Genomic DNA, 54,341 nt, shown 5'->3' with positions numbered 1-54,341 from the left:
CCAGCGGCTCCAGCACCGCCCATTGCTCATCCGTGAGAACCACTGCCGCCCCTTCACAAAGGCGGCCCAACGCCATCAACGCCGCAGCGTTCAGGCGCTAACGGGGCCTAGTTTTCAGAAAGGTTTCAGGCGTTCGGGCGTTCACGCCGTTCTACCATCTGCTCTAGATATTTGGTCCCGGGATGGGGTGGTGCGGGTTGATTTTGAAGATGTCCGGGTCTTTGGCCCAGGCGTGGCGGATGGCCTGGAACGGGGTTCGCCATCGTAGTGCTTTGAGGTGCTTGGCGAAGTTGTAGGCCGTGACAAAGGCCATGATATGGGCCTTAAGGGCGTCGAGGTCGGGGTAGTGGAAGGCCTTGGTGGTGGCGTCCTTGATGGTTCGGTTCATCCGCTCGGCCTGACCGTTGGTCCAGGGATGGTAGGGCTTGGTCAGCCGATGCTCGATGCCGTGCTCGTCGCAGACCCGGTCGAAGATGTGACCGCCGAAGATGGCCACCATGGTGGCATGGCGACCGCGGTTCTTCGGCAGATCGGCGAAGGCCATGCCGTTGTCGGTCAGCACGGTGTGGATCTGGTACGGGAAGGCCTGGATCACCTCCCGCAGGAACGCGGCGCCGTTCAGCTTTGTATTGGCATCGAGGAAGGCGGCGTGGGTGAGCTTCGAGACCCTGTCGATGGCGAGGAACATGAAGAGCTTGCCCTCGGCCAGGCGCAACTCGCAGACGTCGATGTGGACGTAGCCGATGGCGGTTTCGGCAAAGCGTTTGCGCTTTGACGCTGTCTGCTCGGGCTGCGGCAGCCGGGAGATCCCATGGCGGACCAGGCAGCGGTGCAGCGCCGAGCGGCTGAGCGCCGGGATGGTCTCCCGCAAGCAGCCGAGGACATCATCGAGGGGTAGCAGGGTGCGGCGTCGGAACTCGACGACGATCGCCTCCTCGTTCAAGGCAGTGCCTTGAACCCGTGAGGACGCTGCTTCGGGGCTGCCGCGGCCCCACGGGTGCATCAGCGGTGCCGGTCCGGCCACGCCATTTCCGCACGGTCTTGGGGTTTAGGTGGTACTGGGCGGCCAGGACGCGGGTCGACGCTTGCGACGTTTGGTTGAACGTATACGTTCAACCGGCTTGAACTCGCGGCGTCGTTCGGGCCGAGCCGTGAAGACCTGCTGCCATAGAGCGTTCTCCTGCTCGCGCGAGAACGCACCACTACACCCCGGGACTGCACACCTAGGGAGCCGTGTGAAGTGGTTTGAGCGCTTGATGCGGGGCGGTGTTTTAATCTGCTTTGGAGGCTGGGACGCCATGGCCTTGTCGGTGGATCTTCGGGAGCGGTTGCTGTCGGCACATGAGCGGCGTGAGGGCAGCCAGCGAGTGTTGGCGGAGCGGTTCGCGGTCTCGCTCGGGACGGTGAGCGTCTGGCTGAGGCTGGCGCGCTCCGGCCAGCGGGCGCCGCGCAGGGGCGGCAGCGGCCAAGCCATGCTCGGCGGCACCGATCCCGCGGTCCTGCGCGACCTCGTGGCCGAGCAGAACGACGCGACCCTCGCGCAGTATGCGGAGAGGCTGGCCGAGCGGACGGGCGGCCGGCGCTTCGACCCGAGCACGCTCAGCCGGGCGCTGCTGCGGCTCGACCTGCCGCGCAAAAAGGACGCTGCACGCCGCCGAGCAGGACCGACCCGACGTCCTCGCCGCGCGTGACGCGTGGCACGAGGAGATGCTCGCCGGGGCCGATCTTCGGCAGTTGGTCTTCCTCGATGAGAGCGGCATCGACACCCGCATGACCCGCAGCCACGCTCGGGCGCCGAGAGGCAAGCGGGCCATCGGACGGGTGCCCGGCGGGCACTGGCGACGGCTGACCATCCTCGGCGCGATCGCCCCCGACGGCATGGTCGCCGTCATGACGGTCGCGGCGGCAACCAGCACCGCCGTCCTCGTCGCTTTCGTCGAGCAGGTGCTGGCACCCGCCCTGAAGGCCCGCCCCGGCGCCGTTCTGGTCATGGACAACCTCGCCCCGCACAAGGCGGCCGCCGCGCGGCGGGCGCTCGACCAAGCCGGTCTCAAGCGCCGTTACCTGCCGCCCCACTCGCCCGACCTCAACCCGATCGAGCAGGCCTGGGCGACGATGAAGGAGCGCCTGCGCCAAGCCGGTGCCCGCAGCATCGAGACCCTAGACACCGCCGTTCCCGACGCGCTCGACACCATCACCCCAGACGACGCCAGCGCGTGGTTCCGGCACTGTGGATATCGTTCAGATGATGACGCACGGCGCTCTAGCCGAAGCGCTCGATTGTGAAGGGCGCGAGGTCGAGATTGGGTGCCGGACCGAGCATGGCCCGCGCCAGCAGCGCCCCGGTCGGTGCCGAGCCGGTCAGGCCGAGATGCCCGTGCCCAAAGGCGCACCAAAGGCCAGGCCAGGACTTCACTGGCCCCAGCACGGGCAGGCTGTCCGGCAAGCAAGGGCGATGGCCCATCCAGTGGCCCGCAGCGCCCTTGATGCGGGCCTGCGGGAAGACCTTCGCTAAATCGTCCAGCAGCAGTGCCGCCCGGCGCGGCGTCGGTGGTGCTTCCAGCCCGCCGAATTCCACTGTGCCGGCAACCCGAAGCCCAACATCCATTGGCGAGATGAAGACCTTCCGGTCGGCCGGTACCACCGGGCGCTGCAGCGTGATCCCGGCATCGGGCAGCATGACGTGGTAGCCGCGCTGGGTTTCCAGCGGCACTCGAAGCCCGAGTGGCGCCAGCACCCGGGCCGACCAAGCGCCGGCGGCCAGCACTACCTGGTCCGCCGCGATGGGGTCTGACGTGGTCGCCACGCCTGTCACGCGGCCAGCCTCGGTCAGCAGTGCGCGCACCGCCCCCCGCCGGATCGTGCCGCCCAGCCGCTCCACGCCGCGCGCCACCACCTGCGCCTGCCGGTGCGGGTTCACGCTGCTGCCCTGCTCCGGAATCAACAGGCCGAGCGCGTAGTCACCCTGCATGTCGGGCTCGAGCTCGCGGACCGCTTCCTTCCCTTCGAGGAACTCGATTCGCATGCCGTGCCGCTGCCGCAGTGCCCAGCCGCCGGCATCCTTAGCGTATTGCGCGCGGTCCCGGTACAGATAGAGCTGCCCGGTCTCGCGGATCAGGTCGAGCGCGCCTTCCTCGGCCAGGATGCGCCGGTGCTCCTCCATGGCGTTGCCGAGCAGGCCAGACAGCGCCTCGGCAATGGCGGCGATGCGGGCCGGGCGAGCGCTGGCGACGAAGCGCATCAGCCAGGGCGCGGCACGCAGCGCATAGGCCGGCGGGATGTGCAACGCGCCGGCCGGATCCAACAGCATGCCCGGCACCTGTTTCAGCACGCCCGGCATAGCCAGCGGCGCGACCGAGCCGGCACTGATCGCCCCGGCATTGCCGGAGGAGGCGCCGCTGCCCGGCGCTTCCCCGTCCAGCACCGTGACGGCGGCGCCGGACCGCGCCAGGTGCCAAGCGACGCAGAGCCCGACGATGCCGGCGCCGACGACAATGACCCGCTGGGTCATTCCGGCTGCACGCCCGTGCGCGAGGCGATCCGCTGCCACTTCGTCTGTTCCGCCGCGATGAAGGCGCGCGCCGCGGCGGCATCGCCGCCGAGCGGCTCCAGCCCGCGCTCGCGAAAGGCATCGGTCAGCACCTCCCGCACCGCCGCCTGCACGGTCTCGCCGATCCGGGCCAGCACCGGCTCCGGCGTCCGCGCCGGCGCGACCAGGGTCGACCAAGTGCTGCCGGCGAGGAAGGGAAAGCCGGCCTCCGCCGTCGTCGGCACCCCGGCCAGGGTGGCGGAGCGCGTGGTGCGGCAGAGCGCCAGTGCCCGGATGCGGCCCGAGAGCAGGTGCGGCAGGGCGGAGGGGATGACGTCCAGCAGCATCTGCACTTGGCCGGACATCAAGTCGGTCATCGCCGGTCCTCCACCGCGATAAGGAATGTGAGTGATGGCGATGCCGGTCTCGACCCGCAGCAGCTCGCTCAGCAGGTGGTTCGCCGTGCCGGTGCCGTGCGACGCGTAGTTCAACATCCCCGGCCGTTGCCGCGCCAGCGCGACCAGCTCGGCCAGGCTCCCCACCGGCTGGGCGGCATTGACCAGCACAAGGAAGGGCTGCTCGGTCAGCAGCGCGACCGGCGCGAAATCCTCCGGCTGGTAGGGAATGGCGCGCATCACCGCGCGGGCGATCGCCATCTCGGCCGAGGCGCCGACCAGCAGCGTGTAGCCATCCGGTGCAGCCTTGGCGACCAGGTCGGCGCCAAGCGTCCCGGCGGCACCGCCGCGGTTCTCCACTGTGACCGGCTGGCCCCAAGCCTTGAACAGCCGCTCCGCCAGCAGCCGGGCGACGAGGTCCGTGCTGCCGCCGGCCGGGTAGCCGACGACAAGCCGCACGGGGCGCGTGGGATAATCCGTCGCGGCCAGCGCCGGCGCCGCCAGCACCGTCCCCAAGATCGCCCGCCGTCCGATCCGCATTGCCGCCCCTCCGCACCGTTGCGCCGATGCTGCGGCGCAGCCGGGCGCCGCGCAAGCTTGACCGCGGCCGGGCGCTGCCCGACTCTCCATCCCCTGGAGGAAACGAAGATGCGCATCACGCCGAACAATGCCGGCCTCGGCGCGCGGGTCGAAGGAATCGACCTGGCGGCGCCGCTGACCCAGCCGGACTTCCGCACCCTGTTGCGGGCGCTGGGGCAGTACGGCGTGCTCTGCTTCCCCGGGCAGGAACTGGAAGCGGCGCAACTGTCGGAATTCGGCAGCCGCTTCGGCGATCTTGAGGTGAACGTTGCCAACCTGTTCCATGCGCCGGGACATCCGGAGGTGATGATCCTCTCGAACATGAGGGATGCCGAGGGCAAGCCGGTCGGCCTGCACGATGCCGGCCAGGGCTGGCACACCGACATGTCCTATTCGCACGACATCGCCCTGGCCAATGCATTGCACGCGAAGACGATCCCGATGCGGGACGGCCGGCCGCTGGGCGACACGCAGTTCCGCAACATGCACGCGGCCTACGACGATCTGCCGACCGAGGTGGTGCAGCGGCTGGAAGGCCGCATTGCCATCCACGACTTCGAGAAGTTCTGGGAGGTGATGCGGACGCGTCCGGGCAGCATCCGCAAGCCGCTGACGCCGGAGCAGCGGGCGAAGAAGCCGCCGGTGCCGCAGCCGATCTTCCGCACCCACCCGATCACCGGCCGCCGCGTGCTGTATTGCAACCCCGGCTATGCCATGCGGATCGAGGGGCTGGAGCCGGCAGAGAGCGACGCGATGCTGGAATACCTCTTCCGTCACCAGGCGCAGGAAAAATACCTCTATAGCCATTCCTGGGCGCCGGGCGATCTGCTGATGTGGGATAATATCGGTACGGTGCACAACGCCGCCGCCGATTACGGGCCGGAGGAGCCGCGCTACATCCTGCGGGTGCAGGTCATGGCGACGCGCGACTACGCATCGCTGGCTGCTTGAGATGAAGCTGGTTACCTTCCTCGCCGAGGGCACCCAGCGCATCGGCGCCGTGCTCGGCGATAGCGTGGTGGAATTTCAGCCTGCATTAGACGCGGCTTGTACCGCGGCAAGTGAGCCGCCGCTTGCATTACCCGCTGCGATGCGGGGGCTGCTGGCTGCCGGCGAGGCGGCCATGGTGCAGGCGACCCGCGCGCTGGCCTTTGCGGCGCGGCCGGAGAATGCAGCGCTCCGCCGGCCCGTGTCCACCGTGCGGCTGCGCGCGCCGTTGCTGCCCGGCAAGATCCTCGGGGTCGGGCGTAACTATGCCGACCATGCGAAGGAGGTCGGCGGGCCGAAGCTGGTGGCGCCGCGTATCTTCCTCAAGCCCACATCCTCGGTCAGCGGCCCGGGCGACGTGGTGCGCATCCCCGCCGCGGCGCTGAAGCCGGACTGGGAGGTGGAGCTGGCCGTCGTCATCGGGCGCCCGGCCTGGCAGGTCAGCGAGGGCCAAGCGCTCGACCATGTCGCGGGCTACACCGTGCTGAATGACCTGACCGACCGCGCCCTGCAATTCGACCACCCGATCGGCATGACCAGCTTCGGCAAGGGCCTCGACGGCTTCTGCCCGATGGGGCCCTGGATCGTCACGGCGGAGGAGGTGGGCGAGCCCTGGGCGCTCGGCCTGACCTGCCACCTCAACGGGGAGGAAGTGCAGCACGGGAATACCCGCGACCTGATCTTCCCCGTGGCCACGCTGATCGCTTGGCTGTCCCGGTTCGTGGCGCTACAGCCGGGCGACGTCATCGCCACCGGCACGCCGGCCGGGGTCGGGCATTTCCGCAGCCCGCCGGTCTACCTGAAGCCAGGTGACCGGCTGAGGCTGGAGGTGGAGAAGGTCGGCGTGCTCGAACATTCCATGGGAGGCACGGCATGATCGCTCGCACCCTAGCCCTGCTTCTGGCGCTGGCCGGCACCGCGGCCGCACAGCCGCGCGCGCCCGGCACGGACTATCCGAACCGGCCGGTGCGGATCGTCGTGGCGCTCGCCCCCGGCGGAAATGCCGACCTGAACGCACGGCTGGTCGCGTCGCAGCTTTCGGCCCAGCTCGGCCAGCAGTTCGTGGTGGAGAACCGGCCGAGCGGCGGCGGCACCGTCGCTTTCGAGACGGTCGCGGCGACGCCGCCCGACGGCTACACGCTGCTGGTCGGCGCGCTCGGCTCGCACACGCTGAATGTCGGCCTCTACGGGGAGCGGCTGCGGGTGCATCCGCTGACAGGCGTCGACCATGTGACCATCTCCAGCCATTCTGCGATTGCAGTCGCGGTGCAGCCGAGCCTCGGCGTGAAGACGTTGACCGAGTTCCGCAACCTGCTGGCGGCCAATCCGGGCAAGTATGACTACGGCTCCTCCGGCAATGGCACGACCGGGCACATCGCAGGGGCCATGCTGGTGCAGTTGTTAGGTGTGCAGGCGCAGCACGTGCCCTATCGCGGCTCCGCCGCTGCCTTCACCGACTTGGCCGCCGGCCGCACGGCCTTCCAGGCTGACACGATCTCCTTCCTCTCGGACCATCTCAAGGCCGGCACGGTGCGCGGCATCGTTATCGCAACGCCCGACCGTTCCCCCATGGCGCCCGAGCTGCCGACCAGTGCCGAGGCCGGACTGCCGGAGTACCAGGCAACCACTTGGACGCCCTGGAGCACGACACTTGGCACGCCGCTCGTGATCCGGCAGTTCCTCTACGAGCAAATCTCCGAGGCGCTGCGCGTGCCGGCGGTGCGGGACCGGCTGCTCCAGCTCGGCAACACCATCCCCGAAGGTATGACTCCCGAGAAGACCCGCGCCTTCATCGCCAGCGAGATCGACCGCTGGGTGCCGATCGTGAAGGCGACCGGCGCCCGCGTCGACTGAATGACTTCAAGGGAAGGAAGACGATGGCCAAGAACGTCACATCCGGCCGGCCCGTGCAGGCAGACGCCATCCGGGCGCAGATCCACGTCATCCTGACGGCCTGGGGCATGCCGGACGACCACGCCAGGACCACCGCGCACATCATGGTCGAGACCGACCTGATGGGCGTCGACAGCCATGGCCTGTCGATGCTGATGACCTACGAGCAGGGTGTGAAGGCCGGGCGGTTGCAGATGCAGGCGCAACCGCGCGTCGCGCGTGACACCGGGCCGACCGCGTTGCTCGATGCTGGTAATGGGCTCGGCCATCCGGTTTCCGCCCTGGCGATGAACATGGCGGTGGACAAGGCGCTGCAGCACGGCATCGGCGTGGTCGGCGTGGTGAACAGCCATCATTTCGGCGCCGCCGGCGCCTATGCGCGCATCGCCGCGGCACGCGGCGTCATCGGCATGGTCACCAGCTCGGCCCAGGGCATCACCATGGTGCCGACCCGCGCCGCCATGCCAGTGCTGGGCACCAACCCGCTGGCCTTCGCCGCGCCGGCCAAGCGCAACCCGCCCTTCGTGCTGGACATGGCGACCACCACCGTCGCCGCCGGCAAGGTGAAAGTGCATCACCTGAACGACGCGCCGCTGCCGCCCGGCTGGGTGGTGGACGGCACCGGCCAGGCCATCACCGACCCGCACGAAGGCAATGCCTATGTCTTCGACCGCAAGGAGGGCGGCATCACCCCGCTCGGCGGCACGGAGAACCAGGGCAGCGCCAAGGGCTACGGCTTGGCGATGCTGGTGCATATCCTCGGCGGCACGCTGGTCGGCGCCGCCTTCTCGCCGATCCACAAGCGGACCTGGACGCCGGACCAGCCGCAGAATATCGGCCACTTCTTTCTCGCCCTCGACCCGAAGGCCTTCCGCGAGGAAAGTGCCTTCGAGGGCGACCTGGACGACATCCTCGACGTGTTGCACGCAACGCCGCCGGCCGAACCGGCCGAGCCGGTGCTGGTGCCGGGCGAGCCGGAGGACATCATGCGTGCCAAGCGGCTGGCCGAGGGCGTGCCGGTGCCGGATACGTTGGACGAGCTGATTCGCGGCATCTGCGAAAGGTCGGGCGCGCCCTATTTGCTACGGCCGAACAGCTAGAGCAGGTTGCGGGGGGGCGTAAAGGACCGGGCACGTGAACCTGCTCTGAAAACGACCGGCCATAGCGGCGCGCGTTTGCGCCTGGACGCGAGCGGCTGTCGGCAGCTAAGGCCGCACCGCAGGCGATTCCACCACCAGCCCGCGGGCGCGCGCCGCCAGATAGGCCTCGAGCGCGACGTATTCCGGCGCGCCGGGTGGGTAGGGCTCCGAGCGCACGCCGGCGATGCAGTTGCGCAGGCGCCGTTGCAGCGATCCAAGGCCCTGCCATTCGAGGCGATAGAGCGGGTAGCCGTTGGCATGCCCCTCGGGAATGGTGCTGCCCGCCAGTTTCCGTCCGGCATTGTCGTCGTGGCACTGCGCGCAGGACAGGTTGAGCTGGCCGCGCCGCTCGCGGAACAGCGCCTCTCCCTGCCGACGGGCACCTTCCAGCTGTGCGTCGGGCTGCAACGGCATCCCGCGCGACTGATGCGCGACGAAAGCGGCCAGCGCCAGCATCGGTGCAGCCTCGGGAGGCAACGCCGGCTTACCCTGGCGCGCTTCCCGGCACTGCGCGATGCGGTCGGTCAAATCGATCGGTGTTTGGCTCGCCGCGTCGAGCGCTGGATAGCGCGCCGCGACGCCGCGCATGGCGGCGACCGCATGGCAGGACCCGCAGCCCTCCTGGGCCCAGAGCGCCTCGCCGTCCGCCACGTACAGCATACCGGGATTGGCCAGGTCGTCGCGCTGCATCGCCTGCAGCTCCGGCGTCATCGTCTCGAAGCCCGAGCGCGGCGCGGCCCCCAGCGTCAGCGCCGCCAGTGCTGCGGCCGCCAGTTGCCTCATGCCACCGTCAGCGTGCGGGTCTCGGTCTGTGAAAAGCCATTGTCGCCCTCCCAAGTGAAAGCGAGGATCCCGCTTTCGTCCACGCGCAGGGTGAAGGTCAGATAAGGGTTGGCGGCAATTGCCGGATGCAGTTCCGCCTCGAAGACCGGCCGGTTGTTGTAGAGGCAGGTGAAGCGCCGGATGATGTCGCGCGACAGCATCCTGCCGTTCTCGCCTGAGCGGAAGCCGGTCTCCATCGGGTGCTGGATCAACGTGCGGATCTCCACTACCTCGCCGCGGGTCACGGTGGCAGGAACGCGAAGCAGCGTGCGCGCCATGGTTCAGCCCTCCACGCAGGCGGCAAGGGTGACGATCACCTGTGCCTCGCCGAAACGGTAGCTGCCGTCGCTCATGGCCGCGACGGCCACCAGGCGCTGGGTGTTGGACAGGCGGATGCGCGTGCCGATCCGCGCCTCGCCGGACCAGGGGCCAAGCTTCGCGGTCAGGACGTGCGGCAGCGGATTGCGCTCGTTGAACAAGCCGATGGCGCGGACATGCTCAGCCTCGGTCATTGGGCTCTCCACCTCGACAGAGACCGGTACGGTATTGCCGTTCTCGACCAGTGGCGGGATGTCAAGCACGACCCCGCCCACCTGGGGCGCCGTGCCCTTGGTGAAGTCGAGAATCGCCTCCTCCAGCGCCTCCGGCGTTGCCGCTGTGGGCCGCACCAGCATCACGGCCAGCAGGCCGCCGATCAGCGCCCGACGATCAGTCACGCAACCCGGCCAGGAAGGCGACGACATCCTCGATCTCCTCCGCGGTCAGCACCGTCCGGCCCTGCCACGCCCGGCCAACGCGCACCAGCCCGTCCAAGCTGAAATAGGAAGGCATGATGGTATCGGGGTTGAGCTGCCGCCCATCCACCATCCGCAGGCGCAACTGCCCCTCGCTCAGCCGCGCCCCGGCCCCCGCCAGGTTGGGTGCCAGGTCGCCCTGGAACCGTTCCTTCGGGAAGGGGCCGCTGTGGCAGAGCAGGCAAAGCCCGCGCTGCCGGTCCAGCACAATGGCGCGGCCGCGCGCCGCATCCCCCGGCGAGCCGGTGAGCGAGGCCGGGATGGCATCGCCTACCACCACCGGCGCTGCGGCCACCCCGCCCCCGAGCAGCAGGAGGAGCGCCGCGAGGATTCGCCTCACGCCCTCCGCAGGTCGGCGTGCTTCAGCGGCAACTGCCGCACCCGCTTGCCGGTCGCGGCGAAGATCGCATTCAGCACTGCAGGTGCCGCGACCGCGATGGTCGGCTCGCCGACACCACCCCAGAAGCCGCCCGAGGGCATGACGATGCTCTCGACCGCCGGCATCTCCGCCAACCGCATGATCGGGTAGGTATCGAAGTTGGCCTGCTCCATGGCACCGTCCTTCACGGTGCACTCGCCATAGAGCATCGCCGTCAGGCCATAGGCGAAGGAGCCCTCGATCTGCGCCGCGATCTGCTGCGGATTGACGGCATGGCCGCAATCCGTTGCCGCGGTGATCTTGTGGATCGTCACCTCTCCGGCCGGGGAAACCGTAACCTCGGCGCAGGCCGCGACATAGCTGCCATAGCCCATGATCTGCGCCAAGCCGCGATGCCGTCCGGCCGGCGCCGGCTTGCCCCAGCCGCCCTTCTCCGCCACGGCGTTCAGCACTGCCAAGTGCTTCGGGCTGCCCTTGAGGAGGGCGCGGCGGAAGTCCAGCGGATCCTTGCCGGCGGCTTGCGCCACCTCGTCGATGAAACATTCCATGTAGACGGCGTTCTGGTTGACGTTCACGCCGCGCCAGAAACCCGGTGGCACATGCGGGTTGCGCATGGCGTGGTCGATCAGCAGGTTCGGCACGGCGTAGCCGAAGGCGCCTTCCGCACCGCCCGGGTTCAATCCCTGGAAAACCCGGCTATCGGCACCGCCCTGCAGCATCTGCGGCGCGATGCCGGCGATGATGGACTGGCCGGAGATGCGCATGTGCAGGCTATCGAGATTGCCCTGCGGATCGAGCCCGGCGGTCAGCTTGCAGGCGGTGATCGGGTGGTATCGGCCATGCAGCATGTCCTCCTCCCGCGACCAAAGCAGCTTCACGGGCGTCCCCGGCATTTCCTTGGCGATCGCCACTGCCTGGCGCACGAAGTCCTGCCACCCCCGCCGGCCGAAGCCGCCGCCGAGCAGCGTCTTGTGCACCTCGCATTGCGCCGGGCGCAGCCCGGCAGCCTCGGCGGCGGCGGCCAGCGAAGCCTCGCCATTCTGGGTCGGGCACCAGACCTCGCAGCGATCGGCGTTCCAGACCGCGGTCGCGTTCATCGGCTCCATCGTCGCGTGGTTCTGGAAGGGGAAGGTGTAGGTCGCCTCCACCGTCTTCGCCGCCTTGGGCAGCGCCGCCCGGGCGTCGCCTGCCTTGTTGCCGACGAAGGCTTCCGCGGCGCCCAACCCTTCCTTCAGCGTCGCATCGATGGTCGCCTGGGAGACAGCCTGGTTCGACCCCGCATCCCATTCAATCTTCAAAGCATCGAGCGCGGTGTTCGCCTGCCACCAGGTCTCGGCGACCACGGCGACAGCGCTCTCGCCGACCCGGACCACCTTCCTCACGCCCGGCCTTGCCATCGCCGCGGCCTCGTCGAAGCCCTTCAGCTTGCCGCCGAAGACCGGGCAGTCGCGGATCGAGGCATTGAGCATGCCCGGCAACTTCAGGTCGGCGCCGTAGACCTGCTTGCCGGTGGTCTTGTCCACCGTGTCCAACCGCGGCAGCGGCTTGCCGGCGATGGTCCAGTCCTTCGGGTCTTTCAGCGCAATGGTCGCGGGCGGCGTCAGCTTCGCCGCCGCGACGGCCAGACTGCCATAGGTGGCGGTACGGCCTGAGGCGGTATGGGTCACCACGCTCTTTGCCGCGCGGCACTCGGCCGCAGCCACGCCCCAGGCATCGGCGGCCGCCTGCACCAGCATCATCCGCGCCGCGGCGCCGCCCTTGCGGACATATTCGTTGGATTCACGAATCCCGCGGCTGCCGCCGGTCGAGAAGTCACCCCAGACACGGTTACGCGCTAGGTTCTGGCCAGGGGTCGGGTATTCGGTGGTGACCTTGGCCCAGTCGCAATCCAGTTCTTCGGCCACCAGCTGGGCGAGGCCGGTCAGCGTGCCCTGCCCCATCTCGGACCGGGCGATGCGGATGACGACGCTGTCGTCTGGCTTCACGACGACCCAGGCATTGATCTCCGGCACGCCGCCGAAGGTCGCGCCGGGCAAGGAGGCGGTTTGCGCCAGCGGGGCACGGATGCCAAGCGTGAAGGCGCCGGCGGCGGCCGAGACGGAGAAGAAGCCGCGGCGGGAAAGCGGTGCGATCGCGTTCATGGTGGCGTTCCCCCTCAGCCTGCCGCGCTGATGCCGGCGGCCTGCTGGATGGCGGCCTGGACCCGGTTGTAGGTGCCGCAGCGACAGATATTGGTGATCCCGGCGCGGATGTCCGCGACCGAGGGCTTCGGTGTCTCGGCCAGGAGCGCGGCCGCGGCCATGATCATGCCCGATTGGCAGTATCCACATTGCGGCACGTCGAGCGCGACCCAGGCCTTCTGCACGGGGTGGCTGCCATCGGGCGAGAGGCCCTCGATCGTGGTGATCCTCTGCGCCTCGGTCACCGCCGAGACAGGCATGGAGCAGGACCGCGTGGCGACGCCGTCCACATGCACGGTGCAGGCGCCGCATTGCGCGATACCGCAACCATATTTGGTGCCGGTCAGGCCGATCTGCTCACGGATGACCCAGAGCAGCGGTGTCTCGGGATCGACCTGCACCTCGTGTACGCGCCCGTTGATGGTCAGCTTGGCCATGGATTGCCCCCCCACGCGCCCCGGCCGGGGCGGGCTATTTGCGGCGAGGATATGATGAGGACCAGGCCGGGCGGTAGGGGGCAGTCGCTTGACCAATATTTAGCCCCGTCGGACATCGACTGGCCGGCTGAAGACGATCCGCGGCGACGCGACGGCACCGCTCAAGGCGGTCGGCTTCAGGCAGCGCGCGACACAGGGCAGGAAATGCTCGACCGGCGGCGTCTCCAGGCCTTTCACCTTGGCCTGCTCGTCGAAACGGCGCAGCCGGATGGCATCCTGCGCCCCTGGCAGCGCCGCGAAGTCGGCAACTTCCTCGGCCGACATCGGACCGCCCTGCAGCGACAGGCTGAGCACCGAATCCTTCGAAAGCTTCGCGAAATAGTCCGGCTCTGTGCCGCAGAGGTAGCGCTTTGCAGCGACATGCAGCCGTACCGGCTCGGTCACCTCCGGCCCGAAGCAGCCGGCCAGGAATTCATGGCCTCGCACCTCGTGCAGGTCGTCGATCCCCGCTTCGGCCGGACTTTCACCAAGCTCGTGGACCATGTGGCCGATGTCGTGCAGTAGGCTGGCGGTGATCAGTGCATCGGTGCAGCCCTGCCGCTCGGCCAACCAGCCGGATTGGAGCGCATGCTGCTTCTGGTTGATGTCGGACAGGCCGTACTGGCCCTCGGCCCGCAGGGTCAGCAGTTCGGTGATGCGCTGCAGCCGGGGGTCAGTCATGGTGCTGCCATTCGCATTAAGTAGACGTGCACGGACGTTACCGAAGGCGATGCCGGGACGCAATCCGCACGGCCCGTTGCAGGAACGTGCTGCTGATCATCGCTGAACCGTGGCGCGACGCCTGCCTCCGCCTGCCCGACCTTCGATGCCCTGACGAGGCGCGGCATTGCATTGAGAAGGCATTCGGCCAGGCGCGCCCTGCGGCACGGTCCGCACCGGCGGCCCTTCGGCCTCAAGATGGATGCGGCGGCGAAGTGCACCATCATCTCGCCGCGCTGACGCCGGTGCTGCACGCCGTGCGCGTGGACTGGCAGGGACGGCGCAACCTGCCGCCCCCCCCCCCGGTGCACGCCGGGGTGCCGGCTGAAGAAGGCGCGCATGCCGTCCTGGCGCATGCGGCACGCCGACAGGACGGCGACGCATCGCTGCGCTACGCCCGCCGGCCTGGTGGACCGGCGGGAGGAGGCTTCCTCCGCTCAGCCCCTAATCTCCGCGCGGTAGATCTTGCTGACGATCCGCCAACCCTCGGTGGTCCGGTTCAGCACGAGGTAATCGGTGAAGTAGCGCGGCGGCAATTGGCAGGCGACCTTCACGAAGGCCGTCTCCGGCCCGCTGATATCCATCATCAGGATTCGGTCGTCGCGGTCGAGGCCCTTGCTGGCAGCGCTCTCGCGCTTGCGAACCGCCTCGAACCACGCCTCGCGCGGCACGTCGACCACACCGCCATCCTTCTCGCAGTACAAATGGCTGACCGGATGGAAGGCGGCGGCGAGCTTTTCGGCATCGCCTTCATAAAGGCCGTCGAAATAGGTCTGGATCACCGCCTCGATCTCGGCGACGGCGCTGGCCGCCATGGGGCGGCCGCTGGCATCGGGCATGGCTGTCTCCTGTTTCTACCGTCCGCATCCTGCCACGGAAGCCCGGGCCTTGCATCCGTGCCGTGCCGCCCGATACTCGCGCCCGAACCGGGAGAGAACGATCCATGCCCCTCGGCCGCCGCAGGCTGCTGGCCGTCCCTGCCCTGCTCGCCTTTTCCACCCGGGCGCCCGCCCTGGCGCAGGCCTGGCCGAGCCGGCCGATCCGGCTGATCGTCCCCTACGCCCCCGGCGGCGGGACCGACCTGCTGGGCCGCGCCATCGCCGAGGCGCTGCGCCCCGCCTTGCCGCAACCCGTGGTGGTGGAGAACCGGGCGGGCGGCGCCGGCGTCATCGGCTCGGAGCTCGTGACACGGGCGGAACCGGACGGGCACACGCTGATGGCGGTCGTCTCGACCCATGTCGCCAACCGCTACTTCCTGCCATCCCTGCCCTATGATCCAATCAAGGACTTCACCCCGGTTGCGCTGCTGTCGCGGAACACCATGGTGCTGGTGACCGGCGCGGCGCAGCCCTATGCCGACCTGCGCGCGATGCTGGACTACGCCCGGCGCAACCCCGGCAAGGTCGGCACCGGCAGCACGGAATCCCTCTCCTCCTTCATCGGGCAGGAGCTGGCCCGCCGCGCCGATGTCGAGATGGCGGACGTGCAGTACCGCTCCGGCGGCCAGCTGATGAACGACATCGTCGCCGGCCACCTGCCGGTCGGCTGGACCAGCACCGCCAGCGCCATGCCGCATATGCAGACCGGGCGGGTGCGGGTGCTGGCTGTCTCGACCTCGACGCGAACGCCCTTCTTCCCGGATGTTCCGACAGCCCAGGAACAGGGCGTGGCGGATTTCGACCTCTCCGGCTGGGTCGGGCTCTATGGCCCGGCCGGCCTGCCGGAGGCGGTGGTGGCCAGGCTGCAGGAGGCGCTGGGCCGCGCCTTCGCCGATCCGACCCTGCAGCAGCGCTTCACCGCCATGGGGATCGAGCCCGATCTCCGCCCCGCCGCGGGCCTGATGCAGGCGGCGCAGCGGGAAGACCGGCTCTGGGCCGCGGCCGCCGCCGCGGGACACATCAAGAAAGAGCAGTAGGACAACAGACATGGCCGATCCGCGCCTCAAGGCCGCCTTCGCCGCGCGCCGCTTCGTCGTCGCCCCCGGCATCTTCGACATGATCTCCGCCAAGGTGGCGGACGGCATGGGCTTCGATTGCCTCTACGTGACGGGCTTCGGCACCGTCGCCTCGCATCTGGGCGTCGCCGATGCCGGCATCGCCACCTACACCGACATGGTCGGCCGCGTCGGCGCCATGGCGCGCGGCTGCCGCACGCCGGTGATCGCCGATGCCGATACCGGCTATGGCGGGCTGCTCAACGTCCGCCACACCGTGATGGGCTACGAGGCCGCCGGCGTCTCCGGCATCCAGCTGGAGGACCAGGAGATGCCGAAGAAATGCGGCCATACGCCGGGCCGCCGCGTCATCCCGGCCGAGGAGATGGTGCTGAAGATCCGCGTCGCGGCCGAGGCCCGGCGCGACCCGAACATGCTGATCGTCGCCCGCACCGATGCCCGGACCACGCTCGGCCTCGAGGAGGCAATCCGCCGCGGCAAGATGTTCGAGGAAGCCGGCGCCGACATCATCTTCATCGAGAGCCCGGAGAGCGAGGCCGAGATGCAGGCGATCGGCAAGGCAATCAGCAAGCCGCTGCTGGCCAACATGGTGGAAGGCGGCCGCACGCCGATCCTGCCCGCCGCCCGCCTGGCCGAGATCGGCTACGGCATGGCGATCTACCCCGCGATCGGCTTCCTCGCCGCCGCTGCGGCGCTGGAGAAGGCCTATGCGCATCTGAAAGCCACCGGCGACAGCACGGCGATCGGCGAGAGCTACGGCTTCAAGCGGATGACCGAGCTGATGGGCTTCCCCGAGGTGTGGGACTTCGACGCCAAATGGGCGCAGGAGAATGCGCAGTGAGCCGCTTCGACAGCGTGAAGGCCTTGGTCTTCGACGTCTTCGGCACCGTGGTCGATTGGCGCGAGGGCATCGCCCGCGACGCCGCGCCGGTGCTGGCGCAGCTCGGCCGGCAGGACATCGACCCGCGCGCCTTCGCCGATGCCTGGCGCCGCCGCTACCAGCCGGCGATGGAGGAATGCCGCAGCGGCCGCCGCCCCTGGACGCGGCTGGACGTGCTGCACCGGGAGAACCTGGACGGCGTGCTGCAGGACCACGGCATCGACCCAGCCCAGCTGGGGGAGGCGGCGCTCGACGACCTCAACCGCGCCTGGCACCGGCTTGACCCCTGGCCGGAGGCGGTGGCGGGGCTGACCAGGCTCAAGCGCCGCTTCATCATCGCGCCGCTGTCGAACGGCAACATCGCGCTGATGACCAACATGGCGAAGCGCGCCGGCATTCCCTGGGACGCCGTCCTCGGCGCCGAGGTGGTGCAGGCCTACAAGCCGCAGCCCGAAGCGTATACGCGCACTGCCGAGGTGCTGGGCATCCGCCGCGACGAGCTCTGCCTGGTGGCGGCGCATAACGGCGACCTGAAGGCGGCACGCGCGGCGGGGCTGGCCACCGCCTTCGTGCCGCGGCCGACCGAGCACGGGCCGGGCCAGGCGACCGACGTCGCGCCGAGCGAGGCTTGGGACGCGGTGGGCCGGGATTTCCAGGACCTCGCCGCGAAGCTTGGCTGCTGATGCAGGCTCCGGCGGGGTACGTGCCGATGCCGGGCCACGATCCCGGCATCTACAACAGCCTGATTGGCCCTTTCTGGGCCAGGCCGGAGGACGAGGCCCTGGCCATCGGCTTCCGGGTCGAGCCAAGGCACAGCAACCCGGCGGGGCAATGCCATGGCGGCATGCTGGCAGGCTTCGCCGACATCGTCCTGGTCGGCGGCTGCAACTACCTGGCCCGGCTCAGCCGCTTCCTGGTGACGGTCTCGCTGACCACGGATTTCCTGGCACCCGCCCCGCTCGGCGCCTGGGTCGAAGCCCGGCCGGAGGTGCTGACGGTGACCCGCAGCACCCTGTTCGGCCAATGCCTGGTCACCGCGGAGGGTGTGCCGGTACTGCGGGCCAGCGGGACCTTCCGCTTCGGCGGCGGCCCGGATCCGCGCTTCGACCGGCTGCGGCGGCTGCTGGAGGGGCACAGTTAGCGGCGTGGCACTTGCCGCGCCGCGGCATTCGCCCGACATTTCGCCCATGAGCATCAACCAGCCCCGCCATATCCGGCTGACCTCGCATCCCGACCAGCAGGCGCATCGCTGGCAGATCAACTGGGCCGCTGCCACCCCGGCCGAGCGCGGGCCGGTGATCGGCTCGGTCACCCGTCCGGGCGACCGCAACGTGGTCGGCACCCATGGCGGGTCCTATTCGCTCTATCGTGCGCTGGCGGTGTCCGCCGGCACCCTTTCGCCGCTGCAACGGCCGGACTTGGCCAATACTCATCCGGTGACCCCGATCGGCCCGCATCCGCAGTGGTCGGAACCAGGGAAGATCGTCTCGCTCGACCCCTGGGGCCATGTGGTGGGGGAGGTCTTCGGCGAGGCAATCGGTGAGGGCATTGACATCCGCCCGACCATCGCCATCACCAAGGCCCGGCTGAACATGGCCGAGCTGAACGCGCTGATCTCGACCGGAGACCTCAAACCGGATGGCCAAGTGCTGCATTCCGGCGGCGACGTCTCCGTCACCAAGGCGGCGATCGACCCGGTCTGGTGGCTGCCCGGCATCGCCGAGCGCTTCGGCGTCGCCGAGCACAGCCTGCGCCGCACCCTGTTCGAGCAGACCGGTGGCATGTACCCGGAACTGGTCACCCGCCCCGACCTTTCGGTCTTCCTCCCCCCCATCGGCGGCATCACGGTCTACATCTTCGGTGACCCGGCGCATCTGGCCGATCGCCGGGTGCCGCTGACATGCCGCGTGCATGACGAATGCAACGGCTCCGACGTCTTCGGCTCCGACATCTGCACCTGCCGCCCCTACCTCATCCACGGGATCGAGGAGAGCGTCCGCGCGGCGCAGGAGGGCGGCGTCGGCCTTGTCGTCTACAACCGCAAGGAAGGCCGCGCGCTGGGCGAGGTGACCAAGTTCCTCGTTTACAACGCCCGCAAACGGCAGGAGGGTGGCGACCAGGCCGCCACCTATTTCGAGCGCACGGAATGCGTCGCCGGCGTGCAGGATGCGCGGTTCCAGCAGCTGATGCCGGACGTGCTGCACTGGCTGGGAATCACAAAGATCCACCGCCTCGTCTCCATGTCCAACATGAAGCACGACGCGATGGTCGAGCAGGGAATCGAGATCGGCGAGCGCGTTCCGATCCCCGGCAATCGAATCCCGCCCGATGCGAGCGTTGAGATGGAGGCGAAGAAGGCCGCCGGCTACTACGCACCGGACGTGCCGACCGCCGAGGACCTGAAGCGCACCGTGGGCCGCGCCCTGGGGGAGATGTGAGCGCGGCAGAGACGCTGCTGACGCCAGAGGCGGTACGGGAGCGGTCGCAGGAGTTGTACGCGCTCGGGCTCGACGACCGCCTGCAAGCCTGGCTGGTGCGACCCGATGCAATGGTCGCCACCGCCGATCTGGTGGCCGAGGTGGTGAGGGCGAACTACCCGGACCTCAAAGTGCCTTTTCACGCGCGCTGGCGGCATCTCCTGCCCGACGGCGCGGACAGCCTGGCGGGTATCACCGACGACAAAGCGGCGCTGCTGCGCGCACGGCTCGACCTCGCCATCGTCTCCGTCCTGTTGGATGCCGGGGCGGGGATGGCTTGGCGCTACCGCGATGCCGCGACCGGCAGGACCTTCGCACGCTCCGAAGGCTTGGCGATGGCCAGCCTCGCGCTGTTCACGGCCGGCGCCTTCGCCGATGACGACGTGTCGCCCCGCGCCGATGCCGCGCGTCTCTCGGCCATCACCGCCGAGGAACTTGGCCGGGGCCTACAGGTGCGGGAGGACAACCCGCTCACCGGGCTTGAGGGCCGCGCCGCGCTGCTGCGCCGGCTGGGCGCAACGCTGGCCGCTGCGCCGGCGGTTTTCGGCCAAGCCGACACACCGCGGCCGAGTGGGCTGGCAGATATCCTGGCCGGGCAGCTGGAGGATGGCGCACTGCCCGCCCGCAGCATCCTGGTCGCCCTGCTGCGCCATCTCGGCCCGATCTGGCCGGGTCGGGAGGCGCTGGAGGGCGTCGAGCTCGGTGATTGCTGGCGGCATCCCGGCATCCGCCGCGCCGATGCGACCGCTGGGCTGATCCCTTTCCACAAGCTTTCGCAATGGCTGGCCTATTCGCTGATCGAACCACTGGAAGCGGCGGGTGTGCCGGTTTCCGGCATCGATGCCCTGACCGGCTTGCCGGAATACCGTAATGGCGGGCTCTTCCTCGACATGGGCGTGATTTGCCCGCGCGACCCGGGCGTCTTTGAAGCCGTGCATGCGCCGGGCGACATCCTCATCGTCGAATGGCGGGCACTGACCGTCGCACTTCTCGATGCCACTGCGCCGATGGTACGGGCACGCCTCGGGCTCTCGGTAGAGGACTTCCCACTGGTCCGTGTGCTGGAAGGCGGCACCTGGTGGGCCGGGCGGCGGCTGGCGCAGGAGCGCCGCGCCGATGGCGGGCCGCCGTTACGCGTCGTCAGCGACGGCACCGTGTTCTGAAGGCATGTCCCGCAGCACCGCCAGTGCCGCGAAGCGCGGGGCGGCGAAATCAAGAAAGGCCCTGACCCGCGGCGGCAGCAGCCGGGCCGAGGGGAATACCAGGGAGACCGGCAGCGCCGGCATCTCCCAGCCCCGCAGCAGCCGGACCAGTGCGCCGTTCCCGAGCTCGGCTGCCATCTGGTAGGACAGGGCGCTGACAATGCCATGGCCGGCGACCGCGGCCGCCACCGCGGCCCTTGCCTCGTTCACCGCGAACCGCGGCACGATGCGCTGCACCACCTCGCGCCCCTCCGGGGCAAGGAACCGCCATTCGCGCGGCGTGACGCGGCTGTGGAACTCGACGATGTCGTGCTGATTCAGGTCTTCCGGCACCGCAGGCATGCCGCGCGCTGCCAAGTAGCCAGGGCTGGCCGCGACCAGCCGGCGGACACTGCCGACACGCCGCGCAACCAAGCCGCTTTCGAGCAGCGGGCCGATCCGCAGCGCGACGTCGATCGCCTCCTCCAGCAGGTCGACGTTGCGATCAGCCAATTGCAGTTCGGCCGTTACAGCCGGCTGCGCGGCGAGGAAGGCGGTCACGACCGGGGCCACATGCAGGCGGCCAAAGACCAGCGGCGCCGCCACGCGCAGCGTACCGCGCGGTGCGCTCCCCTCGCCCGCCGCCTCCACCATTGCCTCGGCATAATCCGCGAGCAGCCGGCGGGCATGCTCGGCCAGCCGCCGCCCGGCCTCGGTCGGCGCCAAGCGCCGCGTGCTGCGCTCCAGCAGCCGGACGCCGAGCCGTTCCTCCAGCGCCGCAAGCATGCGGGTCATCGCCGGCGGGGAATGTCCGAATCGCCTGCCGGCAGAGGCCAAGCTGCCGGCCTCCAGAGCCGCGACGAAGAGACGCAACTCCTCCAATCGGTCCATTCTTCCGTGACCTGGAATTAGATATTGCGATTTGAGCAAATTCTTACATTTGGAAGCAAGCCCTATTGTCATCCCCGATACAACGGGAGCATGCTTCCATGGGCAGGCACTTCGCGGAGATCGCCTTCACTCCGACGGTACGGGCCGAGCAGCAACAGCTCGGCTCTCACCTGCATTACGCTCAGGTTGCCGAGCGCGGCGCAGATGACAGCGCCCTGACCGCGCGCGAGGCGGGCTTCATCCAGGCACGGGACAGCGTCTACATGGCCACGGTCTCGGAGACCGGCTGGCCCTATATGCAGCACCGCGGCGGGCCGCCGGGCTTCATGCGGGTGCTGGATCCGCGGATGGTCGGCTTCGCCGACCTTATCGGCAACCGGCAGCACATCTCGGTCGGCAATCTGGCGCGAGACGACCGCGTGTCGCTCTTCTTCATGGACTATGGCAATCGCCGCCGGCTGAAGCTGCTGGGCCATGCCCGGGTGGTGCGGGACAATCCGGCGCTGCTGGCACGACTGACGCCGCCGGGCACCGAACGCCTCGCCGAGAGCGCCGTGCTGATCGAGGTTGCCGGCTATGACTGGAATTGCCCGCAACATATCACGCCACGCTTCACGGCGGAGGAATGGACGGCGATGCAGGCCTGACCACCCCCCGGCAGGTCAATCCGGCCGGATGCCCGCCTGCTTCACCACCCCGGTCCAGGCTGCCGTCTCCCTCGCCATGCGGGTGGCGACGGAGCCGGCATCGGCGAAGGCGGCGAAGGTCCCGGCCTCCTCTGCCCGCCGCTGCACGCCGGGATCGGCAAGCACGGTCCGCAATTCCTGCTGCAGCCTTGCCAAGATCGGCGCCGGGGTCCCGACCGGGGCGAGCAGCGGGAACCAGCTGTCGATCGGGATCGGCGCGAAGCCCTGCTCCATCATTGTCGGCACCTCGGGCAGCGCGCGGTGGCGTTCCTCCCCGGTAGTGGCGACAGGCCGCAGCCTGCCGTCCTTGAAGAAGGCCAGCACCGGCGGCGGGCTGTTCATGTAGAACTGGATACGCCCGGCGAGCAGGTCGGTGATCGTCTCCCCGGTGCCGCGGTAGGGCACGTGCACGATGTCGATGCCGGTGCGCAGCTTCAGCAGCTCACAGCCGAGATGATGCAGGGAGCCGTTGCCGGAGGAGCCGTAGTTCAGCTTGCCCGGATGCGCCTTCGCGTGCGCAACGAACTCGGTCAGCGTCGCCGCCGGCACTGAGGGATGCACCATCATCACCTGCGGCGAGTTGGTAATCTGGGCAATCGGCAGCAGGTCCTTCGCCGGGTCGTAGTCGGCGACGCCTTCCACCGCAGGCTTGCCGGTCAGCGTGCCGGAATAGCCGACAAGCAGGGTATGGCCGTCCGGCCGCGCGCGGATCGCGGCCAGCATGCCGATCGCGCCATTGCCGCCCGGTCGGTTCTCGACGATCACCGACTGGCCGAGCCGCTGGCCGAGCGGCTCCGTGATCAGGCGCGCGGCGAAATCGGTGCCTCCCCCGGCAGGCGATGCGACAATCAGCGTGACGGGACGCGAGGGCCAGGCCTGCGCCCGCGCCGCCGGGGCCAGCAACAGGGCGGGTGCCGCGAGCACGGCACGTCGCCGCATCAGACCGGGCCCGCCGCGGTGAAGCCGCCGTCGACCACGATCTCGGTCGCAGTGATGTACTTCGCCTCGTCGCTCACCAGGAACAACACGGCATGGGCGATGTCCCAGCCGGTGCCCATGTGCCCCATGGGTACGCTGGCATTGCGCCTAGCGATCAGCGCTTCAGCGTCATTGGCGCCGAGCTGGCGCACCAGGCGGTGTTCCACCAGGGGCGTGTGCATCAGCCCCGGAACTACTGTATTGCAGCGGATCCCCTTCTTCGCATAGCCCATCGCCACCGACTTGCTGAAGGCGATGATGCCGGCCTTGCTCGCGGAATAGGCGCTGTGCACGCGGCCCGTCCCCATGCGTAGCCCGGCGACAGAGGACAGGTTCACCACCGCGCCGCTACCCTGCGCCTCCATGTGCGGGAGCACGTATTTGCAGCCGAGGAAGGCGGATTTCAGGTTGAGGTCGATCTGGGCGTCCCAGGCCTCCTCTGCCATGTCGGCCGGCCCACCGGGGGCGGAGCCGCCGACATTGTTCACCAGGATGTCGATGCGGCCGAAGCGCGCGATGCAGGCGGCGACCGCGGCCTCCACCTGCTCCGCCGCCAGCATGTCGCAGCGATGCGCGACGGCGGTGCCCCCCTCGGCGGCGATCAGGTCGCGGGTCTCGGTGGCGGCGGATTCGGTGATGTCGATGCCGAAGACCTGCGCCCCGGCACGCGCCATCAGCACCGCCGTCGCCTTGCCATTGCCCCAGCCCGGTCCGACCGAGCCCGCGCCTGTGACGAGCGCGACCTTTCCATCAAGCCTGAACACGATGTTCCTCCGGTGCTGCTTGCCCGGCTGCTGCCGGGATGGTGGCTTGAGTGGTCAGCAGAATTGAGAAGGCAAAAGCATTCGCTTCCCGAACCCGACCATTCTTTCCGAGTCGGATATCCCTGCGCGGCGCCTGCCAAACCCAGAACCATAGATGAAGGGTCCGGGGAGGATACCATCTCCCCAGCCTTCACTCAGGCTGCGGTGTGGCGGAACATGATCTTCCGCGCTTCCTCGTCCATCTCCGCCTTGAAGGCATGCCGCGTCTTGATCGCCTCGGCGCGGGCCGCGGCCGGGCGCGCGTTGATCGCCGCCAGGTGGCGCTTGACGTTGCCCAGCTTGTCGAACTCCTCGGCGCCCAGCACGAAGGCGCCGAGCCGTTCCCAGCCCCAGGCCGCCATGTCGACGAAGGAGTAGCTGTCGCCGACGATCCACTCGCGGCCTTCCAGCCGGTCGTTCAGGATGCCCCAGTGGCGCTTCGCCTCGAATTCGTACCGCTTCACGCCGTAGTCGTTGCCGACGGGTGCGAAATTCTTGAAATGGACATACTGGCCGGAATAGGGACCTATGCCGGAGGCGATGAACATCAGCCAGGAGAGCGTTTCTCCGGCATGGTCCGGCTTCGGCAGGAACTGGCCGGTCTTCTCCGCCAGGTACAGCATGATGGCATTGGAATCAAAGACCGGCTTGCCGTCGTCGACGATCGAGGGCGCCTTCGAATTGGGGTTGATCGCCACGTAGTCCGGCTTGAACTGGTCGCCCTTGCGCGTATCGACCGGCACTGCCTCGTAGGGCAGGCCACTCTCCTCAAGGAAGAGTGCCACCTTCATTGGGTTCGGCGCGGCGTTGTAGTAGAATTGCAGCATGCATGGCCTCCAGGCGCGGGTGACGGATGGGAGCGCACATGGCGCTTCCCTGCAAGCGGCCCGTCATGCACCAGTCATTCACCCGGCGCTACCGCCGGACGCGCCGCGCTGTCCTGCACATGCAGGTCGCGGTCGATCTCCTCGATCGAGCGGCCCTTGGTCTCGATGCCAAGGAACAGGTAGACCGCGCCCGCCAGCACGAACCAGGACGCCAGGTAGAGGAAGGCAGGCAGCACATTCTCGACACTTGCCTCCGGCTTGATGACGTTGCTGCTGCCCACCACCAGCGCCAAGCCGAGCGGGCCGATCACCTTGCCGATCCCGCCGAAGCCATAGGCCGAGCCCATGCCGGAGGTGCGGAGTTGCGCTGGCCAAACCTCGGCGGCATAGGGACCGACCACGGCGAAGCCGCCATCGGCGAAGAAGAAGCCGACGATCAGCAGGAGCCAAAGCGCCGAAAAGCCGAACCAGATCTGGTCGTGGTAGACCCCGGCCAGCGCAATCATCGCCGCGGCGCCGAAGCCGAGCAGACCGCCAGCGCGGCGCCGCCCGATCCCCTCCGAAAGCAGGGCAAAGGAGACGCGGCCGACCAGCCCGCCGAGCGTCAGCCCGATCATCATCTTGGACGCCTGCGCCGGCGGCACGTGCAGGATCAGCATGAACAGCGTCGGCGCCCACAAGGTCACGCCATAGACACCGGTCTGCGCGCCGAGATTGCCGAACCAGGAGACAACAAGACTTCGGGGATAGCGAAACAGGTCGGTCCAGCGAGTATTCGGCTCGGCATAGTCCTCGGGCCGCGGCAGCGGCAGGCTCTCGGGCGGCACCTCCAGCGCCCAGGCGAGCGACTCGCGCGCCTCCTCCGGCCGACCCTGCCGGGCGAGCCAGCGCGGCGATTCCGGCACCCAAATGCGCACCAGGAAGACCAGCAGCCCCGGCAGCACGCCGGCGGCAAACAGACCGCGCCAACCGATCTCGGGAGCCAGGTAGGCGCCGAAGATAGAGCCGAGCAGCACGCCGACCGGGATGAACACCGTTACCAGCCCGCCAATCAGCCCGCGCTTCTTCGAAGGCATGAACTCCTGAACTAGCGGCAGGTCGACGCAATAGAGCCCGCCTACGCCGAAGCCGACGACGAAGCGGAAGATCGTCAGGAAGATCCACCCATTGTCGGGCGTTAAGGCGAGGATGCCAGTGGCGATAGAGAAATTGAGGATTGTCAGGTTGAAGACTGGTCGCCGACCAATGCGGTCCGCCATCCAGCCCCAGAAGTATGCCCCTCCGATTGCTCCGAAGCCGGAGGAAAGCAGGATGATCGCCGATTGTCCGAAGGTCAGCCCCCAGGGCCCGACGACGAAGGCCAGAACGAACCCGATCAGGAAATAGTCGAAGAATTCCAGCATGTCGCCCAGCACGGCGGCTGCGACGATCCGTTTCTGATTGCCGGTCAGACTGGTCCTTCGGTCGAGCTCCTCGAACATCCGCTTCCTCCCGCGACGGGGCTTTCGCCCTTGGTGCCCCGGTCCTGGACCGTCTGTGAGGCCCTTGGCGCCAGCGTCGGACGACCGACCAACCCACGTCAACCCTGAACCGCCGAGGGCGTTGGCTGGCAAGGATCAGGAGAGGCGGCATGGGTGAAGGCACGACACGACGTGGGATCATGCGGGCGGGCGGAGTTGCCGCTGCGGGGGCGATGACGGGCGCCGCGGGCGTGCCGGGCTTCCCGCCACCCTCCCCAATCGACGCAGGCGGTGTGCGGGACGGCCGCATCGCCTTCCCATCCTGGCGCGGCGAAGCCGACCCCCCGGGCGACCCGCCGCCTGCCCCGCTGCCGCCCGAGGAGCGCGTCGGCTTCGCTGTTGTCGGTCTGGGACGCATCAGCCTGGAACAGGTGCTGCCCGCGTTTGCCGAGAGCCGCATGGCCCGGCCGGTGGCCCTGGTCAGCGGATCGCAGGAGAAGGCACGGGTGGTGGCGCGGCAATATGGCATCCGCGACGCGGCCGTGCACGGCTACGACCGGTTTGAGCGACTGCAGGACGATCCCGCGGTGCAGGCCGTCTACATCGCCCTACCCAATGCCATGCATCGTGGCTTCACCGAGCGCGCCGCGGCGATCGGCAAGCATGTGCTGACGGAAAAGCCGATGGCGACCAGCAGCGAGGACTGTGCGGCCATGGTCGCAGCCTGCGCGAAGGCCGACGTACGGCTGATGGTCGCCTATCGCTGCCAGTACGAACAGGTGAACCGCGCCGCAATCCGCGCCGCGCAGGGCGGTACGCTGGGCAAACTGCGCTTCTTCCAGGCGGCCAACCTGCAGGCCAACGGCCCCGGCCCGCAATGGCGTTACAGCCGGACGCTGGCCGGCGGCGGCGCCCTACCGGATATTGGCCTGTACTGCCTGAACGCCGCGCGCTATCTCAGCAATGAGGAACCGGTGGAGGTTTTTGCGCAGGCCTTTAGCCCGGCTGGCGACGAGCGCTTCCGCGAGGTGGAGGAGAGCATGTCTTTCACCCTGCGCTTCCCCTCCGGCCTGCTCGCCCAGGCGGTGTCGAGCTATGGCGCCTACCAGGAGAAGTCGCTGCGGTTGCATGGCGAAGGCGGCAGCCTCATGATCGAGGATGCCTTCGCCTATCAAGGTCAGCGCCTTCGCCTATTCCGCCGTGAGGGTGAGCGAGGCATCGAGCAGGTGCCGCAGATCCATCCTCGCAATCAGTTCGCACTCGAGATCGACCACATGGCCCGTTGCGTGCGCGACGCGCGACAGCCGCATACGCCGGGCGAAGAAGGCCTGCAGGACCAGCAGATCATGGAGGCGATCGTCCGCGCGGCGCAAAGCGGCCGCCCGGAAGCGATCCCGTCCTTGTCGACCGGTACCGGAACCCGCGGACCCTCGCCCGATCCGAGTTGATGCAGGGGTGCTGACGCATAGCCCGGTGAACCGCGGCCCGCCTCATGCGCTGAGGCGCGACCGCGGTCCACCGAAACGCGAACCGACTGCCACGGAGTTGCTAATGAACCCGACAATCCGGATGATCCTGCCGACCTTGCTACTGCTCGGCCTCGCCGCTTGCCAGCAGGAAGGCCCGGCGGAGCGCGCTGGCCGCAGCCTCGACAAAGCCGGGCAGAGTGTCAGGGACACGGTCGATCCGCCGCGTGGGCCTGTGGAACGGCTGGGCCGGTCGGTTGATCGCGCGGTGAACTGAAAAGGATGAAACGAGCGGCGCTAGACGCGCCGTTCGCGTTCATGCTGCTGACGATGCGACCCGCGACCTTCTCCACCGCTGATCATGTCACGTAGCACGGCCGCAGCCAGCGATGGCGTGAAGGGCTTGGCAAGAAAGCGGGAGCCATCCACCGCCTGACCCTCCTCGGCGCCGCCGTAACGACCTGAGGCATAAACCACCGGCAGCTGCGGCCGGATGACCCGCGCCGCACGTGCCAGGGCGAAACCATCTGACCCACCGGGCAGATTGATATCGGTCAGCATCGCAGAGATGTCGTCGCGATCGCACACCAGGGTTAACGCCTCCTTCGCGTCAGCCGCTTCGAGCACCTCGAAGCCTCCGTCGCTGAGCGCGTCGACCAGAGTGAGTCGCACCAGGAAGTCATCCTCCACGACAAGCAACAAGGGTGATTCGGCCTGCATTCCTCGGGTTCCCCGCCTTGCATTAGGCAAGTGCAGATGGCTGGCTCCGTTGCTCCGCTTCCATGTGACGAGCGCGTGACTTATCTCTCCGCCCCGCGTTCGATGCAAGTGTCGTGTGCAGAAAGAAAGGCTTCATTTTCCGCAATTCGCCTGTGCAGGCCTTCTGATTCAACGATCAGACCATCCCGGGACAGCGTTCCGCCCGATTATGTTGCCGCGCGTACACCAGCACGCGACGCCGACGCTGCGCTCGATGTGACATACCGGCAGCGTGTTGCTGTTGTGCCGAATGCGCGCCGCCATCCTGCCAGTGCATTGCGCATCGCCCAGCCGCGAGCGAGGCGCGCGAGATAGGGATCGGACTGACCGCCCTGACAGGCCGGTACCCCCGGTGCATCTGCGGTAATCCGGGCGGCAATCGGGTATTCGCGTGCGCTGCATCGTGCTTGCGGCGCCCTGCCCCGCCCGTGCCGGGGTAGCCCCGCTTCCGCCTTCGCCTCCAAGCAACGCGCAGTCCGCCCGGTTTGCTCGGCGCTTCACTGATCCCCGGTCATCAGGTTCCGTGCCAGCGTTGCCCGCTCCTGTTTCGCCGTCTGGGCGGTTCGGTCTGGCAGGGCCGCGACAGCGAGGACGCCGCCACGCGCTTGTTGGTGCGACCAGATTCAAGGGAGCGGTCGCGGAGGTCACCGCGGTGCCGCCGACAAGGGAAGAGCCGGGCGGAACATCCGACGAAGCGGGTCTGCCCCACGGTTTCTGACACCTGACACTCGGCGCTGCCGCAAAACCGACCAGATGAGGCGTCAAGCTGGTCCGGAATCGGGAGTAAGTCTTCCATGCGCCGCCTGTCCCGCCGAGCCCTGGTCGCAACCCTGCCCGTTTTGGCCGGGGTGATGCCGGCGCATGGGCAGGGCCCGGGAGCCGTGCCTTATCCGGCCGCCCCGATCACGCTGGTGGTGCCCTTCTCGGCCGGCGGCGCCGCGGATATAGCGGCGCGGCTGCTGGTCCTGCATGTCCAGCGGCATCTACCAAACCCGCGGGCAACCTTGCTGGTGAAAAACCGAACCGGCGCCTCGGGCGCGGTGGGTACCCAGTTCGTGGCCAAGGCTAAGCCGGACGGTCAGACCCTGCTGCTCGCCCGCGTCGCCTCCTCCGCCATCCTGCCGGCCACGGATCCGCGGACACCCTATACCTGGGACGAATTCAGCATGCTCGGCCTTCTGGAGGAGACGCCTTTCGTTCTGTGCGTTCGGGCTGATTCCCCATGGGAGACACTGCGCGACCTGATCACCGCCCTGCGGGAGCAGCCCGGGCGCATCCCCTTCGCCACGACGGGGCCGGCCACCTTGCTCGACCTTGGCGTTCGCCACCTTTTCTCGACCGCAGGCCTGCCGATCGATGCCGGCTTCGCGGTGCCCTTCCGCGGCGGGGGCGATGCCGTCGCTGGCCTGCTGGACGGGCGGGTGCAGTTCCTCGGCACCAATCTCAGCGACGCGTTGCCGGCGTTGCGGGACGGTAGAATGCGAGGCTTGGTGATCGGCACCAATGAGCGGCTGCGGATACTGCCGGCCATTGCCACGGCGCGGGAGGCGGAGGTGCCCGGCCTGACCGGCGTGACCGGCTGGAGTGCCCTGTTCGGCCCCCCGGCACTCGAGGATGAAGCACAGCGGAGTTGGGTCACCGCGCTCGCCGCCCTGCGGGATGACCAGTCCTGGCAGGACGGCGTGCGCGGTGCGGGGGGAATTCCTCGCCTGCTGACACCCGAGGAGACGCGAGCCTATCTCCGCGGCCAAGTTGCCTTCTACCGCGATCTGGGACGCCGGCTGGGCCTGATCTGAGGGCATTGGTTGGTTCGCGACTGTACCCTGGCCAGCCCGGCGCCAGTGTCTCCAAGGTCACATTGTTGCATTGACGCCCCGGCGCTTAGGAACGTGAAAAGAAATTGGCGACTGCCCGCGGCACTACGGGAGTGTTGCAGGTCAGCATGGCCTGCACCGGTGGGCCGGCATGTGCCCGCCCCGCACGCAACTTCAAGCCGGAGCCCTCCCTTGCCCCGCACCCCGAGTGCCATCCCCTGGTCCGCCGCGGCGCCCCGCACCGGGATCGGTCCGCTCCTTGCCGTCACGCTGGGCGTCACCCTGCCTAGCCTGGTCGCGGTCATCCTGGTGATCATCGGCAATGGCGGCGAGTTCTCCTATGGGATGGACGGGCCCTATATTCACATGGCGATGGCCGACCAGATCCGGCAGGGGAGTTACGGCCTCAACCCGGGTGAGCCGGCATCGCCCAGTTCCTCGATCCTGTACCCCTTCCTGCTCGCACTGCTCACGCCCCTGCCCTTTGGCGCAGCAACCAGCCTGATATTCTGCTTGGCGGCCAATGCAGGCTCGGCGGTGCTCCTCTGCTTGATCGCGACCGAATGCGGCATCCGGCTGCGAGCCGTCGCGCCGGCCTATCTGGCATTGATGGCGGCGGCCATGTCGCTCGGCCTGAACCTGGTTGGCCTAGCGATGGGCGGGCTCGAGCATGCGCCGCAGGTAACATTCAGCCTTGCCGCCCTGCTCGGCCTGGTGCGGTTCTGCCATCGCGGCCGGGCGGATGCCTGGTGGATCGCCACCCTGGTCCTGCTGCCGCTGCTGCGCTTTGAGACCGGTTCCGTCACCCTGGGCTGCATGCTGGCGATGGTGGCGCTCGGCCGCTGGCGACTGGCAACGATGACGCTTGGCCTTACCATTCTGGTGCTGGGCGGGTTCTTCGCCACCATGCACGCGCTGGGCCTGCCGGCATTGCCGCAATCGGTGCTCGACCGCTCGATGGTGGCCGGCACCGGCGCGCATACCGATTGGCGGCGCCTGCCCGGCAGGCTGATCTGGATCCTGTATACCAATTCGCGGGTGAACCTGCTCAGCCATGGCGGAGCACATATTTTGCTCGGCCTTCTGGTCACTGCCTGGGGCACCGTGGTCGGGCTCGGTCCCCGCAATGCCACTTTCCGTTGGACCCAGCCGCTGGCCGGCTTCGACGCACGCGACCGCGCCAGGATTGCCGCCGCTCTGCTCTTCGCCTGTGCCGGCTTGGCCCATGTCCTGGCCGGCAGCCTGGTCTCGATCTCCCGCTACGAGATCTACGTCATCGTGCTCGGTCTCGGCGCCATGCTGGTAGTCTTCGACCGGCCGGCGGAGACGCTGTTCGGCCACCTGGGCGCCTGGACCTGCGCCGCGATCTGCGCTTCCTTCCTGCTAGGCGGCGCAGGCTATGCCTTGCGAAGCATCGATGCGGTGAAGTCGGCGCAGGCGTTGCACGCGACCGATGACCAAATGGCTCGCTTTGTCACTGAATATTGGCGCGGGCCGGTGATGGTGACTCGCTGGGGGCGGATCAACTGGCACAACCCCAATGTCGTGGCGCCGATGCCGCCGCCCTCCGTCGCTGTCCCCGATGCGGTGCAGATTGCCCAGGCGGAGACGGAGGCCGCGCGTCGTGGCATTGGCCTGGCCTTGCTGTTCGACGGCGGCGGCACGGTGGAACCGCCGGCCTGGCGCCCGGTGGCGCGGCTTTCGGCGCGTCGCATCGGCGCCGGAGAGACCAACTTCGGCATCACGCTTTACGCGGTGACCGAGGCCGATATTCCCCGTATCCGGGCGGCGTTGCGGGATTTCGCCCCGACCGTGCCGCCGATCACCATGCTGGAGATGCTGCCCTGAACCGGCCGCTCCCCACCGCCGAGGCTTGCCACTGGCGGCGTTGCCGCTAGCCTCGCGCCAAAGCGAGGAATGGATCCATGGACGGCATGACCCCTACAACCATGCAGCAGGCGGCACTCGCGGCGCGCTACGGCGCCGCGGTACCCACCGCCGGTCCCTGGAATGCCACCATTGCCGGTATGCTGGACCACCGTTCGGTCCGCGGCTACCGGCAGGCCGCGCTGCCGTCCGGTACCCTGGAGACGCTGATGGCCGCGGCGCAGTCCGCCGCCACCTCCTCCAACCTGCAGACTTGGTCGGTCGTCTCGGTCGAGGATCCGGCGGCGCGGGCGGTAATGGCGGACGTCGCCGGCGGCCAGAAGCACATCCTGGAATGCCCGCTCTTCTTGGTCTTCCTGGCCGATATCGGTCGCAACGACCGCATGGGAATTGAGGAAGGCACGCCACTGGCCGGTATGCCCTACCTGGAGACCTTCCTGGTAGCGGCGATCGATGCCGCGCTCGCGGCGCAGAATGCGGTGGTGGCGGCCGAGAGCCTGGGCCTGTCCACCGTCTATATCGGGGCGCTGCGGAATGACCCGCAAAAGGTGGCGGAGACGCTCGGCCTGCCGCCAGGCACGGCCGGTGTTTTCGGGCTTTGCGTCGGGTACCCGAAGCCCGGCGCAGAAGGGGAGGTCAAGCCGCGCCTTCCGCAATCCATCATCCTGCATCGCGGGCGCTACGATGCTTCGGCCGAGACGACGGTGCGGGCCGCCTACGATACCGAAATGAGCTCTTTCTCGCAGCGAAACGAGATGGCGGCGGATACCTGGACCGCACGGGTGATTGCCCGCATTGGCACCATCAAGGCGCTGCGCGGACGCGACCGGCTGGCGGCGGCTCTGAACGCGCTGGGTTTCCAGTTGAAGTAGCAGCCGACACGGACCGTGTAAGCGTGAACGACATGACACGGTCCGCTGAAGTCAGGATCCCAGACGGTGGCGCCGAAGATTCTAACGCCGACCGCCTTTTCCTGGTCAGTGATCCCGGCCGCGACCTGTCCTGGCCTGCAGCTCGTCGATTCGACGCGAGGCATCCGCTTTGCTGAGGCTGGGATCGAATTCCTCGCCCGCCTCCTCGCTCAGCGTCTTCAAATAGCTGGCCTGGGCGCCGGTCATCTTCTCGTCGCCGGTTGTCCAGTCGTCCGGGTCCTTGATGGTGTTGGAATTAGGCTCCGGGTCGCGCTTCGGATTGTCGGCTGCGTCGTGCGTTTGGGAGGGCTGCTTAGCCATGCGTCGGGCTTCCTTTGCCAGTTGCGTGTTCGCCTAACGTTCGCCCTGGCATAGCGTTGCCTAAACCCCTTCCGACATTCATGCTGCATCGCAGCAGGTTAATGCTGCGATGCAGCGAAACTCACCTCTGAACTCGACGCTGGTCATGGCGCCCCTAAGGGCAGCGCCTTGGAAGGACCACCGTCTTGAATCCCAGCCGCATCGACATTGCTGCCCTCGTCCGCCGCAGCCAAGCCATCGCGCAGGGCAGTGGCTTCGCCGCTGCCGGCTTCGGCGGCACCCCGCCCAGCGACGGCGCGCTGGTCGAGGTCATCGACTTCGGCAGCAATCCCGGCCAGCTCCGCATGCTGGAATTCGTCCCCGGGAACCTGTCCCTTGGGGCACCCCTGGTCGTCGCGCTGCACGGCTGCACCCAGAGCGCGAGTGGCTACGACCGGGGTACGGGCTGGTCCACCCTCGCCTCGCGGCGAGGCTTCGCCCTGTTGCTGCCGGAACAGCGGGCAGCGAACAATGCCAACCGCTGCTTCAACTGGTTCGAGCCGGGCAATACGCAGCGCGACCGCGGCGAGCCGGCATCCATCCGGCAAATGGTCGCGCACATGGTCACCCGCCACCGGCTGGACCCGAAGCGAGTCTTCGTCACCGGCCTCTCGGCCGGCGGCGCCATGACCTCAGTCCTGCTCGCCACCTATCCCGACGTCTTCGCCGCCGGCGCGATCCTGGCCGGCCTGCCGCTTGGCGCGGCGCAGTCGATGTCGGAGGCCTTCGAAGCCATGGCGACAGGCCGGCCTCGCCCGGCCGCCGAGCGGGCCGCGGCGGTGCGCGACGCCTCGCCGCATCGCGGGCCATGGCCGCGCGTCGCGGTCTGGCAGGGCGATGCCGACATCACCGTGCGGCCGGCCAATGCGACCGAGATCCTGAAGCAGTGGCGCGCGCTGCACGGGCTCGACGACGCGCCCGAAGCGGGCACCCCGCTCGGGAGGGCACACCGCGTCGAGCTCTGGCGCGGGCCGGATGGCACGCCGCTGATCGAACACCATGCGATTGCTGGCATGGGCCATGGCGTGCCCATTGCCACGGCGCCCGATGGCGCGGCACCGATCGGTGCTGCGGCGCCCTTCATGCTTGATGTCGGGGTGGCCTCGACCAATGCCATCGCCGACTTCTTCGGACTGGGCGAAGCGGCGCCGCAACCCGCGGCTGCGCCCACGCTTCGGCGGGAGCGGCCCGAGCCGGAGCGGACCGCACAGCCAGGCTGGCTCGACCGCATCATCGCCGTCAGCCGCGACGGAATGGCGCGGGTGGCGCCGGCGGCACCCAAGGCGGCAGAGGCGCCCGCCGCTTGGCTGAAGAAGCTGTTGACGGGAGGCCCGCCACCGAAGCGGCCTGGGGCCGCGACCGAGGAACCGGAGCCGCCGGCCGCTGGCAAGCGGATCGATCCCGGCCAGGTCATCCGTCGAGCGCTCCGCGCCACGGGGCTGCTGGACCGCTGATCCCGCCGCCGGCATCCTGCCCGCCGGCACGAGGAGAAACGTCATGCAGCACCGCATCCTGGGGCGCAGCGGCATCGCTGTCCCACCCATCGTCTTCGGCGGGAATGTCTTCGGCTGGACGCTGGATAAGGCGGCGTCCTTCCGCCTCCTCGACAGGCTGGTCGAGGTCGGGCTGAACGCGATCGACACCGCCGATGTCTATTCCGCCTGGGTGCCCGGCAACCAGGGCGGCGAGTCCGAGGCCATCATCGGCGAATGGCTTGCCGCCCGCGGCGCCCGATCGAAGGTGACGATCCTGACCAAGGTTGGCATGCAGATGGGCCCGCGTGACGCCGCCGGGAATGGCCCGAAGCATGCCGTCGGCCTGTCCCGCCGCTGGATCATGGACAGCGTCGATGCTTCGCTGAAGCGGCTGCGGACCGATGTCATCGACCTTTACCAGGCGCACAAGGACGATCCGGAGACGCCGCTCGAGGAGACGCTCTCGGCCTTCGCCGAGCTCATCAAGGCGGGCAAGGTACGCGCCATCGGCGCCTCCAACTACACCGCGCCGCGTCTGCAGGAAGCCCTGGAGACCAGCGCCCGTCTTGGTCTGCCGCGCTACGAAACTATGCAGCCGCAATACAACCTGATGGAGCGCGAGGGCTTCGAAGCCGAGCTCGGCCCGCTCTGCGCCCGCGAGGGAGTCGGCGTGATCAACTACTACTCCCTCGCCTCCGGCTTCCTGTCCGGCAAGTATCGCTCCGCGGCGGACTTCGGGAAAAGCCCGCGCGGCGGCGGCATGGCCAGGTACCTTACGCCGCGCGGCCATGCGGTGCTCGCCGCGCTCGATGCGGTCGCTGCGGAGATCTCCGCGACACCGGCGCAGGTGGCACTTGGCTGGCTGCTGGCGAAGCCCGTCGTCACCGCGCCGATTGCCAGCGCGACGAACGACGCGCAGATCGACGACTTGGTGAGGGCGGCATCGTTGACGTTGCCGCCGGCGGCCGTCGCCAAGCTGGATGCAGCGAGCGCCTGAGCGGCATCCCGGCCGGGGGCAGCGCGCCCTCTGGCCACCGTAGCGGAATGTCCGGCAACCACCTTCGCCCTCCTTCCGTTGCCCGCAGCGGCGCGGCCATTCCCGGCCGCGGGTGAGGAGCACGGCAATGGAAGACCTCAACAAACTGATGGTCGAGCAGCTGCGTGACGCCTACAGCGCGGAACGGCAGGGCCTTCGCAGCATGGCACGACTTGCCAAGAAGGCGAGCGCGCAGACGCTGAAGGACGCGCTGCAGACGCATGCCGAAGAAACCGAGGCTCAGGTCGAGCGGCTGGAGAAGGCGTTGGAGATGCTGGGCGGCCGTCCCGGCCGGAAGGTTTGCGAGGCGATGCGCGGCATCCTTGAGGAAGCGCAACATGAGCTCGAGGACCAGGAAAAGGGCCCGGTCTACGACATGCTGCTGACGGCTGCGATCCAGAAGGTCGAGCACTACGAGATCGCCTCCTACGGCACGATGGCAACCCTGGCGAAGTCGGCCGGACAGGCGGAGCTTGGTGAGCTTCTGGGGCAGACGCTTGCCGAGGAGAAAAAGACCGACGAACTGCTCACCGAGCTTGCCGAGCGCGAGATCAATGCGGCCGCGATCGAGGCGATGCAGTCGCCGGAGGCGGCGAACGACAAGCGCAGCGCCGGCAGGAAGTCGGCTTGACCTGAACGACAGCGGCGGGCCGTGCGCGCCCGCCGCAAGCTTTCGGGAGGCGCCCGCGTCATTGCCTCGGTGTGCCTGAACCCGGCCTGTGCTGCGTCCTTTTCGCCCTGGTCATCGAGATCAAGGAGAGACCATGTTCTACACCGACGGCAAGTTGCAGTATCCGGTTCGCGTCGAGACCCCGAACCCGATCTTCGCCCGCGCCCTGCAACAGGCAATCGGCGGCGTCGAGGGCGAGATTCGCGTGATGATGCAGTACCTGTTCCAGGGCTGGGGCAGCCGCGGCCCGAAGAAGTACCGCGACATGCTGATCAACACCGGCACCGAGGAGATCGGCCACATCGAGATGCTCTCGACTGCGGTCGCGCTGAACCTCGAAGGTGCGCCGCTCTCGCTGCAGGAAGACGTAGCGAATGACGGCATCGCCGGCGCCGTGCTCGGCGGTATGAACCTGCGGCACATCCTCAGCACCGGCATGGCGGCGACGCCGGAGAACTGCAACGGCGTGCCGTTCAATGCCAGCCATGTCTATGCCAGCGGCAACATCGCGGCTGACATGTACGCCAACGTTGCCGCCGAGGCGACCGGCCGGGCATTGGCGACACGGCTTTATGGCATGACCGACGACCCGGGCATGAAGGACATGCTGTCCTTCCTCATCGCCCGAGACACCATGCACCAGCAGCAATGGCTGGCGGTGATCGAGGAGCTGGGCGGCCAGACCGAGCAGCTGCCGATTCCGAACAGCTTCCCGCAGGAGCAGGAGGCCAACCGCTTCTCCTACGCTTATTTCGGCCACCGCATCGACAAGCAGATCCCGATGGGCCGCTGGACCGAAGGCGCTTCGCTCGATGGCAAAGGCAGATTCGAGCCAATGGTTTCCGAACCGCTGGGCGGGGAGCCGGTGCTGGCGCCGCCGCGCCCTGACGGCAGCGCGCAGACCGAACAGCTGAAGGGTGGCATGTCCGTGCCGCAGGCAGCGAACGACCCGTCGTTGGGCAGCTCGCCCACCGTCGCTTGACGCGGTTGACCGAAGCGCGCCGCGGCGGACCTGTTCCGCCGCGGTGCTTCGCTTGACACCGCTTTCCCGGCTTAGCAGATCGTCACATGGGCTCTCGCAAACGCCCCGTGAGACTTCGGCCCAGGTGTCGCGTCCATCACTTGGAGTGGACGCCATGCCTGCGCCAGATGGTATTGCAATTCCACAACTTGCCCGCCTGATCGGCACGTTGGACGCACCGCCTATTCTCGACGTCCGCTTGGCCAAGGATCGTGCCGCCGATCCACGACTCTTGCCGGCCAACCCCCTCCACAACCATGCTGATCTTGCCGATTGGGCCTCAGACTATGTCTGCCGCCACGTCGTCGTCCTCTGCCAGGGCGGCATGAAGCTCAGCCAGGGCACCGCCGCCTGGCTTCGGCACGTAGGAGCGCGCGCCGAGGTGTCGGAGGGCGGCTTCCAGGCCTGGACGGCTGCCGGCCTGCCGCTGCTGCGGGCGCACCGCGGCCCGCCCCACGACCGGCTTGGGCGCACCGTCTGGGTGACTCGGGCGCGGCCGAAGATCGACCGCATCGCCCGCCCCTGGCTGGTCCGCCGCTTCGTCGATCCCGTTGCCGTCTTCCTGTTCGTGGCGCCGTCCGAGGTGTCCACGGTTGGCGATCGCTTCAGCGCCACACCCTTTGACGTTGAGGGTGTGGCCTGGAGCCATCGCGGCCCACTCTGCACCTTCGACATCATGCTGCAGGAATGGGGGGGGCGACGGAGCCGCTGCAGCGGCTGGCGCTGATCATACGCGCCGCCGACACCGGGCGGCTCGACCTCGCGCCGCAGGCGGCCGGGCTGCTGGCGCCCTCGCTCGGCCTGTCGCGAATGTACCGCGACGACCTGGCGCAGCTCGACGCCGCGATGGGGCTGTACGACGCTTTCTTCCGCTGGTGCCGCGACGGGGCGGAGGAGACGCATAACTGGCCGACGCCCACCCGCAGCTAAAGGCGGACGACTGACATGCGCGAGGCAGCATTCGCGTTCTTGGCAGCGCCCGCGCCCCTCGCATCCGCCACGGCCGAAACCGACTTGAAGGGGGTTGAGGCGGCGCTCGGCCGCCCCGCCATTGTGCAGCCCGATTGCGTACGCCGCTTCGGCTTTCCGCGCAGCGACCTCGCGTACAGGTCGACGGCATCGCGGTGCGGCCGGTCCTCGGCCTCGGCAACTGGCCGGCCTTCGCCGAGCATGGCGGCATCACCAAGGTAATTGGCGACTTGGTGCTCACCCAGCCGGAGGTGAACCCGGTGCTGCGGCGGCTACATGCCGGCGGCCTCACGGCGACGGCGCTGCACAACCACCGGCTGCGCGGCACACCGGCGACGATGTACATGCATGTGCACGGCCATGGCGACGCGGTGGCGCTGGCCCGCGCGCTGCGGACGGCGCTGGAGGCGAGCGCCACCCCGGTCGGCCCGTCGGTCCCGGCCGCGGCGGCGCCCGATGTCAACACCGCGCCGCTCGATCGCATCATCGGCACCGCCGGCAAGGTGAATGACGGCGCCTGGCAGGCGGTGCTGCCGCGGCCGGAGCGCATCATGAAGCAGGGATGCCGACCGCGGCCAACCTAGGCACCGGCAGGACGACCAATGTCGAGCCGCTGAAGGCCAGGCGCGTCGCCGCCGCCAGCGATCTGGTGCTGCTGGCCGAGGAGGTCGAGCCAGTGCAGCGCGCGCTGATCGAGCACGGGATCGAGGTCACCGCGCTGCACAACCACACGCTGCGAGAGGAGCCCCGCCTATTCTACATGCATTTCTGGGCAGTCGTGCGGCCGAGGCGGTCGCCGCCGGCTTGTGCGCCGCGCTCGACCGGACCTCGGTGAAGCGTGACTAGGGCGCCTGCAGCCGGCCTCGCCACCCCGCTGCTGGCGCTGCCAGGCCTCGCCCGGGCGCAACGCGCGCCCGCGGTCATTGCGGGCGGCCAGCCGCCCTCGCACTGGGACAGCGTCGCCGGCGTCATGACCGAAGCGACGCCCCTGAGGATCGCCGACCGCTCCCCGCCCTGCATCCACCTCGCGCCGGTCGCGCGGGATGCCGACGTGACGCTGCGCTTCCGCCCGGTGGATGGCTGCATGGACCCGGCCGGCGGCATCGCCGTGTGGGTTCAGGACGCGAACACTTCCTACGTCTCGCGGGTCACTGCGGCGAAGGACTATATCCGGCTCTATCCCGTCTCCGGCGGGCGGCGCATCGAACTCGCGGGACGCGACAGGCTGCCCATCGCCGCGGGCACATGGCATACCCTGCGGCTTCGACCCGAAGGGGACCGCTTCATGGCCTGGCCGGACGAGGAGTTGCTCTTCCGGGCGCGCAACAGCCGTATCGCCGGCGCCGGACGCGCCGCGCTTCGGTCGATCGCCGACAGCCAGACGATCTGCGAGCCGCCGCGCATCGAGGTGCTGCGGTGAGCGGCACAGCTGGTTTCCCGAGCTTCGCCGAGGCACTCCGCGTCTGGTTCCGCATCGGCTGCCTGTCCTTCGGCGGCCCGGCCGGGCAGATCGCGCTGATGCACCGAGAGGTGGTGGACGAGCGCCGCTGGGTCTCCGACGCCCGGTTCCTGCACGCGCTGAACTTCTGCACCCTGCTGCCGGGACCGGAGGCGACGCAACTCGCCACCTATCTCGGCTGGCTTCTGCATGGGGTGAAGGGCGGGGTCGCAGCCGGGTTGCTCTTCGTCCTGCCCGGCGCCGCGGTCATGTTAGCGCTCTCGGCCATCTATGTGGCCTTCGGCGAGGTGCCGCTCATCGCCGGGCTGTTCTATGGGCTGAAATGCGCCGTGCTGGTGCTGGTGGTGGAAGCGCTGCTGCGGGTGGCGAAACGCGCCTTGAAGGGCCGGGTGCCCTGGGTGGTCGCCTTCCTCGCTTTCGCCACGCTGTTCCTGCTCAACCTGCCCTTCCCCGCGGTGGTACTGGCGGCGGGGCTGGCGGGCTATCTCGCCCCCGCGGCATTCTTCGGCGGCGGCCATGGCACGGCCAAGGACGGTCCGCCTGCGCTGCTGGATGCGTTGCTGGCGGCGGAGCCCGGCCGCATCGCCCGCCTGACCGGTGCGGCACGGCGGGCCGGGCTGCTAGCGCTGGTACTCTGGGTCTGGCCGGTCATGCTGCTCATCGGCACACCGGTTTGGGGAGACGTCGCCTGGTTCTTCTCTAAGATGGCGGTCGTTACCTTCGGCGGCGCCTATGCGGTGCTGGCCTATGTGGCGCAGGAAGCGGTCGAGCATTACCGCTGGCTCTCAGCCGGGCAGATGCTGGCCGGGCTGGGGCTGGCGGAGACGACGCCGGGTCCGCTGATCCTGGTGCTGCAATTCGTCGGCTACCTGGCGGGCCATGCGCAGGGTGGCTTCTGGGGCGGGGTACTGGGGGCACTGCTGACCCTCTGGGTCACCTTCGCGCCGTGTTTCGCCTGGATCTTCCTCGGTGCCCCCTATGTCGAGCGGCTGCACGATGCGGCGCGGCTGAAGGGTGCGCTGGCGGGTGTGACCGCGGCCGTCGTCGGCGTCATCGCCAACCTGGCGGTCTGGTTCGGCCTGCGCGTGCTGTTCGGCGCGATGTGGGAAGTGCCGATCGGCCCGGCGAGGCTGGAAGTACCGATCCTGGCCAGCATCGACCCCGTGGCAGTGCTGCTGGCCATGCTGGCGGCGGTCTGCTTGTTTCGAATGAGGATGGACGTGGTCAAGACGCTGGGCATCGCCGCACTGGCGGGGCTGGTGTTGCGGACGGCGTTCGGCTGGCTTCTCGGGTAATCGACTACACCGCCTGCCCGGCCACCCAGCCGCTGCTCCAGGCCCATTGGAAGTTGTAGCCGCCGAGCCAGCCGGTGACGTCCACTGCTTCCCCAATCACGAAGAGGGCTGGCACTGCCTTGGCCTGGCAGTCGCGGGAGGACAGCGCGGCGGTATCTACCCCGCCCAGCGTCACCTCGGCCTTGGCATAGCCCTCCGTTCCCCCCGGCAGCAGCCGCCAGGCCTTGACCTGGGTAGCGGCGGCCTGGATGGCGCGATCCGGCAGATCGGCCATCCGCTGCCCGGGCAGGTGCATCCCCGCCAGCGCTTGAGCCAGGCGCTGCGGCAGCCATTCGCCGAGGATGGTGCGCGGCTCCGCCCGCGGCCGGGCCTGGCGCGCCGCCCGCAGCAAGGTTGCGGGGTCCCGCCCGGGCAGTAGGTCGAGCAACAGCGGCTCCCCGGCCTTCCAATAGGAACTGGCCTGCAGGATGGCCGGCCCGGACAGGCCGCGATGGGTGAAGAGCATTGCCTCGCGGAACGCCGACTTGCCGCAGCGGACGACGCTATCGAGCGCAACGCCGGAAAGCGGCCGCATCAGGTCAAGCAGCGCGCCCTCAAAGGTCAGCGGCACCAAGCCCGGGCGCGGCGGCACCACGGCCAAACCGAAGCGGCGGGCGAGGTCATGCGCAAGGCCGGTCGCGCCCATCTTCGGGATGGACAGGCCGCCAGTCGCGAGGACCAGCGCCGGTGCCTCGAAGGCGCCTCTGTCCGTCTCGACCCGGAATCGCTCCGACCGGGACACCCCGGTGACGCGGTGCGACAGGCGGAGATCGACATGCGCCGCGGTGGCCTCGGCCAGCAGCATCGCCACGATCTGCCGGGCGGAGCCGTCGCAGAACAGCTGGCCCAGCGTCTTCTCATGAAATGCAATGCGATGCTTGCGAACCAGGGCGACAAAGTCGTGCTGGGTATAGCGGGCCAGGGCCGACTTGGCGAAATGCGGATTGGTCGACAGGAAGCGGTCGGGCCGACAATCGCTATTGGTGAAGTTACAGCGCCCGCCGCCGGAGATGAGGATCTTCTTTCCCGCTTCCCCGGCATGGTCGAGCAGCAGCACGCGGCGGCCACGCTGGCCGGCGGCAATGGCGGCGAACAGCCCCGCCGCGCCGGCGCCGAGGACAATCACATCGAAAGGGGGCGAACTGGTCAGCGCATGTACCCGGGGAAATGGTTCGGCAGCGCCGGGAATAGCGCTCTCGGCGCCTTCTTCCTAGGACGTCGCGGAACGCCGCTCCGGTGGCGGGGGCGCCTCCGCCGGCGCCTCCGCAAGCGGCATCGACCGTCCCGGCCCGGCAACCGGGAAACGGAGCAGGCAGAGCGTCCCGCCGACCTCGCCCCCGCGCAGCTCGACCCGTCCGCCAAGTTGGGCGGCAAGGGCTCGCACCAGCCGCATGCCGCTGCCACCTTCGACTGCGGCCAGCCCGACCTGGCCAAGCCCCACGCCGGTGTCGGAAACGGCAAGGCGATAGGTCTTCTCCTCTCGCCCGAAGCAGACCCGGACGACACCGCCCTTGCCCCGGGGGAAGGCGTATTTCAGCGCGTTGGTGACGAGCTCATTCACCACCAGCCCCAGATCACCGGCCATTGCCACCGGCAGCGCATGCGGCTCGGCGCTGACAGTTAAACCGATCCCGCTATCGGGCAGCAGGGCGGCGCGAAGGTCGTCCACCAGGCCTTCCAGAAAGGCCTGGCTGTCGACGGCATCGCTGCCGGCGCGCGTAGCCAGGCGACGGTGCACCCGGCCGAGTACCTGGATACGCCCGGCCGCCTGCAGCAGCGCGCCAGAGGCGACCGGATTGTTGCCCGCCTCCGCCTGCAGCAGGCCGACCAGGCGCTGCATGTCGTTGCGGATTCGATGGGACATTTCTTCGAGCAGCAGGGCCCGTTCCCGAGCCACCACCTCCGTCCCGCGCAACCGCGAGGCCAGGCGGACGAGGTCGCCGCGCGGCAGGGCGATGGCGGCGGCGATGCCCTTGGCTAAGGCGAACCAGAGCAGCGCCCGCAGCAGCGTGTCCGTGCCGAGGGTGCCGTCCGCGGCGGCGGGCCAGAGCAGCCAGACGAAGCCGGCCGCCGCCGCGGCAAGAGCGGCGCCAAGTCCCAGTCCGAGCGCCGCCAAGGCGACGGCGCCGAGCAGCATGGCCTGCAGCTCCGCCGCGCCAAGGGCCGGGACTGCCGCCGCGACGGCACCGACGGAGAGCGCAAGCGCGATCCCCAGCGCCGCCCGCAGCAGGATGGGCCAGGCCTGAAGCGAAGCCGGCAGTTGGGCAGAATCGTCTGTCAGGTCGGCATCCTTCACCCGGGCAGCACCGCAGCCGGTATGGCGTGCCGATGCGGTCACCGCCGCGCGCAACGCCGCGGCCGTCGACAAGATGCCAGAGGGGGCGAGAAAGTTGCGGCGACGCGGCTCGGCGTCAGACAGATGTTGTGCTGACCGCGTCAGAACAACATCTATCTAACCTTTTTTAAGTTAGCGATTTCCACCCTGGATATTTCAACCCAGGATGATCGCGGGCTAGAGGCGTGAGGCCCAGGACAGGAACACCAGGAAGCCCGCCAAGCCGGTGAAGACATGCACGACGAGAAGCGGTTCGGCGGCCTTGCGAGCGCGACGGGCGATCAGGCGCGGCAGCAGCCCGCCCAGCAGGGCGGCGCCGAGCAGGATGCCTGCGGCCATGCCCGACGGCGGGTTGCGTCCCTCGGGTGGGGCATGCAGCAACAGGAAGAACAGCCAGGCACCGGCAGCGCCGCAAGCGAGGTGAAGGGTCACGAGCCAGGGCCGCCGCTGGCGGGCGAGGTAATGGAAGCCGACCAGGACGCCGAGGGCCACCGTCGCCAGCAGGACCAGGGTGCCGAGCGCCTTCATGCGGAGGCTCTTTCAGCCAATGCTGCCCGCGACCCTACCGGCCGCCGATCGCCCCCACCATCCGACGCAACCCGATCGCCTGCTGCCGCAACCAGCCGCCGCTCGCCAGCGCTTCCGGCTCCTCCGGCGCCCCGGTCGGCGGGAAGACGCCGCGGCGGAAATCCCCGGTGCCGAAGATCCAGTCCCAGATCGGCAGCAGCACGGCGTAGTTCCGCCCATGCGCCCCGGCCGAAAGCGGTGCGTGGTGCAGCCGGTGGAAGCGCGGGGATACCAGCAGCCGCTCCCCCAGCCGACCGTAATCCAGTCGGACATTCGCATGCGACAGGCTCTCGGCCAAGCGCAGGATCAGCACGACGGCCGGGAACTGCCCTGGCGGTACGCCGATCAGCAGGGCGATGCCGCCGAACCAGACCGCAGCGATGATGTCGTCCAGCACATGGTTGCGGTCGTCGGTCCAGAAGGTCATCTGCCGCTGTGCGTGGTGGATCGCATGCAGCGCCCACCACCAACGGAAGGCGTGCTGCGCCCGATGCCGCCAATACTCACCGAAATCAAGGACCACGACATAGGCGGCGAAGGCCAGGACCGGATGATCGCGCAGCAGCGGCGCCAGTTCCTCGAGGGTCGGCGGCAGCAGCCCGGCCTCGGTCAGCCAACCTTCCCAGGCCGCCTGGACAGAAGCCAGGAAGACGAAGGCCAGCAGTGGCAGGACGCCAAGCCGGTTGAGAAAGGTGTAAAGCATGTCGGTCCGCACCGCGCCGTGCTGCGAGACCGACTCCACCGGCCGCCAGGCTTCCAGCGGCCGGCAGACCGCCCAGGCGACCGCGATGCCGAACAGCCCGAACAGGGCGAAGTCCAGCCAGGCATAGGCGTCCTCGGCCCAGTCCATCAGTTCCAGCGCATAGAGCAGCGGCTGCAGCGCATGCTCGAAGATCCAGCCGGTGGCTTCGGCATAGAGGCTGGCGATGGTGCTCATGCGCGTCCCTCGGCCGGCAACGGGGCGAAGCAGAGGCCGCGCGCCTGGAGGCCCGCGATCACCTCGTCCAGCACTCCGGCGAAGGGCTCGCGGCGGCTGCGGATGCCCCAGTGCAGCACCACCACCTCGCCGTCTCGGGTCCGCTCGATGGCACGGCGGGCGAGCTCGGCATTGGGATGCTTCGTGCTGTCCAACTCGTCGCCCCAGAAACCGTGGGCGGTCCAGCTCTGGTGCCGGAGGCCGCAGGCGCCGGCCAGCGCGATGGCATTCGGCGTGGTGATCCCGCCCGGCGCGCGCCAGAGCGGCAGCACCTGCGCCGCGGGTGCCAGCTGCTTCAGCCGGTCCGTCGGCCGCCGCAGCTCGGCGCAGAGCGCGGCATAGTCCAGCACCTCCTCCCCCGCCTTTTGGCTGGAGACATAGCGGACCTTGCCCGATGCCGGATCACCACGGAAATACCAGTGCCGCCAGGTATGGCTGGCGAAGGCGTGGCCCTCCGCTGCCCGGGCGCGCCAGAAGGGGCCCCAGCTGTCATCCAATGTCCGGTCACCGCGATAGGTCGGCTCATCAGCCACGAAAAGCGTCGCCCGCACCCCGCGCTGGCGCAGGATGCCGGCGATCTGCTCGGCTTCCCGCGACCAGCCAGTATCGATGGTCAGGTAGACGGTGCCGCGGCAGGCCGGCTGGGCCTTGGCCCGTCGGGCCAGCAACGGCGCGCCGGCCAGGGCGCCGAACAGCGCGCGCCGCCTCATCGGCCAAGCATGCGGCGCCAGACCGCCGGCTGCTGCGCCGGCACCGCCACCTCGGTTCCGGCGGATGTGGGGCTGGGCGTGACCTCGGCCGGTGGCGCAGTCTCGGACACGGCCAGCGGCGGCAGCGGCGCCGCCCGCGGCTGGACGAAGACACCGTGCGGCGACCTGCCGACCGGCACGGTTTCCCACTCCCCGCTTGCCGGATCGACGATGGCCAGCCGACCGGTCCAACGGAGCGTCACCCAGAGCCGGCCACGCGGGTCGAAGGCGATGCAATCGGGCCCGCCCGGCAGGTCCCAATGCGCCCGGGGCTCCAGCGTCTCCCCGTCCAGCACGGTGATGCGGCTGTCGACCCGGCTATTGACGTAAAGCAGCTTTCGGTCCGGCGAGGGGAAGACGGTATGCGCGCCGCGCCCGGCGAAGATGGTACGCTCGACCTTGCCGTCAGCGGGGTTCACCACCGCGACATGGTCAGACCCCATGACGCCGACCAGCAGCCTACCGTTGTGCCAGGTGACGCCGGCGGGCTGCGGCCCGACCTCGGCGGTCCAGAGCGGCTTGTAGGTCACCAGGTCGATCGCCATGAGCTTCCGGACGCCCTGCAGCGTGACAAAGGCGATGCGGCTGTCCGGCGTGTAGGCCAGGTGACTCGGCTTGTCCGGCACCTTCAGCCGCGCCAGCAAGGTCCGGGTCGCCGCGTCGTAGATGTCGACCTGGTCGCGGCGCAGGCTGGTCACCACTAGCAGCTTGCCGTCCGGGCTGAGCTCCATGTGGTAGGGGTTGCTGAACTTCTCGCGCCTTGTGACCTCGGCAGTGGCAGGGTCGATGAAGATCAGCTCGTTGCCGCCGCTGTCCCCAACCATCAGCTCGCCCCGCTCGGGCGTGAGGATGAGGTGGTGCGCCTCCCGCAGCACGGGGATGCGGCGCACCTCCTCCTTTGTCGTGCTCTCGAGCACGCTGATCGAGGCATCGGCGCTGTTCAGCACGTAGACGAGGTCTGCACGGGCGGAGGACGGCACGGCCAGGGCCGGCAGCAGACCTGCCAGCCCGAAGAAAAGCGCGGATTGGGCGCGCCGCATCATGGTGGAATCCCGAAACAGGGACGGGAAAATTCCCCGCCCGACGCAGAAAGGCAAGCGGTGTTCTGTTTAACGCTTTGTGGTTGATCAGCCGGATTTCGGCTCGAATCGCATTGCCACTCCGTTCATGCAGAAGCGCTGGCCGGTCGGCGGCGGCCCGTCCGGAAAAACATGGCCCAGGTGCCCGCCGCAGTTGGCGCAATGCACCTCGGTTCGGGTCATGAAGAAGCTGCGGTCGGTGGTGGTGCCAACCCCCGTCTCCTTCGGCGCCCAGAAGCTCGGCCAGCCGGTGCCGCTCTCGAACTTCGTGCCGGCATCGAACAGCGGGTGGCCGCAGCCGGCACAGACGAAGGTGCCGGCCCGCTTCTCGGCATTCAGCGGGCTGGTGCCCGGCCGTTCGGTGCCGTGCTGGCGGAGCACCCGATAGGCCTCCGGCGGCAGCTCGCGCCGCCACTCTGCATCGGGCTTCTCGACCGGGTAATGCTCGGCCGGTGTTTCCTTGCGGAACAGGGACATGGGAGATCCTCGGTCAGGCTGCGGGGCGTTTCAGCCGGTCGGCATAGAGCTTCCGGAATTTGGCGACTTTGGGGGCAATCACCACTTGGCAATAGCCGCTCCAGGGCGTGCGGGAGAAGTAGTCCTGGTGCTCCGCCTCACCCGGCCAGTAGCGGTCGAAGGGCACCACCTCGGTCACCAGCGGCGCGCCCCAGATGCCGGCCTCGCGGATCTCGGCCATGACCGACTCGGCCGTGGCCCTCTGCTCCGGCGAGTGGAACAGGATGACGGAGCGGTACTGCGGGCCGACATCGTTGCCCTGGCGGTCCTTGGTAGTCGGATCGTGGATGGTGAAGAAGACCCGCAGAAGATCGGCGTAGGAGATCTCCTTCGGGTCGAAGGTTACCTGCACCACTTCGGCATGGCCGGTGCGCTTGCCGCAAACCTGCTCATAGGTCGGGTTGGCGACATGCCCGCCGGCATAGCCGGAATGCACCCGCGCCACGCCGCGCAGGTCGCGGAACACCGCGTCCAGACACCAGAAACACCCGCCGCCCAGGGTGGCGACCTCCATGCCCGGCGCCGTCGCCTGGTTTTCCGTTCCGCTCATCGCGTCACCCTCCTTCGGTTGGACTGGAACATAGTGTGCCGCCGGCCCGGGTGCAGCCGGCGTCGCAATTTGCGACATACGGCGGCACGTCGCTTGCGATAGAACTTGCGGTAGAAGGCGTCACGCGGTCGCCTCTCAGCGTAGGAACCAGCCATGCCCGCCGCCGCCAGCGTCGCCGTTTTCGCCCGCAACGAGGCTGCCGGCCTGCAGGATTGCCTGCGGGCACTGGGCGTGGCGCTCGATGGGCTCGACGCCAGCATCACCGTGGTCCTGAACGACACCACCGATGGCAGCGCCGGCGTGGTCCGCCTCTACGCCAAGTCGAGCCCGTCTCCTATGCGGCTGTTCGAGATCCGCTTCGGCGACAAGTCGAATGCCTGGAACCAGTATGTCCATGCCCTGGCGCCGGCGGCGTCGATGCATGTCTTCGTCGATGGCTATGCCATGGTGACGCCAGACGCCATCCGCGCCCTCGCCGCAGCTCTGGCGGAGCATCCGCAGGCCCATGCCGCGGCCGCCCTGCCCTCCTGCGGCCGCAGCGCGCCGTCCCAGCGCGCCGCGATGCGGCGCTCGCCCGCCCTGCACGGCTCGCTGCATGCGCTGCGCGGCACTTTCCTCGACCGGATCAGGGCCGCGGGCATCTACCTGCCGATCGGGCTCTATCGCGGCGACGGGCTGGTTGGCAGCTTGGTTGTGCATGATTTGGATGCACGGGCCAATGCCTGGGACACCGGGCGGATCGCCCTGGCCGAGGCGGCGACCTGGACCGTCGCGCCGCTCTCGCCGTTCCGGCCGCGCGACCTGCGCCGGCTGTGGAACCGGCGCATCCAGCAGGCGCGAGGCGGCTTCGAGGATGCCGCGTTGAAGGAATGCATCTATTCCGGCAATTACGGCAGTCTGCCGCGCTTTGCCGATTACATGGTCGCGGACTGGCTGCAGCGGAATCCGGTCGCGCTGCAGGGCCGAAGCCTCTTTCCCCGCTTGGCACGGGCACGCCTCGCCAGCCCGCGCGCCCCTGCCAAGGCTTTGCTGGAGGCAAGCATGGTGCCGCTCGGGCCGGTCGCAGAGCCGCCAGGGCCCTGGCGGACGGGAGCGGAGGGTGCCTCGCCGCCTCTGTCCACCGGGAATCCTGCCTGATGCGCGTTCGCGTCCTCGATAGCCTGCGCGGCTTGGCCGCTTTTCTTGTAGTGCTCTACCACACCTGGCAAACCCTGCCGGCCGGGCCCTTGGCGGACGGCATCCGCCAGGCGCTGCTCTTCACCCCGTTCAAGGCGGCGGTCGGCGCGCGGCCGGCGGTGATCCTGTTCTTTGTCCTCTCGGGCTATGTGCTCGCCCTGGCGCTTGCCCGCGGGCCGGGGATGCGCTGGGGTGGCTTCGTGCTGCGGCGGATCTGCCGGATCTGGCTGCCCTTTGCCATCTCCATCCTGCTCTCGGCCGCGCTGTGGTGGGTGATGCGCCCGGTCGCGCTGGACGGCGTGCATCCCTGGTTCAACGCCGATCCCTGGTCCGCCATGCCGGACGCGGCGGCGCTGTGGCGGCATCTGGCCATGCTGGGCGACACCCACTCGGCGCATCTCAACGTGGTAATGTGGAGCCTGACCTACGAGCTTCGCATTTCGCTGGTCTTCCCGCTGCTGCTGCTCGCGGTGCAGCGGCTGCCGCTGCGGGTGCTGCTTCCAGGCATGCTGGCGCTGCAGGTGGCGACCGATGCGACGATGCGCCGGCTCGGCCTGCCCCTTGCCCCCTTCTTCGGCGACGGCTGGGCCGGCGCCACCCTGACCACCTTGCATTTCGTCAACTGCTTCGTCGTCGGCGCCCTTCTGGCACTGCGCGGAGACGCGGTGCAAGCCGTGCTCGCCCGGTTGCCCAGCTGGAGCCTGGGCGGGCTCTGGGTCGCCGCAATCCTGCTGCTCGGCCCCTCCGTCGACTATACCTGTACCCTGGGCGCCGCTCTCTTGATGGCATTGGCCATCGGCTCCCCCCGCGCTCGGCGCGTGTTCGAGGTGCCGCCGCTGCTCTGGCTCGGTCGGGTTTCCTACAGCCTGTACCTGATCCATGTGCCGGTGCTGCTGGTCGTCGTGCACGGCCTGCACGGCCGGCTTCCGCTGGAGACGCTGCTGCTGCTCGCCATCCCGCTCTCCCTACTGGGAGCCGGGGCGATGTACCGCTGGGTGGAACAGCCCTCCATCGCCCTGGCCAGGCGCCTGCCCGGCGCGGCGCCCCAGGCGGCGCGGCCGGCGCTAGGGTGACCCGCCCGGTCCCCCGGCTTGCCGCCGTTCCGTCTCCAGCCTACCCAATCGCAATGGCCAAGCCGCTCCGCCGCGCTTCCTTCCTGTTGCTGCTGCTCCCGCTTGTGGCATGCGCGCCGGACCCGATCCGGTTCATCCCGCCGACCGACCGCACCCTGCTGGAAGCTCAGGCGCGGCTCGGCGAGGGCGGCGCGGCGCGGCAGCCCGGCCGGATCACGGTGGCGGAGTTGCTCGCCAAAGCCCGCGCCGAATCCCCGGCGGCACAGGGGCCCGCGGCCCGTACCGGCCTGGTGCTGCGCTATATGGCCGCCCAGGTGCAGCCGGACGATGCCCAGCGCCGTGATGTCGAGGCCTTCGCCGTTGCGGCGCGCGGCGCAGCGCTGGTCACCGTAGCCAGCCGTCCGGCCGGCTATGACGGCGGCGAAGCCTCACTCATTGGCGAGCGCAGGGCTCTGGCGGTCGCCCGGCTGATTCGGCCAGAGGTGCCGAACGTCGAACTGCGCTTCGAAGCGGCAATCCCGCAGGGTGAGGTGCTGGTCCTGCTCGGCGGCCTGCCAGCCGCGGCCGACACGCGCCGTTAAGTTGATGTCCCCCTCTGCGAGGATTCTGCGCTAGAAAGGGTCAAGCGCCAGCCTGAGCGTCTTCCCCACCCGGGGCGGTGACCGGCCGGCGCGGAGCCATCGATGTCCGACATTGCCGCCAACGCCCCCGCGATAGCGCCGCCGGCCCCCCCGCCCATTGCGGAGGTGATCCACGCCGTGCTCGCGGCCGCTTGGCGCCGGCGCTATGTCATCCTGCTGCCCATCGTGATCCTGCCGCCGGTCGGCTTCTTCCTCGGGAGCATGGCCCCGCGCAGCTACGAAACCCGTATGAGCGTGCTCATCCAGGATCCGGCCAAGTTCAATCCCTTCCTGGAAGACCTTTCGGTCAAGACGAACCTGAAGGAGCGGATGGAGGGCCTGCGCGCGCTGCTGATGAGCCGCCATGTCCTCGGCCAGGTGGCAGAGGATCTGCAGATGGTGCCGGCCGGAGCCACCGAGGCGCAGCAATCCGCCGCCGTGGCAGAGCTGGCGGCCGGCCTTTTCGTCACCCTGCTGGGGCAGGAAATGGTGGAGATGCGCTACCGCGCCCGCAGCCCGGAAGGCATGGACCGCACGCTCGGGCAGATCGGCACCCGGTTTATCGAGAGGGTGCGCGGGCCGGAAGACAGCAGCATGCGCGACAGCTTCCGCTTCCTGGAAGGCCAGTGGGCCGAGAGCCAGGCACAGCTGCAGCAGAGCGAGCAGGCCCTGGCCGAGTTCAAGGCCCGCCATGCCGCCCAGTTGCCGGAGCTGCGCACCGCCAACCTGCAGCGCATGGCGGCGCTGCGGGAACAGCTGGCCGACCGCGAGGTCAAGCTGGCCGGGGCGGAGGGCGAGGTCGGCGCCATGAAGGACCGGCTGGTGCAGACCAACCCGGTGCTCGGCCGGATGGAACAGGACATCGTCGCCATCCTCGGCGAGCTGGCCCTGCTGCGCGCCCGCTACACCGAGGAGCATTCCGCCGTGCAGGCCGCCGAGGGCCGGCTGAAGCGGCTGGAGAACGAGCGCCAAGCGCTGCTGAAGGCCGCCGAGCAGGCGCCCGCAGTCGACATGGACCGGCTGTGGAACTTGGCAGCCACGCTGCAGCCGAAGACCGAAGGGGCGCAGCCGCTGCTGATCTCGCAGATCGGCGCCATGGCCGCGGCGCGCGACCGGCTCGAGCAGCTGCGCGGCGAAACCGCGAACATCCGCGCCAGCATCGCCGAACCTCGCCACCCGCATCGCCGGCAGCGGCGAGGTGGAGCGCGAGTTGAAGGGGCTGGAGCGCGAGGCGACGGTGAAGGCCGAGCTGACCCAGCAGCTCCGCACCCGGTTCGAGCGGGCACGGGTGACCAGCGAGCTGGCGACCCAGCAGGCGCCGGAGCGCATCAAGATCATCGACCGACCCTATCGCCCCTCGGCGCCGATGAAGCCGATGACGGTGATATTCGCGGCCGCCGGCGCGGCGGCCGGCCTCGGCCTCGGCATCGCCCTCGCCTTCCTGCTGGAACTGGTCGACGGCACCTTCCGCCGAGTCCGCGACGTGGAGAAGACCACCGGCGTTAAGGTCCTGGCGCGGATCCCCTCGGTCCGGCGCCCGGCATGAGCAATGCCACGGCGCTGCCGCTGGTTGTCGCGCCGGCGGCGACCGGCGCGGTCATCCATGTGGTCCAGCACCTCGCCCCGGGTGGGCTGGAGGTCATGGCGCTGGAGCTGGCCCGGGCCCAGTCGGTACGGCACCCGGCCCTGGTGCTGAGCCTGGAAGGCGAGCAGGACGCCGCGATCGCCGCCTGGCCGCGGCTGGAGGAACATCGCGGCCGGCTGGTCTTCGCCGGCAAGCGCCCGGGGCTCGATCCTGCCCTGCCCTTCCGCCTCGCCGCGCTGTTCCGCCGACTGCGGCCGGCCGCCGTGCATACCCATCATGTCGGGCCGCTGCTCTATGCCGGCCCGGCCGCGCGGCTGGCCGGCGTCAAGGCGCGGCTGCATACCGAGCACGATGCCTGGCACCTGGCCGACCCGAAGCGGGCCCGGCTGGTCCGCGCAGCACTCGCGGTCGCCGCGCCGGTGCTGATCGCGGATGCGCCGCACGTTGCCGCGGCGGTCGAGGCCGCCATCGGCGCCCGGCCGCAGGTCGTGCTGAACGGCGTCGACACCGACCGCTTCCGTCCCGCAGACCAGGCAGCGAAGGCCGCGTCCCGCGCCGCGCTAGGCCTGCCCGGCGACCGCGCGGTGATCGGCATCGCGGCGCGGCTGGAGCGGGTGAAGGGCGTCGACTTGGCGATCGCCGCGATGGGCCAATTGCCCGGCGACGCGATCCTCGCCATCGCTGGTGCGGGCGGCGAGGCGGCGGCACTGCGCGAGCAGGCGGCCGGCCTCGGCGACCGGGTCCGCTTTCTCGGCCTGCTCGGCGACATGCCGGGCTTCTACGCGGCGCTCGACCTCTATTGCCTGCCCTCACGCAACGAGGGATTGCCGCTCGCCCTGCTCGAGGCCCAGGCCTGCGGCCTGCCGGTGGTGGCGACCGAGGTCGGCGGCGTGCCGGCGGCGTTCGATCCGGCCAGCGGCGCGCTGGTCCCGGCCGAGGATCCGGCAGCGCTGGCTGCGGCGCTCGGTGCCGGGCTCGCCGGGCGCGGCGGCAACCCGCGCGCCTTCGTGCTGCGACACGGCAGCCTGGCGGTCGCCGCGCGCGATTACCTCACCTTGGCAGGCATGAGCTGAACCTCATGCAGACCCTGCTCGCGGCGCTGACGCTCGCTGCCCTGGCGCTCGCCGCCTGGCACCATGCCGCCTGGCCGCTGCTGCTCTCCCGCATCGCCCGCCGGCCCGCCACGCCGCCCGCGCCGCTGCCGAAAGCCGCGCTGCCGCCGATCACCCTGGTCATGCCGGCCTATAACGAGGCTGCCTTCATCGTCCGCAAGCTGCGCAACCTGGCGGCGCTCGATTATCCCCGTGACCGGCTGCTGGTGATCCTGGCCTGCGACGGCTGCACCGACGGCACGGCGGCGATCGCCCGGGCGACCCTGCGGGAGCCGGATTGCGCCGGGCTGCGGGCGGAGGTGCGCGACCTGCGGCCGAACCGCGGCAAGCTCGGCGTGCTGAACGAGGCGATCGGCACCCTGCCGCCGGGGATCGTCGCGCTGTCCGACATTTCCGCCATGCTGCCGCCTGATGCGCTGCGCCGGGCGGCGGCGCATTTCGTCGACCCGCGCCTCGGCGCGGTCGGTGGTACCTATGTGCTGGAACGCGCCGGCTCGGCGGGGGAAGCCAAGTACTGGCAGTACCAGGTCGCGGTGAAGCGCGGGGAAGCGGCGCTCGGCGCGCCGCTCGGCCTGCACGGCGCCTTCTGGGCTTTCCGGCGGGAGGCCTGGTCGCCGCTGCCGCCCGATACCATCAACGACGACTTCCTCTGGCCGGCCCATATGGTCGAGCAGGGCTGGGGCATCGCTTATGACGAGACCATCCGGACGCGGGAGGCGGAGGTCGCCGATCCCGGGCTGGATGCGCGGCGGCGGCGGCGGATCGCCGCAGGCAATGCCCAGCAGCTCTGGCGGGCGCGCGGCCTGCTCCAT

At 69.2% G+C, this 54,341-nt stretch carries 59 protein-coding genes and 1 pseudogene (1 of these 60 only partly in view); 34 read left to right on the top strand and 26 right to left on the bottom strand.

Annotated features, from left to right (window positions below):
- Positions 1-163: 163 nt before the first annotated feature.
- Positions 164-1,169, bottom strand: a pseudogene (locus E2C06_RS08935) (IS481 family transposase).
- Between the two features lie 129 nt (positions 1,170-1,298).
- Between E2C06_RS08935 and E2C06_RS39225 the strand changes: the two are divergent.
- Both E2C06_RS39225 and E2C06_RS08930 read left to right on the top strand, forming a co-directional pair.
- Complete coding sequence (locus tag E2C06_RS39225; protein ID WP_241671187.1) at positions 1,299-1,691, top strand: hypothetical protein; 393 nt, start codon at positions 1,299-1,301, stop codon at positions 1,689-1,691.
- Entirely contained in the window at positions 1,645-2,286 is a 642-nt protein-coding gene (locus tag E2C06_RS08930; protein WP_241671188.1) for an IS630 family transposase, read from the top strand. Before E2C06_RS39225 ends, E2C06_RS08930 begins: the two co-directional genes overlap by 47 nt.
- On the opposite strand, the gene E2C06_RS08925 is transcribed toward E2C06_RS08930, so the two are convergent.
- Together E2C06_RS08925 and E2C06_RS08920 are read right to left on the bottom strand one after the other, a co-directional pair.
- The gene (locus E2C06_RS08925; protein WP_133288246.1) at positions 2,264-3,511 is read right to left on the bottom strand and encodes an NAD(P)/FAD-dependent oxidoreductase; all 1,248 of its coding nucleotides are present in this window, start codon (positions 3,509-3,511) and stop codon (positions 2,264-2,266) included. The two genes, E2C06_RS08930 and E2C06_RS08925, sit on opposite strands and share 23 nt — an antisense overlap.
- Positions 3,508-4,464, bottom strand: coding sequence for a Bug family tripartite tricarboxylate transporter substrate binding protein (locus tag E2C06_RS08920; RefSeq protein WP_165982288.1), 957 nt, complete (start codon positions 4,462-4,464; stop codon positions 3,508-3,510). The genes E2C06_RS08925 and E2C06_RS08920 overlap by 4 nt, the downstream gene beginning before the upstream one ends.
- Before the next feature lie 108 nt (positions 4,465-4,572).
- Between E2C06_RS08920 and E2C06_RS08915 the strand changes: the two genes are divergently transcribed.
- The 4 genes from E2C06_RS08915 to E2C06_RS08900 are packed head-to-tail and all read left to right on the top strand — an operon-like array spanning position 4,573 to position 8,483.
- On the top strand, positions 4,573-5,454 hold the full coding sequence (locus E2C06_RS08915; RefSeq protein WP_133288244.1) for a TauD/TfdA dioxygenase family protein: 882 nt from the start codon (positions 4,573-4,575) through the stop codon (positions 5,452-5,454).
- Between the two features lies 1 nt (position 5,455).
- Complete coding sequence (locus tag E2C06_RS08910; RefSeq protein WP_133288243.1) at positions 5,456-6,367, top strand: fumarylacetoacetate hydrolase family protein; 912 nt, start codon at positions 5,456-5,458, stop codon at positions 6,365-6,367.
- Positions 6,364-7,344 (top strand): Bug family tripartite tricarboxylate transporter substrate binding protein, encoded by a 981-nt coding sequence (locus E2C06_RS08905; protein WP_133288242.1) that lies wholly within the window; start codon positions 6,364-6,366, stop codon positions 7,342-7,344. The genes E2C06_RS08910 and E2C06_RS08905 overlap by 4 nt, the downstream gene beginning before the upstream one ends.
- Before the next feature lie 23 nt (positions 7,345-7,367).
- A complete protein-coding gene (locus E2C06_RS08900; RefSeq protein WP_133288241.1) occupies positions 7,368-8,483 on the top strand; it encodes an Ldh family oxidoreductase in 1,116 nt (371 codons plus the stop codon).
- Between the two features lie 105 nt (positions 8,484-8,588).
- Here the strand turns inward: E2C06_RS08900 and soxA are convergent, their stop codons facing one another.
- The 8 genes from soxA to E2C06_RS08860 all read right to left on the bottom strand — a co-directional run bounded on the left by soxA (position 8,589) and on the right by E2C06_RS08860 (position 14,732).
- Positions 8,589-9,305 (bottom strand): sulfur oxidation c-type cytochrome SoxA, encoded by a 717-nt coding sequence (soxA, locus tag E2C06_RS08895; RefSeq protein WP_133288240.1) that lies wholly within the window; start codon positions 9,303-9,305, stop codon positions 8,589-8,591.
- Complete coding sequence (soxZ, locus tag E2C06_RS08890; protein WP_133288239.1) at positions 9,302-9,622, bottom strand: thiosulfate oxidation carrier complex protein SoxZ; 321 nt, start codon at positions 9,620-9,622, stop codon at positions 9,302-9,304. The genes soxA and soxZ overlap by 4 nt, the downstream gene beginning before the upstream one ends.
- A 3-nt stretch (positions 9,623-9,625) precedes the next feature.
- Positions 9,626-10,060 carry a SoxY-related AACIE arm protein gene (locus tag E2C06_RS08885; RefSeq protein ID WP_241671186.1) on the bottom strand — a complete coding sequence of 145 codons (435 nt, stop codon included), beginning with the start codon at positions 10,058-10,060 and terminating at the stop codon, positions 9,626-9,628.
- Positions 10,053-10,478, bottom strand: coding sequence for a sulfur oxidation c-type cytochrome SoxX (gene soxX / locus E2C06_RS08880; RefSeq protein WP_133288237.1), 426 nt, complete (start codon positions 10,476-10,478; stop codon positions 10,053-10,055). Before soxX ends, E2C06_RS08885 begins: the two co-directional genes overlap by 8 nt.
- Complete coding sequence (locus tag E2C06_RS08875; protein ID WP_133288236.1) at positions 10,475-12,658, bottom strand: xanthine dehydrogenase family protein molybdopterin-binding subunit; 2,184 nt, start codon at positions 12,656-12,658, stop codon at positions 10,475-10,477. The genes soxX and E2C06_RS08875 overlap by 4 nt, the downstream gene beginning before the upstream one ends.
- A gap of 14 nt (positions 12,659-12,672) precedes the next feature.
- Positions 12,673-13,134 (bottom strand): (2Fe-2S)-binding protein, encoded by a 462-nt coding sequence (locus E2C06_RS08870; protein WP_133288235.1) that lies wholly within the window; start codon positions 13,132-13,134, stop codon positions 12,673-12,675.
- Positions 13,135-13,233: 99 nt separating this feature from the next.
- Positions 13,234-13,854 carry an HD domain-containing protein gene (locus E2C06_RS08865; RefSeq protein ID WP_193560438.1) on the bottom strand — a complete coding sequence of 207 codons (621 nt, stop codon included), beginning with the start codon at positions 13,852-13,854 and terminating at the stop codon, positions 13,234-13,236.
- Between the two features lie 476 nt (positions 13,855-14,330).
- Positions 14,331-14,732, bottom strand: coding sequence for a nuclear transport factor 2 family protein (locus E2C06_RS08860; RefSeq protein ID WP_206664480.1), 402 nt, complete (start codon positions 14,730-14,732; stop codon positions 14,331-14,333).
- Positions 14,733-14,836: 104 nt separating this feature from the next.
- On the opposite strand from E2C06_RS08860, the gene E2C06_RS08855 reads away from it, so the two are divergent.
- The 6 genes from E2C06_RS08855 to E2C06_RS08830 are packed head-to-tail and all read left to right on the top strand — an operon-like array spanning position 14,837 to position 20,367.
- A complete protein-coding gene (locus E2C06_RS08855) occupies positions 14,837-15,808 on the top strand; it encodes a Bug family tripartite tricarboxylate transporter substrate binding protein (protein WP_133288234.1) in 972 nt (323 codons plus the stop codon).
- 10 nt (positions 15,809-15,818) lie between these two features.
- Positions 15,819-16,688: an isocitrate lyase/PEP mutase family protein gene (locus E2C06_RS08850; protein WP_133288233.1), complete on the top strand. Its 870-nt coding sequence runs from the start codon at positions 15,819-15,821 to the stop codon at positions 16,686-16,688.
- The gene (locus tag E2C06_RS08845) at positions 16,685-17,410 is read left to right on the top strand and encodes a haloacid dehalogenase type II (RefSeq protein ID WP_241671185.1); all 726 of its coding nucleotides are present in this window, start codon (positions 16,685-16,687) and stop codon (positions 17,408-17,410) included. The genes E2C06_RS08850 and E2C06_RS08845 overlap by 4 nt, the downstream gene beginning before the upstream one ends.
- Before the next feature lie 26 nt (positions 17,411-17,436).
- Positions 17,437-17,868 (top strand): PaaI family thioesterase, encoded by a 432-nt coding sequence (locus tag E2C06_RS08840; RefSeq protein ID WP_165982287.1) that lies wholly within the window; start codon positions 17,437-17,439, stop codon positions 17,866-17,868.
- Positions 17,869-17,914: 46 nt separating this feature from the next.
- Positions 17,915-19,165 carry a GTP cyclohydrolase II gene (locus tag E2C06_RS08835; RefSeq protein ID WP_133288230.1) on the top strand — a complete coding sequence of 417 codons (1,251 nt, stop codon included), beginning with the start codon at positions 17,915-17,917 and terminating at the stop codon, positions 19,163-19,165.
- Positions 19,162-20,367, top strand: a complete 1,206-nt coding sequence (locus E2C06_RS08830) for a DUF1688 family protein (RefSeq protein ID WP_133288229.1) — start codon at positions 19,162-19,164, stop codon at positions 20,365-20,367. The genes E2C06_RS08835 and E2C06_RS08830 overlap by 4 nt, the downstream gene beginning before the upstream one ends.
- Here the strand turns inward: E2C06_RS08830 and E2C06_RS08825 are convergent.
- Positions 20,335-21,276 (bottom strand): LysR family transcriptional regulator, encoded by a 942-nt coding sequence (locus E2C06_RS08825; RefSeq protein WP_133288228.1) that lies wholly within the window; start codon positions 21,274-21,276, stop codon positions 20,335-20,337. The genes E2C06_RS08830 and E2C06_RS08825 overlap by 33 nt on opposite strands.
- A 98-nt stretch (positions 21,277-21,374) precedes the next feature.
- Between E2C06_RS08825 and E2C06_RS08820 the strand changes: the two genes are divergently transcribed.
- Positions 21,375-21,923, top strand: a complete 549-nt coding sequence (locus E2C06_RS08820) for a pyridoxamine 5'-phosphate oxidase family protein (protein ID WP_133288227.1) — start codon at positions 21,375-21,377, stop codon at positions 21,921-21,923.
- 15 nt (positions 21,924-21,938) lie between these two features.
- Here the strand turns inward: E2C06_RS08820 and E2C06_RS08815 are convergent, their stop codons facing one another.
- From E2C06_RS08815 to E2C06_RS08800, 4 genes are all read right to left on the bottom strand, one after another.
- On the bottom strand, positions 21,939-22,901 hold the full coding sequence (locus E2C06_RS08815; protein WP_133288226.1) for a Bug family tripartite tricarboxylate transporter substrate binding protein: 963 nt from the start codon (positions 22,899-22,901) through the stop codon (positions 21,939-21,941).
- A complete protein-coding gene (locus tag E2C06_RS08810; RefSeq protein ID WP_206664479.1) occupies positions 22,901-23,704 on the bottom strand; it encodes an SDR family NAD(P)-dependent oxidoreductase in 804 nt (267 codons plus the stop codon). Before E2C06_RS08810 ends, E2C06_RS08815 begins: the two co-directional genes overlap by 1 nt.
- A 194-nt stretch (positions 23,705-23,898) precedes the next feature.
- Positions 23,899-24,570, bottom strand: coding sequence for a glutathione S-transferase family protein (locus E2C06_RS08805; protein WP_133288224.1), 672 nt, complete (start codon positions 24,568-24,570; stop codon positions 23,899-23,901).
- A 74-nt stretch (positions 24,571-24,644) separates the two neighbouring features.
- Positions 24,645-26,051 carry an MFS transporter gene (locus tag E2C06_RS08800; protein ID WP_133288223.1) on the bottom strand — a complete coding sequence of 469 codons (1,407 nt, stop codon included), beginning with the start codon at positions 26,049-26,051 and terminating at the stop codon, positions 24,645-24,647.
- Between the two features lie 149 nt (positions 26,052-26,200).
- On the opposite strand from E2C06_RS08800, the gene E2C06_RS08795 reads away from it, so the two are divergent.
- Positions 26,201-27,478 carry a Gfo/Idh/MocA family protein gene (locus E2C06_RS08795; protein WP_133288222.1) on the top strand — a complete coding sequence of 426 codons (1,278 nt, stop codon included), beginning with the start codon at positions 26,201-26,203 and terminating at the stop codon, positions 27,476-27,478.
- Positions 27,479-27,581: 103 nt separating this feature from the next.
- Positions 27,582-27,773, top strand: coding sequence for a hypothetical protein (locus tag E2C06_RS08790; RefSeq protein ID WP_133288221.1), 192 nt, complete (start codon positions 27,582-27,584; stop codon positions 27,771-27,773).
- 20 nt (positions 27,774-27,793) lie between these two features.
- Here E2C06_RS08790 and E2C06_RS08785 read toward each other — a convergent pair whose 3' ends face one another.
- Positions 27,794-28,216 (bottom strand): response regulator, encoded by a 423-nt coding sequence (locus E2C06_RS08785; protein ID WP_133288220.1) that lies wholly within the window; start codon positions 28,214-28,216, stop codon positions 27,794-27,796.
- Positions 28,217-29,049: 833 nt separating this feature from the next.
- On the opposite strand from E2C06_RS08785, the gene E2C06_RS08780 reads away from it, so the two are divergent.
- The 3 genes from E2C06_RS08780 (at position 29,050) to E2C06_RS08770 (ending at position 32,828) form a co-directional block, all read left to right on the top strand.
- The gene (locus E2C06_RS08780) at positions 29,050-30,051 is read left to right on the top strand and encodes a Bug family tripartite tricarboxylate transporter substrate binding protein (RefSeq protein WP_133288219.1); all 1,002 of its coding nucleotides are present in this window, start codon (positions 29,050-29,052) and stop codon (positions 30,049-30,051) included.
- A 210-nt stretch (positions 30,052-30,261) separates the two neighbouring features.
- Positions 30,262-31,917, top strand: coding sequence for a hypothetical protein (locus E2C06_RS08775; RefSeq protein ID WP_133288218.1), 1,656 nt, complete (start codon positions 30,262-30,264; stop codon positions 31,915-31,917).
- 77 nt (positions 31,918-31,994) lie between these two features.
- Positions 31,995-32,828, top strand: a complete 834-nt coding sequence (locus E2C06_RS08770; protein WP_241671184.1) for a nitroreductase family protein — start codon at positions 31,995-31,997, stop codon at positions 32,826-32,828.
- A 105-nt stretch (positions 32,829-32,933) separates the two neighbouring features.
- On the opposite strand, the gene E2C06_RS08765 is transcribed toward E2C06_RS08770, so the two are convergent.
- Complete coding sequence (locus E2C06_RS08765; RefSeq protein ID WP_133288217.1) at positions 32,934-33,188, bottom strand: DUF3072 domain-containing protein; 255 nt, start codon at positions 33,186-33,188, stop codon at positions 32,934-32,936.
- Between the two features lie 185 nt (positions 33,189-33,373).
- On the opposite strand from E2C06_RS08765, the gene E2C06_RS08760 reads away from it, so the two are divergent.
- The 10 genes from E2C06_RS08760 to chrA all read left to right on the top strand — a co-directional run bounded on the left by E2C06_RS08760 (position 33,374) and on the right by chrA (position 41,152).
- Positions 33,374-34,681 (top strand): extracellular catalytic domain type 1 short-chain-length polyhydroxyalkanoate depolymerase, encoded by a 1,308-nt coding sequence (locus E2C06_RS08760; RefSeq protein ID WP_241671183.1) that lies wholly within the window; start codon positions 33,374-33,376, stop codon positions 34,679-34,681.
- 43 nt (positions 34,682-34,724) lie between these two features.
- Complete coding sequence (locus E2C06_RS08755) at positions 34,725-35,699, top strand: aldo/keto reductase (protein WP_133288216.1); 975 nt, start codon at positions 34,725-34,727, stop codon at positions 35,697-35,699.
- Between the two features lie 127 nt (positions 35,700-35,826).
- Positions 35,827-36,369 (top strand): YciE/YciF ferroxidase family protein, encoded by a 543-nt coding sequence (locus tag E2C06_RS08750; protein ID WP_133288215.1) that lies wholly within the window; start codon positions 35,827-35,829, stop codon positions 36,367-36,369.
- A 133-nt stretch (positions 36,370-36,502) separates the two neighbouring features.
- Complete coding sequence (locus E2C06_RS08745; RefSeq protein WP_133288214.1) at positions 36,503-37,390, top strand: manganese catalase family protein; 888 nt, start codon at positions 36,503-36,505, stop codon at positions 37,388-37,390.
- A gap of 154 nt (positions 37,391-37,544) precedes the next feature.
- On the top strand, positions 37,545-38,156 hold the full coding sequence (locus tag E2C06_RS40230; protein WP_456305174.1) for a chromate resistance protein ChrB domain-containing protein: 612 nt from the start codon (positions 37,545-37,547) through the stop codon (positions 38,154-38,156).
- Positions 38,117-38,359: a chromate resistance protein ChrB domain-containing protein gene (locus E2C06_RS40225; RefSeq protein WP_277751800.1), complete on the top strand. Its 243-nt coding sequence runs from the start codon at positions 38,117-38,119 to the stop codon at positions 38,357-38,359. Before E2C06_RS40230 ends, E2C06_RS40225 begins: the two co-directional genes overlap by 40 nt.
- A 134-nt stretch (positions 38,360-38,493) precedes the next feature.
- The gene (locus tag E2C06_RS08735) at positions 38,494-38,982 is read left to right on the top strand and encodes a DUF1259 domain-containing protein (RefSeq protein WP_133288213.1); all 489 of its coding nucleotides are present in this window, start codon (positions 38,494-38,496) and stop codon (positions 38,980-38,982) included.
- Complete coding sequence (locus E2C06_RS08730; RefSeq protein WP_133288212.1) at positions 38,961-39,233, top strand: DUF1259 domain-containing protein; 273 nt, start codon at positions 38,961-38,963, stop codon at positions 39,231-39,233. The genes E2C06_RS08735 and E2C06_RS08730 overlap by 22 nt, the downstream gene beginning before the upstream one ends.
- 3 nt (positions 39,234-39,236) lie before the next feature.
- Positions 39,237-39,818: a hypothetical protein gene (locus E2C06_RS39220; protein ID WP_241671182.1), complete on the top strand. Its 582-nt coding sequence runs from the start codon at positions 39,237-39,239 to the stop codon at positions 39,816-39,818.
- Entirely contained in the window at positions 39,815-41,152 is a 1,338-nt protein-coding gene (gene chrA, locus E2C06_RS08725) for a chromate efflux transporter (RefSeq protein ID WP_241671181.1), read from the top strand. Before E2C06_RS39220 ends, chrA begins: the two co-directional genes overlap by 4 nt.
- A 4-nt stretch (positions 41,153-41,156) precedes the next feature.
- On the opposite strand, the gene E2C06_RS08720 is transcribed toward chrA, so the two are convergent.
- The 8 genes from E2C06_RS08720 to msrA all read right to left on the bottom strand — a co-directional run bounded on the left by E2C06_RS08720 (position 41,157) and on the right by msrA (position 47,963).
- The gene (locus tag E2C06_RS08720; RefSeq protein WP_133288210.1) at positions 41,157-42,341 is read right to left on the bottom strand and encodes a BaiN/RdsA family NAD(P)/FAD-dependent oxidoreductase; all 1,185 of its coding nucleotides are present in this window, start codon (positions 42,339-42,341) and stop codon (positions 41,157-41,159) included.
- A 60-nt stretch (positions 42,342-42,401) separates the two neighbouring features.
- Entirely contained in the window at positions 42,402-43,529 is a 1,128-nt protein-coding gene (locus E2C06_RS08715; protein ID WP_133288209.1) for a sensor histidine kinase, read from the bottom strand.
- A gap of 174 nt (positions 43,530-43,703) precedes the next feature.
- On the bottom strand, positions 43,704-44,054 hold the full coding sequence (locus tag E2C06_RS08710; protein WP_133288208.1) for a hypothetical protein: 351 nt from the start codon (positions 44,052-44,054) through the stop codon (positions 43,704-43,706).
- 34 nt (positions 44,055-44,088) lie between these two features.
- Complete coding sequence (locus E2C06_RS08705) at positions 44,089-45,030, bottom strand: sterol desaturase family protein (RefSeq protein WP_133288207.1); 942 nt, start codon at positions 45,028-45,030, stop codon at positions 44,089-44,091.
- Positions 45,027-45,779 carry a polysaccharide deacetylase family protein gene (locus E2C06_RS08700; RefSeq protein WP_133288206.1) on the bottom strand — a complete coding sequence of 251 codons (753 nt, stop codon included), beginning with the start codon at positions 45,777-45,779 and terminating at the stop codon, positions 45,027-45,029. The genes E2C06_RS08705 and E2C06_RS08700 overlap by 4 nt, the downstream gene beginning before the upstream one ends.
- Positions 45,776-46,861 (bottom strand): YVTN family beta-propeller repeat protein, encoded by a 1,086-nt coding sequence (locus E2C06_RS08695; RefSeq protein ID WP_241671179.1) that lies wholly within the window; start codon positions 46,859-46,861, stop codon positions 45,776-45,778. Before E2C06_RS08695 ends, E2C06_RS08700 begins: the two co-directional genes overlap by 4 nt.
- A gap of 84 nt (positions 46,862-46,945) precedes the next feature.
- Positions 46,946-47,374, bottom strand: a complete 429-nt coding sequence (msrB, locus tag E2C06_RS08690; RefSeq protein WP_133288205.1) for a peptide-methionine (R)-S-oxide reductase MsrB — start codon at positions 47,372-47,374, stop codon at positions 46,946-46,948.
- Between the two features lie 13 nt (positions 47,375-47,387).
- Entirely contained in the window at positions 47,388-47,963 is a 576-nt protein-coding gene (gene msrA / locus E2C06_RS08685; RefSeq protein ID WP_193560437.1) for a peptide-methionine (S)-S-oxide reductase MsrA, read from the bottom strand.
- Between the two features lie 153 nt (positions 47,964-48,116).
- Between msrA and E2C06_RS37475 the strand changes: the two genes are divergently transcribed.
- The 6 genes from E2C06_RS37475 to E2C06_RS08660 all read left to right on the top strand — a co-directional run.
- The gene (locus tag E2C06_RS37475; RefSeq protein WP_165982286.1) at positions 48,117-49,100 is read left to right on the top strand and encodes a glycosyltransferase family A protein; all 984 of its coding nucleotides are present in this window, start codon (positions 48,117-48,119) and stop codon (positions 49,098-49,100) included.
- A complete protein-coding gene (locus E2C06_RS08680) occupies positions 49,100-50,212 on the top strand; it encodes an acyltransferase family protein (RefSeq protein ID WP_165982285.1) in 1,113 nt (370 codons plus the stop codon). Before E2C06_RS37475 ends, E2C06_RS08680 begins: the two co-directional genes overlap by 1 nt.
- A 53-nt stretch (positions 50,213-50,265) precedes the next feature.
- Positions 50,266-50,793 (top strand): hypothetical protein, encoded by a 528-nt coding sequence (locus E2C06_RS08675; RefSeq protein WP_133288203.1) that lies wholly within the window; start codon positions 50,266-50,268, stop codon positions 50,791-50,793.
- Between the two features lie 102 nt (positions 50,794-50,895).
- A complete protein-coding gene (locus tag E2C06_RS08670) occupies positions 50,896-52,338 on the top strand; it encodes a GumC family protein (protein WP_133288202.1) in 1,443 nt (480 codons plus the stop codon).
- Between the two features lie 36 nt (positions 52,339-52,374).
- On the top strand, positions 52,375-53,490 hold the full coding sequence (locus E2C06_RS08665) for a glycosyltransferase (protein ID WP_206664478.1): 1,116 nt from the start codon (positions 52,375-52,377) through the stop codon (positions 53,488-53,490).
- Between the two features lie 5 nt (positions 53,491-53,495).
- A protein-coding gene (locus tag E2C06_RS08660) for a glycosyltransferase family 2 protein (RefSeq protein WP_133288201.1) crosses the window boundary here: on the top strand, positions 53,496-54,341 show its 5' portion. Its footprint extends 324 nt past the window's final position; only the first 846 of its 1,170 coding nucleotides appear in the window; the start codon lies at positions 53,496-53,498; its stop codon lies off the right edge, out of view.

The organism is Dankookia rubra, from assembly GCF_004355005.1.
In the GTDB taxonomy this organism is placed as follows: domain Bacteria; phylum Pseudomonadota; class Alphaproteobacteria; order Acetobacterales; family Acetobacteraceae; genus Paracraurococcus; species Paracraurococcus ruber_A.
This window is presented reverse-complemented; position numbering and strand designations above follow the sequence as displayed.

Bases quoted from the DNA above. Each gene is read 5' to 3' on its own strand.
- E2C06_RS39225 (WP_241671187.1), top strand. From the start codon at position 1,299: ATGGCCTTGTCGGTGGATCTTCGGGAGCGGTTGCTGTCGGCACATGAG.
- E2C06_RS08820 (WP_133288227.1), top strand. From the start codon at position 21,375: ATGGGCAGGCACTTCGCGGAGATCGCCTTCACTCCGACGGTACGGGCC.
- E2C06_RS08860 (WP_206664480.1), bottom strand. From the start codon at position 14,732: ATGCCCGATGCCAGCGGCCGCCCCATGGCGGCCAGCGCCGTCGCCGAG.
- E2C06_RS08800 (WP_133288223.1), bottom strand. From the start codon at position 26,051: ATGTTCGAGGAGCTCGACCGAAGGACCAGTCTGACCGGCAATCAGAAA.
- E2C06_RS40230 (WP_456305174.1), top strand. From the start codon at position 37,545: ATGCCTGCGCCAGATGGTATTGCAATTCCACAACTTGCCCGCCTGATC.
- E2C06_RS08670 (WP_133288202.1), top strand. From the start codon at position 50,896: ATGTCCGACATTGCCGCCAACGCCCCCGCGATAGCGCCGCCGGCCCCC.
- E2C06_RS08790 (WP_133288221.1), top strand. From the start codon at position 27,582: ATGAACCCGACAATCCGGATGATCCTGCCGACCTTGCTACTGCTCGGC.
- soxA (WP_133288240.1), bottom strand. From the start codon at position 9,305: ATGAGGCAACTGGCGGCCGCAGCACTGGCGGCGCTGACGCTGGGGGCC.
- msrA (WP_193560437.1), bottom strand. From the start codon at position 47,963: ATGAGCGGAACGGAAAACCAGGCGACGGCGCCGGGCATGGAGGTCGCC.
- E2C06_RS08750 (WP_133288215.1), top strand. From the start codon at position 35,827: ATGGAAGACCTCAACAAACTGATGGTCGAGCAGCTGCGTGACGCCTAC.
- E2C06_RS08710 (WP_133288208.1), bottom strand. From the start codon at position 44,054: ATGAAGGCGCTCGGCACCCTGGTCCTGCTGGCGACGGTGGCCCTCGGC.
- msrB (WP_133288205.1), bottom strand. From the start codon at position 47,374: ATGTCCCTGTTCCGCAAGGAAACACCGGCCGAGCATTACCCGGTCGAG.
- E2C06_RS08870 (WP_133288235.1), bottom strand. From the start codon at position 13,134: ATGGCCAAGCTGACCATCAACGGGCGCGTACACGAGGTGCAGGTCGAT.
- E2C06_RS08680 (WP_165982285.1), top strand. From the start codon at position 49,100: ATGCGCGTTCGCGTCCTCGATAGCCTGCGCGGCTTGGCCGCTTTTCTT.
- E2C06_RS08905 (WP_133288242.1), top strand. From the start codon at position 6,364: ATGATCGCTCGCACCCTAGCCCTGCTTCTGGCGCTGGCCGGCACCGCG.
- E2C06_RS08815 (WP_133288226.1), bottom strand. From the start codon at position 22,901: ATGCGGCGACGTGCCGTGCTCGCGGCACCCGCCCTGTTGCTGGCCCCG.
- E2C06_RS08675 (WP_133288203.1), top strand. From the start codon at position 50,266: ATGGCCAAGCCGCTCCGCCGCGCTTCCTTCCTGTTGCTGCTGCTCCCG.
- E2C06_RS08795 (WP_133288222.1), top strand. From the start codon at position 26,201: ATGGGTGAAGGCACGACACGACGTGGGATCATGCGGGCGGGCGGAGTT.
- E2C06_RS08925 (WP_133288246.1), bottom strand. From the start codon at position 3,511: ATGACCCAGCGGGTCATTGTCGTCGGCGCCGGCATCGTCGGGCTCTGC.
- E2C06_RS08705 (WP_133288207.1), bottom strand. From the start codon at position 45,030: ATGAGCACCATCGCCAGCCTCTATGCCGAAGCCACCGGCTGGATCTTC.
- E2C06_RS08695 (WP_241671179.1), bottom strand. From the start codon at position 46,861: ATGATGCGGCGCGCCCAATCCGCGCTTTTCTTCGGGCTGGCAGGTCTG.
- E2C06_RS40225 (WP_277751800.1), top strand. From the start codon at position 38,117: ATGGGGGGGGCGACGGAGCCGCTGCAGCGGCTGGCGCTGATCATACGC.
- soxZ (WP_133288239.1), bottom strand. From the start codon at position 9,622: ATGGCGCGCACGCTGCTTCGCGTTCCTGCCACCGTGACCCGCGGCGAG.
- E2C06_RS37475 (WP_165982286.1), top strand. From the start codon at position 48,117: ATGCCCGCCGCCGCCAGCGTCGCCGTTTTCGCCCGCAACGAGGCTGCC.
- E2C06_RS08805 (WP_133288224.1), bottom strand. From the start codon at position 24,570: ATGCTGCAATTCTACTACAACGCCGCGCCGAACCCAATGAAGGTGGCA.
- E2C06_RS08910 (WP_133288243.1), top strand. From the start codon at position 5,456: ATGAAGCTGGTTACCTTCCTCGCCGAGGGCACCCAGCGCATCGGCGCC.
- E2C06_RS08840 (WP_165982287.1), top strand. From the start codon at position 17,437: ATGCCGGGCCACGATCCCGGCATCTACAACAGCCTGATTGGCCCTTTC.
- E2C06_RS08920 (WP_165982288.1), bottom strand. From the start codon at position 4,464: ATGCGGATCGGACGGCGGGCGATCTTGGGGACGGTGCTGGCGGCGCCG.
- E2C06_RS08855 (WP_133288234.1), top strand. From the start codon at position 14,837: ATGCCCCTCGGCCGCCGCAGGCTGCTGGCCGTCCCTGCCCTGCTCGCC.
- E2C06_RS08745 (WP_133288214.1), top strand. From the start codon at position 36,503: ATGTTCTACACCGACGGCAAGTTGCAGTATCCGGTTCGCGTCGAGACC.
- E2C06_RS08780 (WP_133288219.1), top strand. From the start codon at position 29,050: ATGCGCCGCCTGTCCCGCCGAGCCCTGGTCGCAACCCTGCCCGTTTTG.
- E2C06_RS08835 (WP_133288230.1), top strand. From the start codon at position 17,915: ATGAGCATCAACCAGCCCCGCCATATCCGGCTGACCTCGCATCCCGAC.
- E2C06_RS08770 (WP_241671184.1), top strand. From the start codon at position 31,995: ATGGACGGCATGACCCCTACAACCATGCAGCAGGCGGCACTCGCGGCG.
- E2C06_RS08785 (WP_133288220.1), bottom strand. From the start codon at position 28,216: ATGCAGGCCGAATCACCCTTGTTGCTTGTCGTGGAGGATGACTTCCTG.
- E2C06_RS08755 (WP_133288216.1), top strand. From the start codon at position 34,725: ATGCAGCACCGCATCCTGGGGCGCAGCGGCATCGCTGTCCCACCCATC.
- E2C06_RS08875 (WP_133288236.1), bottom strand. From the start codon at position 12,658: ATGAACGCGATCGCACCGCTTTCCCGCCGCGGCTTCTTCTCCGTCTCG.
- E2C06_RS08825 (WP_133288228.1), bottom strand. From the start codon at position 21,276: ATGGACCGATTGGAGGAGTTGCGTCTCTTCGTCGCGGCTCTGGAGGCC.
- E2C06_RS08900 (WP_133288241.1), top strand. From the start codon at position 7,368: ATGGCCAAGAACGTCACATCCGGCCGGCCCGTGCAGGCAGACGCCATC.
- E2C06_RS08730 (WP_133288212.1), top strand. From the start codon at position 38,961: ATGCCGACCGCGGCCAACCTAGGCACCGGCAGGACGACCAATGTCGAG.
- E2C06_RS08915 (WP_133288244.1), top strand. From the start codon at position 4,573: ATGCGCATCACGCCGAACAATGCCGGCCTCGGCGCGCGGGTCGAAGGA.
- E2C06_RS08765 (WP_133288217.1), bottom strand. From the start codon at position 33,188: ATGGCTAAGCAGCCCTCCCAAACGCACGACGCAGCCGACAATCCGAAG.
- E2C06_RS08700 (WP_133288206.1), bottom strand. From the start codon at position 45,779: ATGAGGCGGCGCGCGCTGTTCGGCGCCCTGGCCGGCGCGCCGTTGCTG.
- E2C06_RS08665 (WP_206664478.1), top strand. From the start codon at position 52,375: ATGAGCAATGCCACGGCGCTGCCGCTGGTTGTCGCGCCGGCGGCGACC.
- E2C06_RS08850 (WP_133288233.1), top strand. From the start codon at position 15,819: ATGGCCGATCCGCGCCTCAAGGCCGCCTTCGCCGCGCGCCGCTTCGTC.
- E2C06_RS08865 (WP_193560438.1), bottom strand. From the start codon at position 13,854: ATGACTGACCCCCGGCTGCAGCGCATCACCGAACTGCTGACCCTGCGG.